The following is a 40,532-nucleotide window of genomic DNA, read 5'->3' on the forward strand; positions in this document are numbered from 1 at the left end:
TAGTCGAAACCGGTGTCGTTGAAGTCTTCCAGCACGTGCTCGCGCTCGGCCGCCGACAGCAGCGGCAAACGAGCGACCGGGCATTGTGGGTCGGCGATCATCGCCGCAAGCAACACCTCGAAACACTGGGCATAGCGCGCGACCGTGGCCTGATCGAACAGATCGGTGTCGTAGACGAAATCGCAACGCAGGCCGTCGTCGAACTCCATCGCCTGCAGGGCCAGGCCGATGCGGTCGCTGCCGAGGCGTTGCGGCAGCGGGAACGGCCGCAGGCCGATCTCGCCCCAATGCGCCACCGGCGCATCGGACTCGTCGGCCTTCCACAGCGCCGCGAGATCCTTGCTGCGGCGCGCGTTCTGGAATACGAACACGCTCTGGAACAGCGGATGCTCGCCGCGGTCCTGGCCGGCGTGCAGGCGGTCGACCAGGCGCGAGAACGGATAGTCCTGCTGGGCCATGCCCTTGAGCGCGGCGTTGCGGGCCAGGCGCAACACGTCGGCCACGCTCTGGCGTTCGGCGAAGCCGGCACGCAACGCGACCATGTTGACGAAGTCGCCGACCACGCCGTCCCACTGCGGGCGGCTGCGGCCCGGCATCGGCGAGCCGACGACGATGTCGTCCTGGCCGCTGAGGCGGTGCAACAGAATCTGATAGGCGGCCAACAAAGTGGTGAACATCGTGCCGGCCTGGCGCGTGGCCAGGGCCGTCAGGGCTTGGGTGGTCGCCGCCGACAGCGACAGCGAGACCACTGCCTGCAAGCCGCTCGGCCGCGCCGGGCGCGGACGGTCGCTCGGCAGGTCCAACACCGGTGCGGGCGTGGCGAAGCGGTCCTGCCAATAGGCGAACTGGCGCTCGGCCTCGGCGCTGCCGAGCCAATCGCGCTGCCAGGCGACGTAGTCCCGATAACCGGCGGCAGTCGCGCCCTGCGCGATTTCGGTCGCGGTGCCCGACAGCAAGGCGCCGAACTCTTCGAGCAGTCGCCAATACGACCAGCCGTCGCAGATCAAATGATCGAAGGTCAGCACGAACACCGATTCGCGCGCATCGCGCACGTCACGCACATAGAGGGCGGCCCGCACCAGCGGCGCGCGCTCGTCGTCGAACGCAGCCAGCGCGTCGGCGCCGACCCTCGCCCTCAACTCGTCCTCGTCGAGCCCGGCGGCATCGACGATCGACAGCGGCACCTGCGCGCCGGTCGCGATGCATTGCTCGGGCTCGCGGCCGTCGAGGCAACGTACGCGCGCGCGCAGCATCGGGTGACGCGCGGCCAGGGTCTCCAACGCGCGCGCGATCGCCGACGGCTCGATCCGCCCCTGCAAGGCCACGGCGAACACGTTGTTGTGGTTGCCGCGCCCGGCCGGGTCGAAACGGTACAGGAACCACCGTCCCTGCTGCGCAGCGGACAGCGGAAACCAGGCGTCCATGTCCTCGTTTCGCTCCATGTCGATGGCCCTCTCCAAATTCATCTATCGCGTCCTGTCGATTCGCGTCCTGCCGAAGCCGGTCTTGCGACCGGCGGTCCTGTGTCGCTGCGCCTCAGTCCTGGCGCGTCCAGTGCGCCGCGGCCGCGACCACGTCGCTGAGCACGCCGGCGGCGGTGATCTCCACGCCCGCGCCCGGGCCGCTGACGCACAGCGGCATGCGGTCCTGCAATTCGGTGCGGATCGAGATCAGGTTCTGGCCCGGTTCGAGCTGCGCGAACGACGAGTGCGCCGGCACCCGACGCAGGTTGATGCGCCCGCCTTCGCGGCTGGCCTCGGCCAGCACCACCCAGCGCTCGCCCTGCTCCAGGGCGCTAGCGATGCGCGCCTTCCAGCCGGCATCGGCGACCTGCAGGGCCGGAATCAGATCGTCGGAGGCGATGTCGAGATCGGCGAAGGGCTCGATCACCAGGTCTTCGAGCTCCATCGCGAAACCGGCCTCGCGCGCCAGCACCAGCAGCTTGCGGCTGAGGTCGATCGCGCGCAGATCTTCCATCGGATCGGGCTCGGTATAGCCCAGCGCGCGCGCTTCGGCGACCGCGGCCGAGAACAGGCAGCCTTCGTGCATGCGATGCAGAATGTAGCTCAGCGAGCCCGACAGCACGCCCTGCACCGAGATCACCCGCTCGCCGCGCAGGCGCAGATCGCGCAGCGGGCCGAGCAAGGGAATCGCCGAGCCGACCGTGGTCTCGTAACGGTAGGGCACGCCGCGTTCGCGCGCGGCATGCTGCAGGTCGCGATAACTCGACAGGCTGCGCGCGTTGGCGCGCTTGTTGGCCGCGACGATGCCCATGCCGCCCATCAACAAACGCGGATAGAAATCGGCGATCTCGTCGCTGGCGGTGCAGTCGACCACCAGGGTGCGCACGCCGCCGTGGCGGCCGACGTGCGACATCAGGCGTTCGACGTCGTCGGCGCCGCGCTCGGGCATGTGTTCGTCGATCGACTCCGGGACGATGCCGTGGGTGTCGAAGGCGAAGCCGCGGCGGTCGAAACCGGCGAGCAGACGCAGATCGAGATTGGCTTCCGACAACAAGGCCGGCTGGCGATTGCCGAGCTGGCGCCGGAAGGCGCTGCCGACTTTGCCGCGGGCGCCGATCAGCACCAGGTCGACGCGGTGGGCGTCGACCACGCTGTTGCGGGCTTGGATACGTACGGGCGAGTAATCAGCCAGCATAAGTTGCGACCTCCGCTGCGTTGATGAAGCGGGCGCCGTGGCCCGGTGTGGCGGCGACGCCGCGGAATTGAGCGATGCTGCGTTCCATCGCCGCGGCATCGATGAGGAAGCCGTCGTGGCCGTGGCGCGAATTGATCTCGAGGAAGTGCGCGCCGGGAATCGATTCGCACAGCAGTTCCTGCTCGGCTGGCGGATACAGGCCGTCGCTGGAAATGGCCACGATCAGGGCCGGCTGGCGGATGCTCGCCAGGGCCACGTCGACGCCGCCGCGGCTATGGCCGACGTCGTGCTGATCCATCGCATCGATCAGCGCCAGATAGCAATTGGCGTCAAATCGGCGGACGAAATTCTCGGCATGATGCTGCATCCAGCCGCGCACGGCGAAGTCGTCGGGAAGCTTGGCGTGAACATCGAACACCGCCGCGCCGTTGGCGCGCCCGTAACGGTCGTCGAGCGAGGCCGGGCTGCGATAGGTGGCCATGGCGATCGCGCGCGCCGCGCCGAGGCCGGCATGCGGCGCGTCCTCGCGCGGGTAGTCGCCGCCGCGGAACTTCGGATCGGCGCGCAAGGACAGGCGCTGCGCCTCGCTCCAGCTGATGCACCAGGCCGAGTGGCGCGCGCTCGCGGCGATCACCGCGATCGATTCGACCCGCTGCGGATCGAGCAAGGCCCATTCCAGGGTCTGCAGGCCGCCCATCGAACCGCCGATCACCAGCTTGATGCGGCGGATACCGAGCGCATCGGCCAAGGCCATCTGCGCGCGGACCTGATCGCGGATGGTCAGCTTGGGAAAGCGCGTGCCCCAGTGGCCGCCATCGGGATGCGGCGAGGCCGGCCCGGTGCTGCCGTAGCAACTGCCGAGGGCATTGCTGCAGACGATGAAATCGCGTTGCGGGTCGAGCGCCTTGCCGGCGCCGAACAAGGGTTCCCACCATTCGGCGGCGTCGGCCGAACCAGTCAGGGCGTGGCAGACGATGACGGCGTTATCGCCGGCCGCGGACAGCTGGCCCCAGGTGCGATAACCCAGGGTGTAGCCGGGCAGGTTCTGCCCGAGTTCGAGCGCGAGCGGCGCGGCGCTATGCCAGTGGCGAGTCGCGGGCGATACCGGAAATTCGCTCATGTCGCTGATTCCTTTCGTGACGCGTTGAGCAGGCCGCCCGGTTCCGGATCGCGGAACCGTCCATGGACCAGCCTGCGGAGGGTTTGGTTCGTCGGGCCCGCTGCTTCAACCCGGACCGACGGGCGCGGCATCCATCTCGCCGAAACGCTCGTCGAGAAAACACGCGAGCTGGCGCACGCTGGGGTGGTCGAACAACCATTCCAGTTCGACTTCGCTGCCCAGCAGGTCTTCCAACTTGCGCGTCAAGCGCAGTCCCAACAAAGAATCCACGCCGAGTTCGGCGAAGGACTCGGTCGCCGACAACTGCGAGCGGTCCACCTCCAGCACTTCGGCCATCGCATCGATCAACCACGGTTCACGCTTGCTCATTGCCCTACCCCCAACTGCTCCATGTCTTCCGGTCCGCGAGGACCGGCGCTGCACTCACTGGCGTTACGTTTGTTGTTGTCGCGGACGCGGTCCGCGTGGCCCTCTGCGGGGCCGGTCGGTCATCCCGCGCGCTGCAAGGCACCGGCGAGATAATCCATACGACACTGGTTGCGCCGCACCTTGCCGCTCGAGGTGCGCGGCAAGGTGCCGGGCTTGATCAGCACCACCTCGGACACCGGCAAGCCATAGGCGGAATTGACCGAGGCGCGCATCGAGCCGATCACATCGCCCCACTGCGGATGGCGCCGCAGCCATTCGCGCTTGAGTTCGAACACGACCACCAATCGGCCGCTGTCGCCCTCTGCGACGTCGAAGGCGGCGCCGCCGGACTGGCGCAGCGCTTCATGGCTCTGCTCGCATTCGTCTTCGATGTCCTGCGGCACGTACTTGCGGCCGTTGACGATGATCAGGTCCTTGAGCCGGCCTGTAACGAACAACTGACCGTCGTGCAGATAACCCAGGTCGCCGGTGCGTAGGTAACCGCCCGGCGCCACCGTCTCGGCTTCGCCCTCGATGCGCGCATGGAAGGCGATCCTGTTAAGTTCGGGACGCCGCCAATAGCCTTGCGCGACGCTGGCGCCGTGCACCCAGATCTCGCCGCCCTCGCCGTCCGCCACGAGGCGGTGGGTGTGCGGATCGACGACGACCAGGCGCATGCCGACGCGCGGCGTGCCGCAGCCGACCACGGCCGCACCGTCGCGGCGATCGACCGCGGTCGCGGTGCCGCAACGCACGCCGGTGATCAGCAAGGTCGACTCGGCCATGCCATAACAGGGGTAGAAGGATTCGGCGCGGAAGCCATACTCGCCGAAACGTTCGGCGAAACGCGCCACGGTGGCGGCGCGGATCGGCTCGGCGCCGCAGAAGGCGACGCGCCACGACGACAGGTCGACGCCTTCGATCTGTTCGGGCTTGATTACGCGCCCTGCCAGGTCGTACATGAAGTTCGGGCCGCCGCTGACGGTGACGCCGAACTTCGAAATGATCTGCAGCCAGCGTTCCGGATACTGCACGAATTCGGACGGCGACATGAAGCCGGCCGGGCAGCCGCTGTACATCAGCTGCAACACGCCGCCGACCAGGCCCATGTCGTGGAACAACGGCAAGGCGGTGAACAGCACCGAGTCCGGCGACAGTTCCATCGCGTCCTGGATCGCGGCGCAGTTATGCACCAGGTTGCCGTGGCTCACGACGACGCCCTTCGGGTCGCCGGTGGAACCGGAGGTGTACTGGAAGAAAGCGTGCGCCGAAGGTTCGGGGAACGCTTGAGCCCACTGCCCGGCATCGGCGCGCAAGCCCGCCGCGTCGTGTTCGCGCAGGTCGATCTTGAGCAGTCGCTCGCCATCGAATTCGAGCTCGGTGTCGAGCAATTCGTCGCCGTCGAACAACAGCGCGCGCGCCTGGGCGTCGCCGACGATCAACTGCAGGCGGCTCTGCATCACCTGACGGCGCGGCGGCGCCGACGGCACCGCGACCACGCCGGCGAGCATGCAGGCATAGAAGGCGACTACGAAACTCTGCTGCGACTTGCACACCAATACCGCGCGCTGGCCCGACAGGCCGCGCTGCTGCAACCGCGCCGCCAGGCCGGCGGCTTGCTCGAACAGGCCGCCGAAAGTGAATACCTCCGGCTCCAACGAGGCGCCCTTGAAAAAGCGGCAGGCCACGGCGTCGGGCATGGTTCGGGCACGGTGAAGCATGATCTCGGGAAAACTTTGCACACTGACTTCCTTGAGCAAACCTTTGCTTGACTGAACTGCTTCCGTTCGAAGACCCCATGTCTGGCGTGCTTCGCTTCATGCGATATGCGGACCAACAACTCTCCATCGACGCGCGAAACCCGCGCGCCGCCGCTGGTACTTCCTTTCGATTTCCCCCTGAGTCCGAGCCGATTCGGTTCGGACGGTGCGAGCCTAATGGCGCTGGTTCGCACTCGTTGCGACGGTCGTCAACGCGATCCGCGCATCTCCGGGGCCCATGACGCTTGCCACTGCATCTTGCGTAATCGGCCCTCGCGAGGCTTATACGCTTGGCGTCTCAAGCGCGTCAAATGTACGTATGTAATCTGTGCACTTGGTCTCTACAACCACACGAAACTGAAACGCAGTCACATAAAAAATACGGCCAGGTACGTGCAACCTACACACTTCAATGCACGCGCCCTGATTCGATGTGAAGGCGATGTATTAGGCAAATCCCCAGGGAAAACACCACTTTCGAGTGCACTGACGATTTTTTCGCCAACTCGATTCACCTACATGAGCGAGAGTCATTTTATTGACGCCACATCCTCATTAAGCTATTGCTGTGTGACGTTGGTCTTTCATCGACAGCTGTTCTCGTCGAACCGATGACCGCCTATCAGCAAGGATCCGGGGACGCCATAGGCGCATGATCATTGCGATAGCCGACAACGTGATCGCACTCAAGAATCTGCAAACAAAGGATCGAAACCCCAAGGAACAGGGAAATATCCGAAACCCAGTAAACGGCATCCGGGGGATGCACAGGACACGACCCGCTTCTGCGGCCTGCCAGGCCACGGGCGGTCGCGTCTGAACGCCCGCATGGCCTGATGGGGTCGAGTATCGCGTTAGCTATCGCACGGTGGCGACTCGTGCGCCCACCCGCTGCGGGCCGGTGCGTCTCGTCATGTGCAACACCGAGCCGCGAGGATGGCGAACCGACGCTGCGCGGTCCGTTCTCGTCGCGACGACCTGACTACGCGCGGCAGTGGCATCCGCGCCGGGCGCGCGGCGCTTCGGCTCGGCGCATGGGCAAGGGCGAAAGCCGGCGCCGCAATGGAACGTACGCATCGACACTCCGTGGGGACGGCGTCGACGGCGGAGACAGGGAGTCGTCCCCTTCACGATCATGGCGAGAGCATCGGTGAAGTTTTTTGCATTATTCAGTTCCTTTCCGCTCGCCTCGCGGTTTCTGGCCATCGTCGTCGTACCGTTGCTGGCCGCTTCGGTCTGGACCTGGTCGTCGCTGAAAGCGAGCCTGCCGCAAACGGCGAACTTGCAGATCGGCCGCGCGCAGCTCAGCCGCGGCGCCACGGCACCGGCGACGATCCGGCGCGATGCCGACGGCATGGTCCACATCCAGGCAGCGAGCGACGACGACGCTTTCTTCGCGGTCGGCTATGCGCAAGCGCAAGACCGTCTTTGGCAGTTGGAACTGCAACGGCGCCTGGCACGCGGCCGCGTCAGCGAGATTTTCGGCAAGGACAGCGTCGACACCGACGTCTGGTTCCGTACCCTGGGCCTGTACGAATCCACCGCCACTGCGTGGCCGGCACTGAGCCCGCAGGCGCAGCGTTCGCTGACCGCCTACACCGCCGGCATCAATGCCTGGATCGGCGAAGGCCACCCGCTGCCGAGCGAGTTCCGCGTGTTCGGCATCGCGCCGGAGCGCTGGACCGAACGCGATTCGCTGGCCTGGATCAAGATGTTCGCGCTCGACCTGGGCGGCAATTTCCAACGCGAACTGGCGCGCTACGTCGCCCAGCGCGGCCTCGACGAAACGCAGCTGAAACCGTTCTTCCCCGATTACCCCGCCGATGCGCCGACCACGGTAGCGGCGCTGGGCGCGCGCGATGCCGCGCCGCTGGCCTCGATCGGCCGCCTGCAATCGCAGTTGCAGCGCGATTACGGCCTGGCGGTGCCGAACACCGGCAGCAATGCCTGGGTGGTGGCCGGTCGCCTGACCTCCGACGGCGCCGCCCTGCTCGCCAACGATCCGCATCTCGGCCTGCAGATTCCGTCCTTGTGGTATCCGCTCAGCATCCAGGCGCCGGGGTTGAAAACCTCGGGCATGAGCCTGGTCGGCCTGCCGGTGGTGGTGTTCGGACGCAACGAGCGCCTCGCCTGGGGCGGCACCAATATGATGGCCGACACCCAGGACTTGTTCTTCGAGCGCGTCGACCGCGGCAGCGAGCATTACGAAACCGGCGCCGGTTGGCAGGCGTTCGCGGTGCGCGAGGAGCGCATCGAGGTGCGCGCCGATTTCCCGCGGCAGTTGCGCGAGCAGTACGCGCCGGTCGCCTTGAAGGTCCGCTCGACCCGGCACGGGCCGATCATCAGCGATCGCTACGGCGTGTTCGATCAACCGGTGGCGCTGCGCTGGACCGGGCTCGACCCGGGCGACACCAGTTACGAGGCGTTCTTCCGCCTCGGTTATGCGAAAGACTGGGACGGCTTCCGCCAGGCTCTGGCCTTCCACATCGCCCCGGCGATGAACATGGTCTACGCCGACCGCGAGGGCAACATCGGTTACCTCGGCGCCGGTCGCCTGCCGTTGCGCAAACAGGGCGAAGGCACCCTGCCCTCGCCGGGCTGGGACGAAGCCTACGGCTGGTCCGGCGAAGTGCCGCCGGCGCAATGGCCGCAAAGCTACAACCCGCCTTCGGGCTACATCGTCACCGCCAACAACAAGGTCGCCGGCGATGGCTACCCGTATTTCGTCTCGCACGACTGGGCTTCGCCGGCGCGCGCGCGCCGCATCGAGCAATTGCTGCGCGAACGCATCGACACCGGCAAGCGCCTGGGCGTGGCCGACATGCAGCGGATCCAGGCCGACACCCTCGACCTGGAAGCGGCGGCGCTGATCGGCGAGTTGCGCAAGCGTCTTTCCAAACTCTCCGACAGCAGGCTTTCGGACGGCAACGCCCCGGACAAGATGGGGGAACACCGCGCGCAAGCGGCCCGCCATCTCAAGGACTGGAACGGCGACATGCGCGCCGAAAGTCAGGCTGCGGCGATCTTCCACGCCTGGATGCGGCACTTCCGCGAGCGCGTCTACGCCGACCGCCTGCAGGCGAACTGGGGCGAGACCGAGGGCGAAGACGTCCTCGACGGGCTCGTCGAAGGCGTCGGCCTGGATCAGCTGACCGCGCTGCTGCGCGCCGACGGCGCGGGCTGGTGCGACCGCCCCGCCACCGCAGCGCGCGAGACCTGCGACCAGGCCCTGGCGGCCTCGCAGGAACGCGCGTTGTGGGAGTTGTACAAGCTCAAGGGCGACTGGAGCATGGACAGTTGGCGTTGGGGCGAGGTCCAGCACACCGTGTACCGGCATACGCCCTTCAGCCAGTGGAAGCCGTTCGACAAACTGTTCGAGCGTCGCGTCGGCAACGGCGGCTCGCCGAATTCGGTCAACGTCGCCGGCGCCGCCTACGCCGGCTCGGACGGTTATCTGCAGGCCTTCGGCGCCGGCTTCCGGCAAGTGATCGCGTTGCGCCGCGACGCGGTGCAGCACCACTACATGAATTCCACCGGCCAGTCCGGCAACGTGTTCAGCCCGCACTACGACGACAGTGTCGAAGCCTTCCGCAATGTCGAATACCGCAGGCTGGACGCGAGCTACGACCGGCCCGCCGCCGCACCCCGCGCAGGCCAGGCCACAGGAGCCGCCGAATGAAACTGTTCGCCGAGTATTCGCGCCGCGCGCCCAACAAGGTGTTCTTCTCGATCCTGCTGGGCGGCCTGTCGGGCATCTGCTATTCGTTGCTGATCCCGCTGGTGATGAACGTGCTCAAGCAAGGCGACCCGCGCCTGCACACGATCGCGGCCGCGCCGACCCGGCTGTTCTCGCTGGAGATCGCCAACGCCCCGTTCGCCCTGGTGTTCACGCTGGTGTGCGTGTTCATCCTGATCACCCGGACCTTGTCGCAGGTGGTGCTGACCCGGGTCGCGATCGACGTCGCCTCCAGCCTGCGCACCCGCCTGTACGACCGCATCGCCCAGGCGCCGCTGTCGGCGCTGGAGAAGATCGGCCACTCGCGGCTGATCGCCGCCCTGACCTCGGACGTGCCGCGCATCGTCTTGGGCGCGCGCATGTTCCCGGACATGCTGATCAACCTGGTCATGCTGCTGGGCATGCTCGGCTTCTTGCTGGTGCTCAACGCCGATCTGTTCTGGTTCGTGCTCGGCTGCATCGCCTTCGGTGTGGTCACCTATCAAATCCCGATGCTGATCGGCGGGCGTTATTTCAACAGCGCGCGCCAGCATTTCGACCACCTGCAGGAATCGATCCAGGGCCTCATCCACGGTATCAAGGAGCTCAAGCTCGACGACGCCAAGCGCGAGGCCTTCTTCGACAAGGTGCTGATGCACTGCGAACGCTCGGTGCAGAAGGACGAGAAGACCGGCTATACGATCCTGCGCGCGGCCAGCAACTACGGCGACCTGCTGAGTTTCTTCGTGATCGGCTCGATCGTATTCATCGTGGTCAACTACCGCACGATCAGCAACGAGCAATTGATCGGGGTGATCATGGCGCTGCTGTACATCGCCGGGCCGATCTCGGCGATCCTCGGCTTTTTGCCGCAGATCTCGATCTCGCGCGTATCGATCCAGCGCGTGGCCAAGCTGTTCGAGGAGATCCCGCAGGAGACCATCTCGGCCGTGCAGGAGCCGGCGCGGGACTGGGACAGCGTGCGTTTCGAGCAGGTCAGCTACCGCCACGGCAGCAAGGACGACAAGGACGACGGCTTCCGGGTCGGCCCGCTCGACCTGGAGTTCCGCAAGGGCGAGATCAGCTTCATCGTCGGCGGCAACGGCTCGGGCAAGTCGACCCTGAGCAAGCTGCTGACCCTGCACTACCGCGCGGTCGGCGGCACCATCCGCTTCGGCGAGCACGCCGTCAGCGACGATTCGATCGGCACCTACCGGCAGTCGGTCAGCGCGATCTATTCCGACTACCACCTGTTCGACCAGATCCTCGGCGCCGACGACGACCAGCTCAAGGCGACCGTCGACCACTACCTCAAGGCCCTGCACCTGGACCGCAAGGTCAGCTACCGCGACGGCCGCTTCTCCACTCTCGCCCTGTCCGACGGCCAGCGCCGGCGCATGGCCTTGCTGGCCTCGATCATCGACGACAAAGAACTGTATTTGTTCGACGAATGGGCCGCCGACCAGGACCCGACCTTCAAGGCCGTGTTCTATCACGAGATCCTTCCGGCGCTGAAGGCGCGCGGCAAGGCGATCGTCGCGATCACCCACGACGACCGCTATTTCGATGTCGCCGATCAGTTGATCGTGATGGAGGAAGGCCGCGTCGCCCGGGTCGAGCGTCGCGAGACGCGCGCGGCGCGGGAACTCCCGTCGCCGCGCGCGCAAGCTTTCGTCATGGCCGGCTGACAGGCGCCGCGGCCGCGGCCGATTTCGCCTCGCCGCTGTTAACCTCGCCGGTCTTCGCATCGCCCTCGGCCTCGCGCCGCTGGGTGTCGGCGATCAGCACTTCGCGCGCGGTGCGGCGCACCGCTTCGGGATCGGCCTTGCGCAGATCGGCGTCGGCGGCCAGGCCGAGCTTCGTCGCCACCTCGGCGGTGACGCGCTTGTTGGCATAGGGATGCGGGTGATCGGGTTCGTCGTCCTGGCTGCGATAGAAACGGTCGAGCAGTTTCTCGCGGGTGGTATCGGCCTGGGCCAGTTCGACCAGCTTGGCGCGGTACTCCAGGGTCCAGGCCGGCATCTCCGGCCAGCGCTTCATGTCGGCGAAATGCTGGGCCTCGTGGCCGAGGAAGCTGACCCGGAAGTCTTCGCCCTTCATGTCGCCGTAGGAACTGCGCACCGCGTACAGACCCTCGGGCTTGGCCCATCCGGCCGCGCCGGTGCGCTCGCACGAGGTGTAGTGGGCCCAGCCGCGGCTGACCCAACCGTCCATCACGAACACCTTCACCGGCTGCCGCTCGCCGCTCGGCAGGTCGACGGTGTAAGGCCGCTCCTCCTGCTGGCCCCACAGCATCAGGTCGTACAACGGCGGCGTGCGGCCCTGCAGCGGATGAAAGCCGCGCTTGCGCAGTTCGACGTTGATGCGTTCGTTCAAGCCTTCGAAAGCTTCTTCGGTCGGTGCCGGCGCGGGCTCGCCGATCAGCGCGGCCAGATCCGTCTTCAAGCGCACCTCTTCGGCCGGACGCAGCGCCGGGTCGCGCAACGCCTTCCACCAATAGCGCTGATACACCTCCAGCACGCTGCGCGCGAACGGATCGGCGACGGTGCCGGCCAGGTACGGCGGCGTGCTGCGGTCGTGACGGCTGAGCATGCAGGCGCGGAACGCGGCGTCCTTGGCGTTGAACTCCTCCAGCGGCGCCGCCTTCAAGGTGCTCAGCGCGGTCGGCATGTCGGCGCGCAGCGACGCGCCGAGCGCATCGTTGATCGCCTTGGCCGCAACCGGGCCGCTGGCGGGGATCGTCGTCGATGCGCCGCTCGCCGCCCAGGCGAGCAGGACGGGCAAGGCCGTGGCGGCGGCAAGTCGGGTGAGGTTCATGGCCTGGCTCCTGGTGCGCCGGCGGCGCGTTGGAGACATTAAGCCGCGATGGCCAGGGGCCGGTCTTGTACGCAATTGATCTGTTGCCGGAGCCGGCCGCGGACCTGTTCGCGCAGCCGCGCCGGCGTGCAGCCGGCATGGGCGACGACGATGCGGTGCAGATGGCTCTGGTCGCTGAAGCCGGCGGCGGCGGCGACTTCGGCCAGCGATGCATTGCCGGCCAGCAGCTGCAACGCATGGCGCCAGCGCGCTTCGCGGCGCAGCGCCTGCGGCGACATGCCGTAGGTGCGGGTCAAGGCGCGGCTGGCATGCTCGGCGGAAACGCCCAGTCGACGCGCGAGGGTGCCGATCTCGTCGTCGCATTCGGCCATCGTGCGCAGCAGTTCGCCTTGCCAATCGGGCACCACCACGGCCGTCTGCGGCGTTGCGCAGGCCAGCAGTTCCGACAGGCGCTGCGGACAACGCGCGAACACTTCCTGGGCTTCGCGCAGGTCGTGCACCTGCCAGGCGCTGGCGGCGAAGACGAAGCGGTCGTTCGGCAATTCGATATTGATCGCGCTCGCGCCGAGGCGGCCGAAACGATCGCCGTGGGCGTGATACGGCGGATGCAGCACCAAGGTGCCCGGGCGGCACGGCAAGGGGCCGTCGAGACTGGATTCGGTGTAGTCGCCGTCCAGCACCAGCGCCGCGTACGGCGCGTGGTGGCGGTGCGTCGCCAGGATCGCGCCGCGATCGTGGCGGGTGCGATAGGCGAGCCCGGAACTCACTTGCCCGAACCTGCCTTGGCCGGGTCGCGCGCGCGGCGCAGGTAATCGGCCAGACCGCCGAGTTGCAGCCCCTGCACCTTGTCGACCAAGGCGGCGAATTTGCTGAGGTCGTCGGGCGTGTAACCGCCGGCGCGGTAATGCAGGGCGATGCGGGTGCCGCCGTCGTTGACCGGGCTCAGGCGGAACTCCATCGCCCCGCCCAGGCCCATGCCCTGCAGCGGCCCGAGGCCGCCGAGCAGGCGCAGGGTCTTGCCGGGGTCGACGAAGCTGACCGTCATGTGCTGGGCTTGTTGTTGGCCGTTGCGGCCGATCTCGCAGAAGCAGCCGCCGGCGCGGGCGTCGATCGACAGGGTCGATTCGGCGCCCCACCAGGTGTGGTCCTTGGGCCACCAACGGTCGACGTCTTCGACCAGGGCCTTCCATGCGGTGGCCTGGTCGACCGGGACGACCTGCTCGTTCTCGATGGTGAACCCGTTCGGCGCCGCGTCCTTGACCGCGGCCACGGCGTGGCCGGTGCCAAGCAAGGCCAACCCCACCGCTCCGACCCATCCGAGCCGGCTCAGTCCGATTCGGGCCAGTCCGATTCGATCCGATCCGCTCCGACCCAATCCGCTCCGTTCCGATCCGCTCCGTTCCGATCCGCTCCGATCCGATCCGACCCTGCGCATCGCCGCTCTCCCCTCGCCGGCCGCGCCGGCGTTCGAGGGGATTAGGAACCGCCGCCTACGCTCCGCGCAAGCGACGGAAGTTGGGGGCCGACGGCTAGGTCAGGCGCCCCTCAGCCGTCCAGTTCGGCCCAGCGCGCATAGGCCGCGTCGAGCGTGGCCTGGGCCTCGGCGAGGGTCGCGTTGTGGGCGTTGATCGCGGCGGCGTCGCGCTGGTAGAAGGACGGCTGGTTCATCTGCGCGGTGAGTTCGGCCAAACGCGTTTCCAAGGCCTCGATCTTCGCCGGCAGTTGCTCGAGTTCGCGCGCGTCCTTGTAGCTCAGCTTGCGCTTGGCGACGACCGGTGCGGCCGCTTCGGCGTCCGGCTTCGGGGCCACGGTCTTGTTGGCAACGCTCCTGGCCGCAGCGTTGGCGCGCTGACGCACCCAGTCGCTGTAGCCGCCGACGTATTCGCCGACCCGGCCTTCGCCTTCCATGACCAGGGTCGAGGTCACCACGTTGTCGAGGAAGTCGCGGTCGTGGCTGACCAGCAGCAAGGTGCCGGTGTAGTCGCCGAGCAATTCTTCCAGCAGCTCCAGGGTCTCGACGTCGAGGTCGTTGGTCGGTTCGTCCATCACCAGCAGGTTGGACGGTTGCGCGAACAGCCTGGCCAGCAGCAGGCGATTGCGCTCGCCGCCGGACAATCGGGTGATCGGCGCACGCGCGCGCTCGGGGGTGAACAGGAAGTCCTGCAGGTAGCCGATGATGTGCTTCTGCTTGCCGCCGACCTCGACATACTCGCGGCCCTCGGCGACGTTCTCGATCGCGTTCCAGTCCTCGCGCAGGGTCGCGCGGTACTGGTCGAAATACGCGACCTGCAGCTTGCTGCCTTCGCGCACTTCGCCGGCGCTCGGCTTGAGGTCGCCGAGCAAGGTCTTGAGCAGGGTGGTCTTGCCGCTGCCGTTGGGGCCGATCAGGCCGATGCGGTCGCCGCGGAAGATCGTCGTCGACAGATTGCTCAGCAAGGGCTTGCCGCCGTAGTCGAAGCTGACGTCCTTGGCCTCGATGACCTTGCGCCCCGAGGACTCGGCCTGGGCGAAGTCCATGCGCACGTTGCCGACGGTGTCGCGGCGCGCCTGGCGTTCGTTGCGCATCGCCTTGAGCCGGCGTACGCGGCCTTCGTCGCGGGTGCGGCGGGCCTTGATGCCCTGGCGGATCCACACTTCCTCCTGCGCCAGCAGCTTATCGAAGCGGGCGTTTTCCTGGGCCTCGGCGTTCAGGCGCTCTTCGCGGCGGCGCACGTAGTTGTCCCAGTCGCCGGGCCAGCTGGTGACCTGGCCGCGGTCGATCTCGACGATGCGGGTGGCGAGCGAACGCAGGAAGCGGCGGTCGTGGGTGACGAACAGCAGCGCGCCCTGCCAGGACTTGAGGAATTGTTCGAGCCAGTCGATGGCTTCGATGTCGAGGTGGTTGGTCGGTTCGTCGAGCAGCAGCAGGTCGGGCGCCGAAACCAGCGCGCGCGCCAGCAGCACGCGCCGCTTCATGCCGCCGGACAGACCGGAGAACGCGGCTTCGCCGTCCAGGCCGAGGCGGTCGAGGGTTTCGGTGACGCGCTGATCCAGGCCCCAGCCGTTGGCGGCCTCGATCTTGGTCTGCACGTCGGCCAGGGCGTCGCCGTCGAAGGGTTCGGCGTGGCTCAGGTGATGGTATTCGGCCAGCCAGTGGCCGAGCTCGCCGAGGCCGTCGGCGACCACGTCGAACACCGTGCCGCTGGCGCCGGGCGGCACTTCCTGTTCGAGCCGGGCGATGCGCACGCCGGATTCGCGGCGGATTTCGCCGTCGTCGGCCTGCAGTTCGCCGGCCAGCAGTTTCATGAGAGTGGACTTGCCCGCGCCGTTGCGACCGATCAGGGCGATGCGTTCGCCCGGTTCGATGGACAGTTCGACGTTTTCGAGCAGGAGCGGGCCGCCGACGCTGTAGTCGGCGTTCTGTACGGTAATCAGGGGCATCCGACCATTCTACCGGGCGCGGCGCGCCAATCGGCAGGTCGGGTCGGGCGGCCGGGGCTGGCCGGCGGCCCCGTGGTTCAGCCGCAAGGCCGCGCCAACGGAGGCTGGCGGACGCAGGCGCCGACCCGCCGGGCGGCGCATACTTGGCCACGGGCGCCCGCCATCCGCTGCGACGCGCCGCCATCGAACGAGGATCGGATCATGAGCAAGGGAATGGACCGCAAGAAGGAAACCAAGAAGAAACCGGCCAAGACCATGAAGGAAAAGCGCGCCGAAAAGAACGAAAAGAAGACCACCAAGGGCTTCGCCCCGGTCTGAACGACCGGCCCGGCGGCTGCGGCGGCGCCGCGGCGCCGGCCGTCATCGGGCCACGGCCGCCGCGCGATGCGAGTCGTCGGCGCGGCGCAGCCGGGCGGCCCGGGAGCGACGGCGGCCAGCGCCGTCGGCGACACCGGCCCGCCCTCGCCACTCTGCCGTCGCCAGCCTGCCGCCGCCGCGCTTAGGTGCGCGCGAGCAAGGGAAACCGGTGCGGCCCCGCCGGCAAGACCAGATTCCGCACGAACAGATCGGCGTCGGCCTCCGCCGCGACCGCACGGGCCTGCGGCCACAGCCGTTCCGGGGTGAAGCCGAAACGCACCGTGTGGATCGGCTGCGCGATCAAATGCGGCAGTGCCGCCGACAGATCCAACGGCCGGGTCGCGAACACGTCTTCGATCGTCAGTACGCCGTCCTCGACCTCGGCGAACACCCAGGTGTCGTCGTCGAGCCGGTGCGCAGGGCTGGCGTGGCCGTTGGCGGCGTACCAGGTCGCGATGCGGCCGTAATCGCGCGCGGCGAAGCGTGCGCTGACCGGCGACGCCGCGGCTGCCGAACGCAGGAAGGCTTCGCGGATTTCGCCGTCGGCAAGGTCGACAGCGGCGGCGCGAACGATGCGGCCCTCGCCCGCCGGCTCGGCTTGCAGCTCGGCTTCGAACAGTGTTTGCGGCGCCGGCGCGAAGCCGAAGCGCGGGTAGAAGTCGAGCACGCTGTCGTTGGCGAACAAGAACACCGGCGCCTGCCCGCAATACGCCAACGCGGCCTGCATCGCCCTGCGCGCCAGCCCCTGCCCGCGCGCCTGCGGCAGGCAGCCGACGGCGCCGAGCTGATAACCCACGAGCTCGCGCCCCTCGACCAGCAAGCGCATGCGCGACACCGAAGCGTTGGCGAGCACGCGGCCGTCGTTGCCGACGATGCAGAACGCGCGGTAATCCTCGCCCCACTGCCGCCATTCGCACCAACGGCGGAAATCGGCCTGGCGGAAGACCTGCGAGACGTAATCGCAATACGCGCCATGCCATGCGGCATCGTCGCGGTCGACGACACGGAGTTCGAGAAGCGGGTTCATGGCAGCGGATTCTGCGGCAAACCCCATGGGTTCGCGATGCCCGCTCAGGAACTACACACTCATGAGCTGCACGACAGCATCGAGCAACCGGCGCGGTCGCGGGCCCATTCCGGGCGGCGCGCGGCATAGACGTCGCGGCCCGGCTGGTCCTCGTACGGCCGGCGCAGCACCTCCAGCAGTTCGGCGATGCCCTGCAGGTCGCCCTGCCCGGCGCGGTCGATGGCCTGCTGGGCCAGATAATTGCGCAGCACGTAACGCGGGTTGGCGGCGTTCATGACGGCGATGCGTTCGGCCGCGGGCCAGGTGTCGGCGCGCGCGCGTTCGGCGTAAGCCGCCAGCCAGGCACGCAGGGCCGCCTCGCCTGTCGCGCCCAGTTCGGCGTCGTAATAGGCCTCGGCGAAAGCCTGCGGTTGCGGCTGCGTCTGCGCGATATCGACCGAAGCCAGGGCGCGGAAGAAGATCGTCATGTCGACCTGATGGCGGTGCAGCCACTCGCGCAGTTGCTGCATCAGCTCGACATCGCCGTCGCCGCATTCGCGCAGGCCGAGCTTGCGCGCGATGCTGTCGCGTTCGGCGAGGTTGTAGGCGTCGACATAACGGCGCAGGCCGTCCTGCAAGGCCTCGACCGGCAGCAACAGCGACAAGGCCCCGGCCAGGCGACTGAGGTTCCAGTACGCCACCTGCGGCTGCTGGCCGTAACGGTAGCGGCGCTGGCCGGCGTCGGTGGTGTTCGGCGTCCAGTCCGGGTCGTAGTCGTCGATCCAACCGTAGGGGCCGTAGTCGATGGTCAGGCCGAGAATCGAAAGATTGTCGGTGTTCATCACGCCATGGACGAAGCCGACCCGCATCCAGTGCGCCATCGTCACCGCCGTACGTTCGCAGACTTCGCCGAACCAGGCGCCGTAGCGGGCTTCGCCCTCGCCGCCCAGGTGCGGGAAATCGCGGGCGATGCAGAAGTCGACCAGCTGCCGCAGCAGTTCGGTCTCGCCGCGCGAAGCCGGCAGCTCGAAATTGCCGAAGCGAATGAACGACGGCGCGACCCGGCACACGACCGCGCCGGGCTCGGCCTGCGGATGGCCGTCGTAGAACATATCGCGCACCACGTTCTCGCCGGTGCCGACCAGACTCAGCGCGCGCGTGGTCGGCACGCCGAGGTGGTGCATGGCCTCGCTGCACAGGAATTCGCGCACCGACGAACGCAGCACCGCGCGGCCGTCGGCGGTGCGCGAGTACGGCGTCGGGCCGGCGCCCTTGAGCTGCAGTTCCCAACGCTCGCCGGCGGCGTTGACGACTTCGCCGAGCGAAATCGCGCGGCCGTCGCCGAGCTGCCCGGCCCAATGGCCGAACTGATGGCCACCGTAATTGGCCGCATACGGCTGCATGCCGTCGAGCAAGGCATTGCCGCCGAATACCTCGGCGAAGGCCTGGCTGGCGACCTCGTCCTCGCTGAAACCCAGGCGTTCGGCCATCTCGGCCGACCAGGCCAACAGCCGCGGCGCCGCCACCGGGGTCGGGTCGACCCGCGAATACAGCGCGCCATGCACCTGGCGTATGCCCGGCGCGGTGTCGGGGTCGCCGGGAAGTTCGCGGACGAAGGCGTTGTCGAAGTGCGGCGAATGCATGCGGGGCTACGGGGCTCTAAAGAACGGGGCTCGAAAGGACGATGCTCGGAAGAAAGGCAGCGCCGGCGTGGCGACGCGTTCCCTATCAGTGGGCCCGGACCGGGCCGAAACCAAGCCGGCGCGGGCTCGGCTCGGCGGTCAACTCAGCAGCGAGTACGGCCCGCCCTGCTCCAGGGCGCGCTGGTAGGCCGGCCGCGCCTGGATACGTTCGACGAAGGCCTGCATGCGCGGCCGTTCGCGATCCTTGGCGCGGGCGACCGCCGCTTCGACCGGGAAACTCATCTGGATGTCGGCGGCGGTGAAGCGATCGCTCGCGAACCACTCGTGCTTGCCCAATTCGCTTTCGATGTAGTCCAGATGCAGGGCCAGTTGCGGCCCGACGAAGGCCGACACCGCCTTGTCGGCGATGCCGCGGGCGATGGGCTTGGCGAAGAACGGCATCGGCGCGCGCCGCAATTTGGAGAACACCAGGTTCAACAGCAAGGGCGGCATCGCCGAACCTTCGGCGTAATGCAGCCAGTAGCGATAACGCAGGCGTTCCTCGCCGTCCAGCGGCTGCAGTGGCGGCGACAGGCGATAGCTACTGTCGAAGCGCTCGCTCAGGGTCTCGATGATCGCAGCCGATTCGGCCAGCACCTGGCCGTCGAGCTCGACCACCGGCGACTTACCGAGCGGATGGACCGCGCGCAGTTCCGGCGGCGCCAGCATGGTCTTGGCGTCGCGCTGGTAATGCACGATCTGATACGGCAGTTCCAGCTCTTCGAGCAGCCACAGCACGCGCTGCGAACGCGAGTTATTGAGGTGATGGACCTTGATCATGCGCGGCGCCCCACTGAGATGGCCGCCAGGACCGCGGCGGAGACGAACATGGTAGCGGGCCGTGGGCGGCGACAGGCGACGCGGCGCACGGCTTGGCGCGACAATGCCGGATCGTTGCCGAAGCCGATCTCGCCCGCCTCATGACCGACACCCCCGCACCGCAGATCTGGGTCGATGCCGATGCCTGCCCCGGCGTGATCAAGGAGATCCTGTTCCGCGCCGCCGACCGCGCCCGGGTGCAGGTGACCCTGGTCGCCAATCAGTGGCTGCGCACGCCGCCGTCGCCCTATATCCGCGCGATCCAGGTGCCCGGCGGCTTCGACGTCGCCGATGCGCAGATCGTCGAGCGCGTGGTCGCCGGCGACTTGGTAGTCACCCAGGACATCCCGCTGGCGGCGCTGGCCTTGGAAAAGCATGCGGTCGCGCTGAATCCGCGCGGCGAGCTGTACACCGCGGACAACATCGCCGAACGCCTGTCGATGCGCAATTTCATGGACGAGTTGCGCGGCGCCGGCGTGCAGACCGGCGGCCCGGCGGTGTTTCATGCCCGCGACCGCCAGGCTTTCGCCGCGCAACTCGACCGCTGGCTGGCGCAGCGGCCGCGCTGAACCTTCGATTCAATCGCGCGCCGCGGCGATGCGCGCACTGGCCGCGACCGCGACCAGCGCCGCACCCAGCAGCACGAACGCCACCGGCAAGCTGCTGAACTTGGCGACCCAGCCGATCGCGGCCGGCCCCACCAGGATGCCGGCATAACCCAGCGTACTGACCGCGGAGATCGCCGGACCGGCCGGCATCGCCGTCTGCCGGCCTGCGGCGCTGAACAGGATCGGCACGATGTTGGACGCGCCGAAACCGACCAGGGCGAAACCCAGCAAGGTCGGCAAGGCGCCCGGCGCGAGCGCCGCCAAGGCGAAACCCGCAGCGGCGCAGGCACCGCCGGCCGCCAACACCGGACGCGGGCCGAAACGGTGGACGATGCGGTCGCCGCTGAAACGCCCGATGGTCATCGCCAAGGCGAACACGGCGTAGCCGATGCCGGCCACGCTGGCCGCGACGCCGCGCTGCGACACCAGCAGCAAGGCGCTCCAGTCGAGCATCGCGCCCTCGGCCAGGAACACGATGAAACACAAGGCGCCGATCAGGATCACCACGCCGTGCGGCAGCGCGAACATCGAGCCGCCGCCGTGGCTGTCGTCGCCATAGCGCAACAGGCCGCGACTGCCGGCCAACATCAACAGGGCCAAGACCACCGCGACGCTCATCGCCGCGATCGCAGGCGCCGCCTGCAGCCACAGCAGCACGCTGACCAGACCCGCGCCGGCAATGCCGCCGACGCTGAAAAAGCCGTGGAAACCCGACATCAGCGCCCGCCCGCTGGCCTTCTCGACGATCACCGCCTGGATGTTGATGGCGACGTCGATGGTGCCGATGGCGGCGCCGAACACGAACAGGGTCAAGGCCATCGCCGGCACGCTGGAGAAATGGGTGAGCAAGGGCAAGGCCGCGCAGACCACGGCGCTGGCGAGCAGGATCACCCGGCGGCAGCCGTAACGCGCGGCGATGGCGCCGGTCAGCGGCATGGTCACCAGCGAACCGGCGCCTAGCGCGAGCAACAACAGCCCGAGCATGCCCTCGTCGATGCCAGTGCGCGCCTTCGCGTACGGCACCAGCGGCGCCCAAGCCGCCATCGCCAGGCCGGCGATGAAGAAGGCGATGCGGGTCGACAGGCGCTCGCTTGCGCCGATAGCTGCGTCGGCCCGCGTGGCATCCGTCGCTGCAGTGGCGCCGGCGTTTTCGCGCTCGCCCGCGGCGCTTGCCTCGTTGTCTGCCGCAACGGCGGCGGGATCGAATTCGGTCATGATCGTTCTCGGTTCGATGGCGGCGTGTCGCCGCGACAGGACGATGCGGAAGGCATCGGCGCCCAGGCTGCTGGTCATGCGCCGCTCTAACCGGCAGGTTCGGCGCGCAGCACGCGCGCGGCATCAGTCGGTGGGTCGGCGCGCAGCACGCGCGCGGCATCAATCGGTGGTTCGGCGCGCAGCACGCGCGCGCCGAGTCGAGCGAAGGCTTCGGCCTCGGCGGCGTCGCCGCCGTGCTCGATCACCAGCGCCTGCACACCCTCGGCCGGCCACACCGAGAACGGCGCGGCGGTACCGAGCTTGTCGTCGGTGGCCACCGCCGCCACCGCGCGGCTGGCGGCGGCGACCGCGCGCTTGAACTGCGCATCCTCGTAGTCGATCGCGCTGATGCCGGCCTGTGCATCGGCGCCGCAGACGCCGACGAAATACAGATCGCTGACGATCGCCGCAGCGTCGCGGATCGCGCCGCTGCCCAGGCTGGCGCCGACGTGCGGATCGACGCGGCCGCCGATCACGATCAGCTCGATGTCGTCGCGTTGCGCGAGCAGGGCCGCGATCGCCGGCGCATTGGTCGCCACGGTCAAGCCGTAATCGCGCGGCAAGACCTCGGCGATGGCGATGTTGGTCGAGCCGGCATCGAGGAACAGCAACTGCCCGCGCTCGACCAAGGCCAACGCGGCGCGCGCCAGCGCCGCCTTGCGGGTCGGCGCCTGGCTCCGGCGCTGCGCCAGCGAACCGTGATCGGGCGCCATCGGCAAGGCCCCGCCATAGACCCGCCGGCATTGCCCGGCCGCGGCCATCTCGCGCAGGTCGCGGCGGATGGTGTCGTGGGAGACCTCGAGTTCGCGGGCCAGGTCGACCGCGATCACCCGGCCCTCGGCCAGCAAGCGCTCCAGGATCAGGCGATGACGCTGTTGCGGCAGCAATTCCTCGGCGGACATATCGGCTCAATCGTTAATGATTGAGATAAATTGTGCATAAACGTGCAAACGAAGCAAGTTGCAGCCGACGGGTCGCCCGCAAAGGACCGATCCGGCACAGCCGACCTCAGGGCGAGCCGGAAGATCGTCGAAACCCGCCCGATCGCCCTCGCCGGCCGCCCCGCACCTGTACCCAGGATGCCCGCCGAAACTACGACCGAGCCGTAGCTCCACACTCATAGGAGTAAACTGGTGGGTCTTCCGACCGGCATCGCCGGCGCTGCTGAGCCTCGTTATGAGCGCCGACCTGACCAATACCTCCCCCGATACCCCGAAATTCACCGACCTCGCCCTGTCCGAGCCGCTGCTGCGCGCGCTCAAGGACGTCGGCTACGAGTCGCCCTCGCCGATCCAGGCTGCCACCATCCCGCCGCTGCTCGAAGGCCGCGACCTGCTCGGCCAGGCCCAGACCGGCACCGGCAAGACCGCCGCGTTCGCGCTGCCGATCCTGGCCCAGATCGATCCCAAGCAGTTCAAGCCGCAGGCCCTGGTGCTGGCACCGACCCGCGAGCTGGCGATCCAGGTCGCCGAGGCCTTCCAGAAGTACGCCGTGCACCTGCCCGGCTTCCACGTGCTGCCGATCTACGGCGGCCAGAGCTACTACCCGCAGCTGCAGGCGCTCAAGCGCGGCGTGCACGTCGTGGTCGGTACGCCCGGCCGCGTCATCGACCATCTCGACCGCGGCACCCTGGACCTGTCCGAGCTGCGTTGCCTGGTGCTCGACGAAGCCGACGAAATGCTGCGCATGGGCTTCATCGACGACGTCGAGAACGTCCTCAAGAAGACCCCGGAATCGCGCCAGGTCGCACTGTTCTCGGCGACCATGCCGAGCCAGATCAAGCGCATCGCCCAGACCTATCTGAAAGAGCCGGTCGAGATCGCGATCAAGTCGACCACGACCACCGCCGCCAACATCCGCCAACGCTATTGGTCGGTCAGCGGCGTGCACAAGCTCGACGCGCTGACCCGCATCCTCGAGGCCGAACCCTACGACGCGATGATCGTGTTCTCGCGCACCAAGCTCGGCACCGAAGAGCTGGCCGAGAAGTTGTGCGCGCGCGGCCTGTCGGCGGCGGCGATCAACGGCGACGTGCAGCAGGCGCAGCGCGAGAAGACCATCCAGAACCTCAAGGACGGCAAGATCGACGTGCTGGTCGCCACCGACGTCGCCGCGCGCGGCCTCGACGTGGACCGCATCAGCCACGTGCTGAACTACGACATCCCCTACGACACCGAAAGCTACGTCCACCGCATCGGCCGCACCGGCCGCGCCGGACGCAAGGGCGAGGCGATCCTGTTCGTGACCCCGCGCGAGCGCGGCATGCTGCGCGCGATCGAACGCGCCACGCGCCAGCCGATCGAGCCGATGGAGTTGCCGAGCGTCGAGACCGTCAACGAACAGCGCGTCGCGCGCTTCCTCGGCCGCATCACCGAAGCCCTGGAAAGCGCCGACCTCGGCCTGTTCCGCGAAATGGTCGAACGCTACGAACGCGAGAAGAACGTGCCGGCGGTCGAGATCGCCGCGGCGCTGGCCAAGGTGGTCCAGGGCGACAGCCCGCTGCTGCTGAGCCCGCCTCCGGCGGCGCGTTACGAGCGCGAAGAACGCGACGGCCCGCGCGAACACCGCGGCGCGGCGACGCGCAAATTCGTCGAGCGCGACAACGCCTCCAACTCCGGCGCGCACCGCAAGGAATACCGCCAGAACGACGCGCGCCCGCCGCGCGAAGGCGAGCGCGCCCCGGCGCCGCGTCGCGAAGACCGCCAGTACACCCCGCCGCCGGCGCGTCCGTCCAACAAGGCCGAGTCGCTGTTCGACGACGAGTCGCCGGCACCGCGCGCCGAGCGCGCGCCGCGCGGCGCGCCCGAAGTCGGCATGGAAACCTTCCGTATCGAAGTCGGCCATGCCCATGGCGTCCAGCCCGGCAACATCGTCGGCGCGATCGCCAACGAAGCCGATCTGGAAAGCCGCTACATCGGCCGCATCGACATCCGCGACGACTACACCCTGATCGACCTGCCCGAAGGCATGCCGCGCGAACTGATGGAGCACCTGAAGAAGGTGCGCGTGGCCGGTCACCCGCTGCGCATCCAGCACGCCAGCCCCGGCGACACCGAAGGCGGCCGCAGCCGTCGTCCGGGCCCGGGCGGCCCGCGTGGTCCCGGCGGCCCCGGTGGCCCGCGCGGTCCGGGCGGCCCCGGCGGCCCGAAGTCGCACGGCGGCCCGCGCAAGCCGTTCAAGCCGCGCCCGCCGCGCTGAGTCGAGCTGAGGGGTGATGCCCCCCTTCTCTCGCGTTCGGGAGAAGGGGGCGGAAGAGCCTGCCCCGCGAAGGCGGGGCCGGATGAGGACGCGCAAGCTGCCCCTCTAACCCGCACCCCCGCCCGAACGCCTGGTGTTCGGGCGTTCGCAAACGCGCGAGCCAATGGCTCGCAAGCGGCGTTCGCTCACCCCGCCAGCGGGAGAGGGAGCCATTCGCGGCAACGGCAGCCAGCCACCGCATCCGCACCAAAACTCATAAGCCAACCATCGCGTATCGGCGCCGATCTTTGGCATAGTCGCAGCGTAGTCGCTACGCCCCCGCACATGCCCCGCATCCTGGTCTTCCAACACGTCGCCGCCGAACCGCTGGGCACGCTCGATCCCCTGATCCGGCGTCGCGGCCATCGCATCCGTTTCACCAACTTCGACCGCGACCCGCAGGCGCAGCCGAACGTCGACCGCTACCGCGGCCTGATCGTGCTCGGCGGGCCGATGAACGTCGAAGACCAGGCGCAGCGCCCGCATCTGCGCACCGAACTGCTCGCGATCGAACGCATGCTCGAACAGGGCAAGCCGGTGCTCGGTATCTGCCTGGGCGCGCAACTGCTCGCCCACGTGCTCGGCGCACCGGTGCGCAAACACCATCGCCCCGAAATCGGCTGGTACCCGCTGCAGACCACCGAAGCCGGCCACGGCGATCCTGTGCTTGCGCCGCTGGCCGGCACCGCGCCGGTGTTCCAGTGGCACCGCTACAGCTTCGAAGTGCCGCAGGGCGCGCACCACCTCGCCCGCACCGACACCTGCGAGCAACAGGCCTTCCGCTGGGGCGACAACGCCTACGGCTTCCAGTTCCATCTGGAAATGGACGTGCCGCTGATCGAACGCTGGCTGGCCAACCCGGTCTACCGCGAAGAACTGGCCGAACTCGGCCACGACACCAGCGAAGCAGCGATACGCGCGCATACCCTCCAACACATCCACGCCATGCAGACCCGCGCCGACGCGGTGTTCAACAACTTCCTAGACCTCATCGGCCAACCGCAACGGCGCTACACCCTGCCCTCGCGCGAGTGGGTTTGAGCCCGTCCGACTTTCAGAATGCGCAGACCCGCTCCAAGGGTAGGAGCGGCGTCCAAAAGGGATTTCCTGCGGTCACAAGCCGCGACCGCGCCGCTTCCGATAGCGACGTCAGTAACGACCGAGACGTCCTTCGCAGTTGCACAGTTAGAGCAGCTGACTGTTGGTTAGGGGGCATTCGTTCGAGTCCAACTTCGGCGCCATAGAGTTACAAGCACTTCAGTCGATCACCGACAGCATCGCTGAGCCCAGGCCAGGTTGCGCGGCCGACTGCAACCTGGACCATGTGGCCGAGCTCAATACACCCGCAAGCGGGCTCGACTTGAATGAAAGTCAGGCAGCACTCAAGCGAATCTACTTCTTGGCCGCGGCCTTCTTTTTCTGGGCAGCCAATGAAGCTCGGAGCTCCTTCATCTGCGCATCTTTGACTTTGAGTTTCGCCTTCTGTACTGCCACATCAGCCTTGAGCTTCTCGTTCACTGCGATAAGGCGCTCCTCTCGGAGCGAATGGTTCTTATCGCCAAGCTTACGGCCACCTGCCTTCTTAACTGCCATGTCAGTCCCCCTCTGTTAGCCCAGTTACCAAGTTGATCCTGCTGCCCCCAAGCTGCGAAATCAAGTTTTGCTGAAACGCTGGTAATCCAGGACATAAAGGTAATTAGCCTGCTCCAGACAGATCAATAACTTATGAGGAGCAAAGACGTATATTGAATTAGCTTGGGTCGTTGATTTAGATGAACTCTAGCGTTGGCCACTAATCAGGAGGTAACCCCAACCCACTCTCAAACCACCGCTCGCCCCCATCCAGCGGATCGACGAACCGCAACGAGCGCGCCAGCAGTTTCAGCGGCCGCGTGTAGTCGTCGGCCAGTGCCTGCGGCGACAAGGGGTAGAACGGGTCGTTGAGGATCGGGGCGCCAAGGGCGGCCAGGTGCACGCGCAGTTGGTGTTTGCGGCCGGTCACCGGTTCCAGGGCATAGCGCCAGATCGGGCCGCCGCGGTCGATGACGTCGATGCGGGTCTCGCTGTTGGGTTCGCCTTCGGCCTCGCACATGCGGAAGAACGGCTCGCCTGCGACCAGGCGCGAACGCCGTACCAACGGGAATTCGAGGATCGGCAGGGCCGGCGCCAAGGCTTCGTAGCGCTTGTGGATGCGGCGTTCGCGAAACAAGGTCTGATAGGCCGCGCGCGAGGTTGAGTCGCGCGAGAACAGCATCACCCCGGCGGTGCCGCGGTCGAGCCGATGCAAGGGCACCAGATCGGGTTCGTCGTAGCGCCGGATCAGTCTCGTCAGCAAGGTCTCGGCGACGAAGCCGCCGGACGGGGTCACCGGCAGGAAATGCGGTTTGTCGACCACCAGCAGGTGCGCGTCGCGATGCAGCACGCGCTCTTCGAACGGAATTCGCGGTTCCTCGGCGACTTCGCGGAAATACAGGATCTCCATGCCGATCCGATAGACGGCGTCGGCCCTCAGCGGCTGGCGTTGCGCATCGAGCACGCGGCCGCGCGCGAAGCGGTCGAGCCAACGCTCGCGTGCGATCGCCGGAAAACGTGCGCACAGGCCATCGAGCAAGTTCGTCCACGGGCCGGGCGGCAGTTGCAATCGGCTCGGGGCGACGCCATCGAGGGACGCATTCGGTTCGTTCGGCGACATGCCGGCATCATCGCCGACTTCGCCGCCCTCGCCCACGCCGGAGAACGGCGGCCCGGCGCCCCATCCAGACAAGGTCCAGCCCTGATCCAGCAAGACCCAGCCAAGATGCAGCCAGCCGGACGACGGCCCGATCAGCCTGAACCAGCCCGGGCACCCCGAACCGGACGCGGAAGCCGCCAGCGCCTAGAATGCGCGCTGTTTTCCTGCGAGCTCAGCCCATGGCGCCCAATGCCACCATCGTCAAGATCGAGTTGCAAATCAGCGACATGGACCGGCATTACTACGCCGCCCACGCCCTGACCCTGGCGCAACACCCCTCCGAAACCCAGCAACGGCTGATGGTGCGGATGCTGGCGTTCGCGTTGAACGCGCAGGAGCGGCTGGAATTCGGCCCGGGCCTGAGCAGCGAGGACGAGCCCGACGTGGTCCTGCGCGACTACACCGGCGACATCGATTTGTGGATCGACGTGGGCCAGCCCGACGAGTCGCGCATCCGCAAGGCCTGCGGCCGCGCGCGCCAGGTGGTGGTGGTGAACTACGGCGGCCGCGCCGCCGACATCTGGTGGGACAAGAATGTCGCCATCCTGCGCCGGCTCAAGAACCTGACCGTGCTCGACCTAGACCCGGTCGCAGTAGAAGCGATGGCCGGCCTGGTCGAACGCAGTTTCCGCCTCGATTGCCAGATCCAGGACGGCGAAGTGTCGCTGAGCACCGACAAGGGCGCGCTGGTGCTGACCCCGGGCGTGCGCCAGAGCGCGGACGCGCGAGCCGCCTGAGCATGACGGAAGCGGTCGATGTGCTGATCGTCGGCGGCGGCGCCGCCGGCTTGATGTGCGCCCTGACCGCGGGCCGCCGCGGCCTGCGCGCGGTGGTCATCGAGCACGCCAACAAGGTCGGCAAGAAGATCCTGATGTCGGGCGGCGGGCGCTGCAATTTCACCAACACCGGCACCACCCCGGCCAATTACCTCTCGGCCAATCCGCACTTCTGCAAGTCCGCGCTGGCGCGTTACACGCCGTGGGATTTCATCGCGATGGTCGAGCGCCATCGCATCGCCTATCACGAGAAAGAACTCGGCCAGCTGTTCTGCGACGTGTCGTCGAAGCTGATCGTGCAGATGCTGGTCGACGAATGCCTGGCGGCCGGGGTGCGCATCGAGATCGGCTGCGCGGTCGAACGCATCGTCCATAACGAGGGCGACAGCGGTTTCCGCGTGCATACCGCGCGCGGCGGGTTCGCGGCGCAGTCGTTGGTGGTCGCCAGCGGCGGCCTGTCGATTCCGAGCATGGGCGCGACCGGCTTCGGTTACGAGTTGGCGAAGCGCTATGGCCACAACGTGTTGCCGACCCGCGCCGGCTTGGTGCCGTTGACGCTGAGCGGTAAACACCAGGAACGCCTGCAGGACCTCAGCGGCGTCGCCCTGCCGGTCACCGCGAGCTGCAACGGCCAGAGTTTCAGCAATCAAATGCTGATCACCCATCGCGGCATCAGCGGCCCGTCGATCCTGCAGATCTCGTCGTACTGGCAGCCCGGCGACGATCTGCGCCTGGATCTGCTGCCGGGGCACGATGCGCTCGATTGGCTGCAGACGCAGCAACGCGAGCGTTCCGCCGCGGAGTTGAAGACCGTGCTCGGCGAGGTGGTGCCGCGGCGTTTCGCCCAGCGTTTGTGCGAGGTCTGGCTGGGCAACAAGCCGATGAAGCAATACAACCTGCCGGAGCTGAAGCAGCTCGCCGCGAGCTTGAGCGAATGGCCGCTGATCGCCAGCGGCACCGAGGGTTATCGCACCGCCGAAGTGACCTTGGGAGGCGTCGACACCGACGAGCTGTCGTCGAGCACGATGCAGTCCAAGCGCGTGCCGGGCCTGTATTTCATCGGCGAGGCCATCGACGTCACCGGTTGGCTCGGCGGCTACAACTTCCAGTGGGCCTGGGCGTCGGGGCATGCGGCGGGACAGGCGGTTTGACTGTGGTTGCGTCGTGGGCCTGTTGGCGCGGTCGCGACTTACGTCGCTCCTACAGGGGATGGCGGCGTCGCGGATGTAGGAGCGGCGTGAGCCGCGACCGCGAAACCACGGTTACGGCGTAATCCGATTGGCGCGGTCGCGACTTGCGTCGCTCCTACAGGGGTTACGACGTCGCGACCTCGTATCTGCAGTCGCGCCGTAGTTCCATTGCCGCGGTCGCGACTTGTGACCGCAGGAAATCCCTGTGGGACGTCGCTCCTACCCCGGGACCTCGGGATGACACCGCCGCTCGGCGCCCGCCTCAATCCTGTTCGACGGCTTCGCCGAACAGGTCGTGTTCGTCGCTGCCCATGATCTCGACGTCGACGAATTGGCCGACGCGCAGCTGCGCTTCGAGGCCGTTCTGGATCTGCACCAGGCCGTCGATCTCCGGCGCATCGGCCATCGAACGGGCGATGGCGAGGTCGCCGTCGATGGCGTCGACCAGGCAGCGCTGGATGCTGCCGACCTTGGCTTCGAGCTTGGCCGCGGAAATCTCGGCCTGGCGCTCCATGAAACGCGCCAGACGCTCCTGTTTGACGTCTTCGTCGACCGGATCGGGCAGATCGTTGGCCTTGGCGCCGTCGACCGGCGAATAGGCGAATGCGCCGACGCGGTCGAGCTGGGCCTCGTCGAGGAAGTCGAGCAGTTCCTCGAACTCCTGCTCGGTCTCGCCGGGGAAACCGACGATGAAGGTGCTGCGGATCGCGATGTCCGGGGCAATCGAACGCCAGCGCTGGATGCGCTCGAGGGTCTTGTCGACCGCGCCGGGGCGCTTCATCAGCTTGAGCACGCGCGGGCTGGCGTGCTGGAACGGAATGTCGAGGTAAGGCAGCAGCTTGGGCATCCCGTTATGAGTCTGGGCCATCAAGGGGATGATGTCGTCGACGTGCGGATACGGATAAACGTAGTGCAAACGCGTCCAGATGCCGAGTTCGCTGAGGCCTTCGCACAGCGCCTTCATCCGGGTCTGGTAGGACTTGCCGCGCCATTCGCGCTCGGCGTATTTGACGTCGACGCCGTAGGCCGAGGTGTCCTGCGAGATCACCAGCAGTTCCTTGACCCCGCCCATCGCCAGCTTTTCGGCTTCGCGCAGCACTTCGTCGACCGGGCGCGAGACCAGGTCGCCGCGCATCGACGGAATGATGCAGAAGCTGCAGCGGTGATTGCAGCCTTCGGAAATCTTCAGATAGGCGTAGTGCTTGGGGGTGAGCTTGACGCCGATGCCGTCGTCGCGGCGCGGCACCAGGTCGATGAACGGGTCGTGCTTCGGCGGCAGCGCCGCGTGCACCGCGCTCATCACGCTGCCGTAGTCCTGCGGTCCGCTGATCGACAGCACGCCGGGGTGCGCTTCGCGGATCAGCTCCGAGCGCTTGCCGAGGCAGCCGGTGACGATGACCTTGCCGTTCTCGGCGATGGCCTCGCCGATCGCGTCCAGCGATTCGGTCACCGCCGAGTCGATGAAGCCGCAGGTGTTGACCACCACCACGTCGGCGGCGTCGTAGGTCTGGACGATGTCGTAACCCTCGACCCGCAACTGGGTGAGGATGCGTTCCGAATCGACCAGCGCCTTGGGGCAACCGAGACTGACGAAACCGACTTTGGGATTGGCTGGCGAGACGCTGGCGGAAGACATGAACGAGGAGACCTGAACAAGAGAGCCGGACGCCGCGGGGGCGGCCGGGCCCGGGCGGGAACCGCCGGGGCGCGAATTATAGCCTCCGGGGCTAAACTGGCCGCGGTTTGGATGAATTCGTTCGGGAGCAGGCCATGGGCCACTGGATCGACCTCGACACCCCGGCCGGCACGGTCGCCGCCTGGCGCACCGACCCCAGCGCGGTCCCGCGCGGCGGATTGGTGGTGATTCAAGAGATTTTCGGGGTCAACGCGCATATCCGCGACGTCGCCGAACGCTTCGCCCAGGCCGGTTACGCGGTGCTGGCCCCGGCCCTGTTCGACCCGGTCGAGCGCGGCGTCGAGCTGGGTTACGACCAGTCGGCGGCCGCGCGCGGGGTCGAATTGCGCAATGCCGTAGGTTTCGACCGCGCCACCGAGATCGTCGGTGCGGCCGCCCACCTGCTGCAGGGCGAAGGCCTGCGCACCGGCGCGATCGGCTTCTGCTGGGGCGGCTCGGTCGCTTTTCTCGCCAATACCCGCCTCGACCTGCCGGCGGTGAGCTACTACGGCGCCCGCACCGTGCCGTTCCTGAGCGAGCGGCCGCGTGCGCCGGTCCGCGCGCCGATCCTGTTCCACTTCGGCCGCCACGACGGCAGCATCCCGCCGGAAGCGATCGAACAGCACCGACAGGCGCTGCCGACCGCGCCGATCCACCTCTACGAAGCCGGCCACGGCTTCAACTGCAACCTGCGCGCCGACTACGACGCCGACAGCGCCGCGTTGGCCTGGACTCGCACGCTCGATTTTCTAGCGGACAGCCTCAAATGAATCCCTGGCACCTGCACCCGCAACTCGCCGACGACACCCATCCGGTCGCCCAGTTCGAACTCAGCGAACTGCGCCTGATGGACGACGCCAACCATCCCTGGCTGATCCTGGTGCCGCGCGTCGACGGCGCGGTCGAACTGATCGATCTCGACGAGCAACAACAGCTCGCCCTGACCCGCGAGATCGCCCGCACCAGCCGTGCCTTGCAGGCCGCGTTCAAGCCGCACAAGCTCAACGTCGCCGCGCTGGGCAACCTGGTGCCGCAGTTGCACGTGCACGTGATCGCGCGCTATCGCGAGGACATCGCCTGGCCGCGTCCGGTCTGGGGCATGGCCAGCGCGCAGCCGTATTCCCCCGAGATCCTGGTGCAACGCATCCGCCGCCTGCAGGACGCGTTGCCGGCGTGAGCGCGGCTACGGCGTCGGCGCCATCGGCCTTCGTGTTCGAAGCGCTTGCCGACGATGCCTGGCTGCTGCGGCTCGGCGACGGCATCGACGACGCGGTCAACGCGCGCGTGCACCGCCTCGCCGCGCGGCTGCGCGCGCAAGCGCCGCCGTGGCTGCGCGACCTGGTGCCTGCCTACGCCAGCCTGGCGCTGTTCTTCGACGAGGCCGCGGTCGACGCCTTGAGCGTGCAGGCCTGGCTGATGACGCAATGCGCCGTCATCGACGCGAGCGATGACGAGCTACCCACGCCGCAACGCATCGTCGAGATCCCGGTCGCCTACGGCGGCCACTACGGCCCGGATCTCGACAGCGCCGCCGCCGAACTCGGCCTGTCCGCGCACGAGCTGATCGCGCGTCATAGCGGCGGCGAATACACGGTGGCGATGATCGGCTTCGCCCCGGGCTTTCCGTATCTGTCCGGGCTCGACCCCGCGCTCGCGCTGCCGCGCCTGGCGACGCCGCGCACCGAAGTCGCCGCCGGCAGCGTCGCCATCGGCGGCGCCCAGACCGGCATCTATCCGCGCCCCGGTCCCGGTGGTTGGCGTCTGCTCGGTCGCACGCCGCTGGCCTTGTTCGACGTCGCGCGCGCCCAGCCGAGCCTGCTGCAACCCGGCGACCGCGTGCGCTTCGTCGCCATCGACGCGGCCGAGTTCGCCGAACTTGCGCGCCTGCAAGCGCAGACGCCGGCATGAACACACGAAACGAATTCATCGAAGTGATCGCGCCCGGCCCGCTGACCAGCGTGCAGGACCGGGGCCGGCACGGTTGGCGCCATCTCGGCATCGCCCGCAGCGGCGCGCTCGACCCGGAACTGGCCGCGCTGGCCAATCATCTGGTCGGCAATCGCGACGACGATGCCGTGCTCGAACTGAGCCTGCACGGCCCGAGCCTGCGCCTGCCGCGGCCTTCGCGCATCGCCCTGCTCGGCGCGTCGGTCGATGCCCGCTTCGAGGGCACGGTGTTGCCGATGGCGCGGCCGATCGATCTGCCGGCCGGCACGCTCAAGCTCGGCGGCGTGCGCAACGGCGTGCGCGCCTGGCTGGCGATCGCCGGCGGTTTCGAAGTGGCGCCGGTGCTCGGCAGCCGCAGCACCGACCTGCGCGGCGGCTTCGGCGGTCACCAGGGCCGCGCCTTGCAGGCCGGCGACCGTCTGCCGCTCGGTTCGGCGCCGAGCTTGCGCATCGACTCGCCGCAGATCGCGCGCTGGTGGGTCGACCCCGACTTCGACGAAGACCCGCACCTGCCGATCCGCTACCTGCCCGTCGCAAACCCGGCGTTGGCCGACAGCGCCGCAGCGCTCGCCCGCCAGCCCTGGAGCGTCGCCGCCGCCAGCAATCGCCAAGGCCTGCGCCTGGACGGCGCGCCCTTGCCCGCCGTCGGCGGCAGCGGCGTGTCCGAGCCGGTTGCGCCCGGCACCATCCAATTGCCGGCCGACGGGCGTCCTATCGTCCTGCTCGCCGACGCCCAGACCGTCGGCGGTTATGCGCGCCTGGGGCATGTGATCGCCGCCGATCTGCCGCGTTTGGCGCAGGCACCTCCGCATGCGCGGCTGCGCTTTGAGGCCTGCGATGCGCCAGCGGCGATTGCTGCGCTGCGGCATCGGCGCGAACGCATGGCGCGTCTGCGCCTTGCGCTGGCATCGCGCTTGCCGCACACGCGCTAGCGGCATCGCGGATCTCCGCCACTGTGCCGAATTCGGCACCCAGCTAGGGCAAAAGGCACTATCGCTTCCGGCCCGGTTGCCGCGACGATCGACGGCGCACTCACGCCGCCGCTCAGGCGGTCCGCACCTGCTCGACCGTCACACGAACCGCTTCGCCGTCATCGCCTTCTGGAGATCCCGCATGCGTTCCCTGCGTCTGTTGTCGCTGTCCGTCTGTGTCGTCGCCGCGCTCGCCGCCGGCTGCAAATCCGAAACCGCCGCACCGCCCGCCGGTGCCGATGCCGCGCCCGTCGCGGCCAAGCCGGCCGGCGCCGAATGGAACGCCGCCGTCGACGGCTTCCTCAGCGGTTTCTTCGAACACTTCCCGACCTGGGGCGCGAACGCCGGCAAGCACGAGTTCGACGGTCGCCTGCCGGATTTCTCGGCCGAAGGCCTGCAACGCAACATCCAATGGCTGCACCAGCAGCGCGACGCGATCAACGCGTTCGGCGACGAGCGCCTCGACGCCGCTCAGCGCTATCAACGCGATTACGTGCGCGCGGTCATCGACGGCCAGTTGTTCTGGCTGGAAGAGTCGGGTTTTTCCGCCAAGAACCCGGCCTTCTACGCCGGCGACCTGTCGCCGAGCATGTACCTGACCCGTCCTTATGCGCCCTTGCCGCAGCGCATGGCCGCGTTCGTGACCTATCAGGAAAACCTGCCCAAGGCGGTCGCGCAGATCCGCGCCAACCTCAAGGGCCCGTTCCCCGAAACCTATATCCAGCTCGGCACCGCGGTGTTCGGCGGCCTCGCCCAGTTCTTCGACACCGACGTGCCGAAGATCTTCGCCGAGATCAAGGACGACGCCCTGCAGGCGCGCTTCAAGCAATCCAACGCCGCCGCCTCGGCCGCCATGCGCGAACTGGCCGAACACATGGCCTCGCAGAAAGCCCAGGCCACCCAGGATTTCGCCTTGGGTGCGGACAAGTTCGCGAAGATGCTCAAGGCCACCGAAGGCGTCGACCTGCCGCTGGACCAGCTCAAAGCCGCCGGCGAAGCCGACCTCGAACGCAACCTCGCCGCATTGAAGAGCGCCTGCGACCAATACGCCAAGGGCAAATCGCTCAATGACTGCATCACCCGGGTCAACGACGACAAACCGGTCGGCGGCGCGGTCGAAGGCGCGCGCGCGCAACTGGTCGGCTTGCGCCAGTTCCTGGTCGACAAGGACCTGGTGACGATCCCGGGCACCGAGCAGGCCAAGGTCGAGGAAGCGCCGCCGTTCAACCGCAACAACTTCGCCTACATCGAGATCCCCGGCCCGTACGAGAAGAATCTGCCGTCGGTCTACTACATCGCCCCGCCCGATCCGAACTGGCCGAAGGCCGAACAGGACGCCTACGTGCCGGGCAAGGCCGACCTGCTGTTCACCTCGGCGCACGAAGTGTGGCCGGGCCATTTCCTGCAGTTCCTGCACGCCAACCGTTCGCAGTGGAAGTTCGCCCAGTTGTTCGTCGGCTATGCCTATGCCGAAGGCTGGGCGCACTACACCGAGGAAATGATGTTCGACGCCGGCCTCGACGGTGCGACCCCGGAAATCCACATCGGCCAACTCACCAACGCGCTGCTGCGCAACGTGCGTTATCTGTCGGCGATCGGCCTGCATACCGGCGGCATGACCGTCGCCCAGTCCGAACAGATGTTCAAGGACAAGGCTTTCCAGGACCCGGGCAACGCCCGCCAGCAGGCCGCGCGCGGCACCTACGATCCGGCCTACCTCAACTACACCTTGGGCAAGCTGATGATCATGCAGTTGCGCGAAGACTGGACCGCTACGCGCGGCGGCCGCAACGCGTGGAAAGGCTTCCACGACCAGTTCCTGAGCTACGGCGGCCCGCCGATCCCGCTGCTGCGCGGGCAGATGCTGGGCACCAAGCCGGAAACCAAGTTGTGGCAGGCGCCCAAGCCTGCGGCCACACCGGTGGCCAGCGCAACGGCACCGTCTTCCGCGGCGCCGACCGCGACCGGCGCCGCGCACTGAACCGATCGAAACACCGATGACGACAAGAACGGGGCCGCACGCGGCCCCGTTCTTGTTCGGGCGGCAACCGGCTTGCGTACGCGAAACTCCGCTGTATATCCCCGCTTTGAAATCTGTTTTAGATCCCCCCTTTGAAAAAGGGGGGCCAGGGGGGATTTGCTCTTCGCTGAAACGGCAAAGCGAATCCCCCGGCGCAGCCGCTCTACCCCGACCTCCGTTTGCGCGGGCCCCTGCCCCCTCAACAAAGGGGCCGAGCTTCCAGCTCGTTCGTACTCACAGACTCGGCCGCCCTCGCTCGTACGATGCATCCCGCAAGCCAGCCGCGCCTAGCCCGCCTCTTGGTCCCCCCGCCCCAACCCGTCTAGACTCCTTACGTCCCCGGGCCCGGCGCCCTGCACCACTTACGAGACCGCACCAATGAAATCCAACGTCGTCGGCGCCCTGATCCTGATCGTCATCGGCACCCTGTTCCTGCTCAACAATCTGGGCCTCACCAATGTCAGCCTGACCCGCTTGCTGATGACCTGGTGGCCGGCGATCCTGATCGCCGTGGGCCTGGGTCTGCTGTTCAAGCGCGGCAAATAGCCGCGCGGAGTCTCGCCTCATGCAGGACCGCATCGATTTCAATTGCGATCTCGGCGAGGGTTGCGGCGACGACGCCGCCATCCTGCCCTTCGTCAGTTCGGCCAACATCGCCTGCGGCGGCCATGCCGGCGACGAAGCGACGATGCGCGAAACCCTGCGCCTGTGCCGCGAACACGGCGTCGCCGCCGGCGCGCATCCGGGTTACGACGATCCCGAACACTTCGGCCGCCGCACCCTGCCGCTGAGCCGCGACGAGATCGGCATGCTGATGCTCAACCAGCTCGCCCGGCTCGCCGCGGTCGCCGCCGACGAGGGCGTGCGCCTGACCCACGTCAAACCGCACGGCGCGCTGTACAACCTCGCCGCCGACGACCGCATCGTCGCCGAAGCCATCGTCGGCGCGGTCGCCGCGTTCGATCCGAACCTGATCGTCTACGGTCTGTCGCAATCGCAGCTCACCGACGCGGCCGAAGCCGCCGGCCTGCGCGTCGCCCACGAGGTCTTCGCCGAACGCGGTTATGCCCGCAACGGCCGGCTGTTGCCGCGCGGCCAGCCCGGCGCGGTGATCGAGTCGCTCGACGCGGCGATCGCCCAGGTCCATGGCCTGGTCGTGCGCGGCGAAGTCGCCACCGCCGACGGCGGCCGCATCGCGCTGCGCGCCGACACCCTGTGCCTGCACGGCGACCGCAGCGACGCGCCGGCGTTCGCGCGCGCGCTGCGCGACGCGCTCGTGGCCGACGGCATCCGCATCCTGCCGGTCGCATGAGCGCCCGCGCCCTATCGCAGACGGCGCCATCGGCAAACCGCATCACCGAATTTCCATGAGCGAGGGCGTGGCATGAACTATTGGCCCCTGATCGGCGTCGCCGCGGTCGTGATCGGCTTCGTACTGCGGCTCAATCCGGCCCTGGTCGTGGTCGCCGCCGGTTTCATCACCGGCCTGGCGGCGCAGCTGTCGCCGCTGGACATCCTCGAAGTGCTGGGCAAAGCGTTCACCGAGAAACGCTTTCTGTTGCTGTTCCTGCTGACCCTGCCGGTGATCGGCCTGCTCGAACGCCACGGCCTGAAGGAACACGCGCAAAACTGGGTCGCGCGATTGCGCGGCGCGACCATGGCGCGGCTGTTGGTCGCCTATCTGCTGATGCGCCAGCTGTCTTCGGCGATCGGCCTGACCAGCCTCGGCGGGCATCCGCAGACGGTGCGGCCGCTGCTCGCGCCGATGGCCGAGGGCGCGGCGCAGACCCGCCATGGCGAGCTCGACGACGACGAACGCCAACGCATCCGCGCCCTGGCCGCCGGCACCGACAACGTCGGCATGTTCTTCGGCGAGGACATTTTCATCGCCTTCGGCGCGGTGCTGCTGATCCAGAGCTTCTTCGCCGAGCACGGCTTCACGCTCGATCCGCTGCAGATCGCCTTGTGGGGCATTCCGACCGCGATCTGCGCCTTCGTGATCCACTCGGTGCGGATCGTGCGCTTCGAACGCGGACTGGCGCGACGGCGCGCCGTTGCGGCGACGACCGAAGCGCCCGCGCCATGATCACCCTGACCTTCGTCTACTGGGTGCTCGGCGCCTATTTCGGCGTCCTCGCCTGGCGCGGCCTGCGCGATCGCTCGAATCCGCGCCGCCATGCGAACGGCACGTTCTGGGGCCTGATCGCATTGCTGATGTTCGCCGCCGAGCATCTTCCGAACAAAGTCGTCGGCGCCTGCGTGGTCGTGCTCGCGGTGCTCGCCGGTTTCGGCGGCCTCGGCAAGGGCGGTTACGACGAAACCGCCGCCGAAGAAAAACAGGACGAAGCGCAGCGGCTCGGCAACCGGCTGTTCTGGCCGGCGCTGTTGATCCCCAGCGTGACCCTGATCGGCGCGCTCGGCCTGAAGTACGTGCGCATCGGCGACACGCCCTTGCTGCAGACCGCCAACGTCACCCTGATCGCGCTCGCGATCGCCTGCCTGATCGCGCTCGCGGCCGCATGCCGGCTGACCGGGCAGACGCCGTGGAGCGGCGTCGAGCAATCGCGGCGCCTGGTCGATTCGATCGGTTGGGCGGCCTTGCTGCCGCTGCTGCTGGCCACGCTCGGCAGCGTGTTCGAAGCCGGCGGCGTCGGCCAGGCCGTGGCCGGCGTGGTGCGCTCGGTGATTCCGGTCGACAACGCCTTCGTCGTGGTCGCGGCCTACGCGCTCGGCATGGCCTTGTTCACCGTGATCATGGGCAACGCCTTCGCCGCGTTCCCGGTCATGACCGCCGGCATCGCCCTGCCCTTGCTGGTCCATCACCACGGCGCCGAACCGGCCTCGCTGGCGGCCATCGGCATGCTCTCGGGCTATTGCGGCACCCTGCTGACGCCGATGGCGGCGAACTACAACCTGGTGCCGGCGGCCTTGCTCGAACTCAAGGACCCCTACGCCGTGATCCGCGCGCAATGGCCGACCGGCATGGTGCTGCTGGCTTGCAACGTCGCGCTGATGTACTGGATCGCGTTCCGATGAAGGCGCGCCCGCCGACTGTGCAGGCACCGACTCTACAGGCACCGACTCTGCAAGCGCCGGCTCTGCAAGCACCGATCCTGTTGACCGGCTTCGCGCCGTTCGGCGGCGAAACCGACAACCCGAGCTGGGACGCGGTACGCCGGCTCGACGGCGCGTCGATCGCAGGCAACGACGGCGCCGAACATCGCATCGTCGCGCGTTGCCTGCCGGTCGCGTTCGGCCAATGCCTCGACGAATTGAACCAAGCCATCGACAGTTTGCGGCCGGCGCTGGTGCTGTGCGTCGGCCAGGCCGGCGGCCGCGCGCAATTGTCGCTGGAGCGCATCGCGATCAACGTCGACGATGCGCGCATCGCCGACAACCGCGGCGCGCAACCGATCGACGAGCCGGTGGTCGCCGACGGCCCGGCCGCGTACTTCACCGACCTGCCGATCAAGGCCATGCTCGCGGCGCTGCGCACGGCCGGCATCCCGGCCGAGGTGTCCCAGACCGCCGGCACCTATGTCTGCAATCACCTGTTCTATGGGCTGATGCATACCCTGCGCGGCCACGACGGCGTTCGAGGCGGCTTCATCCACATTCCGTATGCTCCGGCACAGGCTGCGCGCCATGCCGGTGCGCCGAGTCTGGCGATCGATACCGTCGTGCAAGGCCTGCGGGTGGCGCTGGAGACGGCGCTGACCACGCGGGTCGACCGACGCATCGCCGGCGGCGCCGAACACTGAACCGGGCGTTCGCCTACCCATCCAATATCCGACGGAGTATCCCCCATGCATCGCCTGTTGCTCGCCGCCCTGCTCGCCACCGCCGCCGTCGCCGGCTCGATCGCCGCCCCCGCGCACGCCGGCCTGTTCGACAAGAACCCCGAGCAGGTCGCCACCGAGGCCGTCAACAAGAACCTGATCGCGGTGACCCTGTGGGTCGACGCGAGCTGGGGTTTCCGCAACCAGGGCGCGGCCAACGCGCTGAGCCGCGCGCATCAGGCCTTCACCACCCGCGATTACGACGTGGTCAGCGTCGAGCCGTATATCGAGAACGGCGATCTGCAGGGGTTTTTCGTTACCTATCAGCGGCGCTGAGCGCGGGCTTTCTGAAGGCTGCGCCGGTGGTCGTAGCGGCGCGGTCGCGGCTCGCGCCGCTCCTACCCTGGAATCGTCGACATCTTGTGGATGCGCGGTCGCGGCGTATGACCGGAGGAAATCCCAGTGGGACGCCGCTCCTACCCAGGGCCCGGGCGTTCTCGAGGCCATAAAAAACGCGCCGATGCGAAAGCATCGGCGCGTTTTTTTGAGGCGAGGACGCGTCCGGGATCAGCGCGCGACCAC

At 67.9% G+C, this 40,532-nt stretch carries 35 protein-coding genes; 18 read left to right on the top strand and 17 right to left on the bottom strand.

Going from position 1 to position 40,532, the window contains the following annotated elements:
- The 5 genes from EX88_RS0111945 to EX88_RS0111965 form a co-directional block, all read right to left on the bottom strand.
- Positions 1-1,466 (bottom strand): condensation domain-containing protein (locus EX88_RS0111945; protein ID WP_031372222.1); only part of this gene is annotated, 1,466 nt, incomplete at its 3' end.
- Positions 1,467-1,536: 70 nt separating this feature from the next.
- Positions 1,537-2,658 (bottom strand): hypothetical protein, encoded by a 1,122-nt coding sequence (locus tag EX88_RS23740; RefSeq protein ID WP_031372223.1) that lies wholly within the window; start codon positions 2,656-2,658, stop codon positions 1,537-1,539.
- The gene (metX, locus tag EX88_RS0111955; RefSeq protein WP_081930903.1) at positions 2,648-3,778 is read right to left on the bottom strand and encodes a homoserine O-acetyltransferase MetX; all 1,131 of its coding nucleotides are present in this window, start codon (positions 3,776-3,778) and stop codon (positions 2,648-2,650) included. The genes EX88_RS23740 and metX overlap by 11 nt, the downstream gene beginning before the upstream one ends.
- 105 nt (positions 3,779-3,883) lie before the next feature.
- Entirely contained in the window at positions 3,884-4,147 is a 264-nt protein-coding gene (locus tag EX88_RS0111960) for an acyl carrier protein (protein WP_051885037.1), read from the bottom strand.
- A gap of 119 nt (positions 4,148-4,266) precedes the next feature.
- Complete coding sequence (locus EX88_RS0111965) at positions 4,267-5,907, bottom strand: fatty acyl-AMP ligase (RefSeq protein ID WP_152566242.1); 1,641 nt, start codon at positions 5,905-5,907, stop codon at positions 4,267-4,269.
- 1,189 nt (positions 5,908-7,096) lie between these two features.
- On the opposite strand from EX88_RS0111965, the gene EX88_RS0111970 reads away from it, so the two are divergent.
- Positions 7,097-9,625 carry a penicillin acylase family protein gene (locus EX88_RS0111970; protein ID WP_031372227.1) on the top strand — a complete coding sequence of 843 codons (2,529 nt, stop codon included), beginning with the start codon at positions 7,097-7,099 and terminating at the stop codon, positions 9,623-9,625.
- Positions 9,622-11,349 (top strand): cyclic peptide export ABC transporter, encoded by a 1,728-nt coding sequence (locus EX88_RS0111975; protein ID WP_036148694.1) that lies wholly within the window; start codon positions 9,622-9,624, stop codon positions 11,347-11,349. Before EX88_RS0111970 ends, EX88_RS0111975 begins: the two co-directional genes overlap by 4 nt.
- On the opposite strand, the gene EX88_RS0111980 is transcribed toward EX88_RS0111975, so the two are convergent.
- The 7 genes from EX88_RS0111980 to EX88_RS0112015 form a co-directional block, all read right to left on the bottom strand.
- Positions 11,336-12,478, bottom strand: coding sequence for a hypothetical protein (locus EX88_RS0111980; RefSeq protein ID WP_031372229.1), 1,143 nt, complete (start codon positions 12,476-12,478; stop codon positions 11,336-11,338). The genes EX88_RS0111975 and EX88_RS0111980 overlap by 14 nt on opposite strands.
- A 38-nt stretch (positions 12,479-12,516) precedes the next feature.
- The gene (locus EX88_RS0111985) at positions 12,517-13,245 is read right to left on the bottom strand and encodes an AraC family transcriptional regulator (protein ID WP_031372230.1); all 729 of its coding nucleotides are present in this window, start codon (positions 13,243-13,245) and stop codon (positions 12,517-12,519) included.
- Entirely contained in the window at positions 13,242-13,781 is a 540-nt protein-coding gene (locus EX88_RS0111990; RefSeq protein WP_430536908.1) for an SRPBCC domain-containing protein, read from the bottom strand. Before EX88_RS0111990 ends, EX88_RS0111985 begins: the two co-directional genes overlap by 4 nt.
- Positions 13,782-14,023: 242 nt before the next feature.
- The gene (locus tag EX88_RS0111995) at positions 14,024-15,898 is read right to left on the bottom strand and encodes an ATP-binding cassette domain-containing protein (protein WP_031372232.1); all 1,875 of its coding nucleotides are present in this window, start codon (positions 15,896-15,898) and stop codon (positions 14,024-14,026) included.
- Positions 15,899-16,397: 499 nt separating this feature from the next.
- Positions 16,398-17,282, bottom strand: coding sequence for a GNAT family N-acetyltransferase (locus EX88_RS0112005; protein ID WP_036148696.1), 885 nt, complete (start codon positions 17,280-17,282; stop codon positions 16,398-16,400).
- A 59-nt stretch (positions 17,283-17,341) separates the two neighbouring features.
- A complete protein-coding gene (locus EX88_RS0112010) occupies positions 17,342-18,904 on the bottom strand; it encodes a protein adenylyltransferase SelO (RefSeq protein ID WP_031372234.1) in 1,563 nt (520 codons plus the stop codon).
- A 138-nt stretch (positions 18,905-19,042) separates the two neighbouring features.
- Positions 19,043-19,723 carry a glutathione S-transferase gene (locus EX88_RS0112015; protein ID WP_031372235.1) on the bottom strand — a complete coding sequence of 227 codons (681 nt, stop codon included), beginning with the start codon at positions 19,721-19,723 and terminating at the stop codon, positions 19,043-19,045.
- Between the two features lie 140 nt (positions 19,724-19,863).
- On the opposite strand from EX88_RS0112015, the gene EX88_RS0112020 reads away from it, so the two are divergent.
- Positions 19,864-20,331 (top strand): YaiI/YqxD family protein, encoded by a 468-nt coding sequence (locus tag EX88_RS0112020; protein WP_031372236.1) that lies wholly within the window; start codon positions 19,864-19,866, stop codon positions 20,329-20,331.
- 9 nt (positions 20,332-20,340) lie between these two features.
- On the opposite strand, the gene EX88_RS0112025 is transcribed toward EX88_RS0112020, so the two are convergent.
- Together EX88_RS0112025 and EX88_RS0112030 are read right to left on the bottom strand one after the other, a co-directional pair.
- On the bottom strand, positions 20,341-21,663 hold the full coding sequence (locus tag EX88_RS0112025; protein WP_268745605.1) for an MFS transporter: 1,323 nt from the start codon (positions 21,661-21,663) through the stop codon (positions 20,341-20,343).
- 8 nt (positions 21,664-21,671) lie between these two features.
- The gene (locus EX88_RS0112030) at positions 21,672-22,526 is read right to left on the bottom strand and encodes a DeoR/GlpR family DNA-binding transcription regulator (protein ID WP_081930907.1); all 855 of its coding nucleotides are present in this window, start codon (positions 22,524-22,526) and stop codon (positions 21,672-21,674) included.
- 286 nt (positions 22,527-22,812) lie between these two features.
- On the opposite strand from EX88_RS0112030, the gene EX88_RS0112035 reads away from it, so the two are divergent.
- Positions 22,813-24,822, top strand: a complete 2,010-nt coding sequence (locus tag EX88_RS0112035) for a DEAD/DEAH box helicase (RefSeq protein WP_031372239.1) — start codon at positions 22,813-22,815, stop codon at positions 24,820-24,822.
- A 324-nt stretch (positions 24,823-25,146) separates the two neighbouring features.
- The gene (locus EX88_RS0112040; RefSeq protein ID WP_051885040.1) at positions 25,147-25,902 is read left to right on the top strand and encodes a type 1 glutamine amidotransferase; all 756 of its coding nucleotides are present in this window, start codon (positions 25,147-25,149) and stop codon (positions 25,900-25,902) included.
- Positions 25,903-26,253: 351 nt separating this feature from the next.
- Here the strand turns inward: EX88_RS0112040 and EX88_RS0112045 are convergent, their stop codons facing one another.
- Positions 26,254-26,454: a hypothetical protein gene (locus tag EX88_RS0112045; RefSeq protein WP_031372241.1), complete on the bottom strand. Its 201-nt coding sequence runs from the start codon at positions 26,452-26,454 to the stop codon at positions 26,254-26,256.
- 199 nt (positions 26,455-26,653) lie between these two features.
- On the bottom strand, positions 26,654-27,553 hold the full coding sequence (locus EX88_RS0112050; RefSeq protein WP_031372242.1) for a pseudouridine synthase: 900 nt from the start codon (positions 27,551-27,553) through the stop codon (positions 26,654-26,656).
- A gap of 218 nt (positions 27,554-27,771) precedes the next feature.
- Between EX88_RS0112050 and EX88_RS0112055 the strand changes: the two genes are divergently transcribed.
- Together EX88_RS0112055 and EX88_RS0112060 are read left to right on the top strand one after the other, a co-directional pair.
- Positions 27,772-28,329: a YaeQ family protein gene (locus EX88_RS0112055; protein WP_031372243.1), complete on the top strand. Its 558-nt coding sequence runs from the start codon at positions 27,772-27,774 to the stop codon at positions 28,327-28,329.
- 2 nt (positions 28,330-28,331) lie between these two features.
- Positions 28,332-29,519 carry an NAD(P)/FAD-dependent oxidoreductase gene (locus EX88_RS0112060; RefSeq protein WP_031372244.1) on the top strand — a complete coding sequence of 396 codons (1,188 nt, stop codon included), beginning with the start codon at positions 28,332-28,334 and terminating at the stop codon, positions 29,517-29,519.
- Between the two features lie 301 nt (positions 29,520-29,820).
- Here EX88_RS0112060 and rimO read toward each other — a convergent pair whose 3' ends face one another.
- A complete protein-coding gene (rimO, locus tag EX88_RS0112065; protein ID WP_031372245.1) occupies positions 29,821-31,194 on the bottom strand; it encodes a 30S ribosomal protein S12 methylthiotransferase RimO in 1,374 nt (457 codons plus the stop codon).
- A 134-nt stretch (positions 31,195-31,328) separates the two neighbouring features.
- On the opposite strand from rimO, the gene EX88_RS0112070 reads away from it, so the two are divergent.
- From EX88_RS0112070 to EX88_RS23750, 11 genes are all read left to right on the top strand, one after another.
- Positions 31,329-32,003, top strand: coding sequence for a dienelactone hydrolase family protein (locus EX88_RS0112070; RefSeq protein WP_031372246.1), 675 nt, complete (start codon positions 31,329-31,331; stop codon positions 32,001-32,003).
- Positions 32,000-32,410, top strand: a complete 411-nt coding sequence (locus EX88_RS0112075; RefSeq protein WP_031372247.1) for an HIT family protein — start codon at positions 32,000-32,002, stop codon at positions 32,408-32,410. Before EX88_RS0112070 ends, EX88_RS0112075 begins: the two co-directional genes overlap by 4 nt.
- Positions 32,407-33,141 (top strand): 5-oxoprolinase subunit PxpB, encoded by a 735-nt coding sequence (pxpB, locus tag EX88_RS0112080; RefSeq protein ID WP_235186253.1) that lies wholly within the window; start codon positions 32,407-32,409, stop codon positions 33,139-33,141. Before EX88_RS0112075 ends, pxpB begins: the two co-directional genes overlap by 4 nt.
- On the top strand, positions 33,138-34,112 hold the full coding sequence (locus tag EX88_RS0112085; protein ID WP_031372249.1) for a biotin-dependent carboxyltransferase family protein: 975 nt from the start codon (positions 33,138-33,140) through the stop codon (positions 34,110-34,112). The genes pxpB and EX88_RS0112085 overlap by 4 nt, the downstream gene beginning before the upstream one ends.
- Positions 34,113-34,293: 181 nt before the next feature.
- The gene (locus EX88_RS0112090) at positions 34,294-36,132 is read left to right on the top strand and encodes a DUF885 domain-containing protein (RefSeq protein ID WP_051885041.1); all 1,839 of its coding nucleotides are present in this window, start codon (positions 34,294-34,296) and stop codon (positions 36,130-36,132) included.
- Positions 36,133-36,549: 417 nt separating this feature from the next.
- On the top strand, positions 36,550-36,717 hold the full coding sequence (locus tag EX88_RS26700; protein WP_031372251.1) for a LiaI-LiaF-like domain-containing protein: 168 nt from the start codon (positions 36,550-36,552) through the stop codon (positions 36,715-36,717).
- 19 nt (positions 36,718-36,736) lie between these two features.
- Positions 36,737-37,483, top strand: coding sequence for a 5-oxoprolinase subunit PxpA (locus tag EX88_RS0112100; RefSeq protein WP_031372252.1), 747 nt, complete (start codon positions 36,737-36,739; stop codon positions 37,481-37,483).
- Between the two features lie 72 nt (positions 37,484-37,555).
- The gene (locus tag EX88_RS0112105; protein WP_031372253.1) at positions 37,556-38,257 is read left to right on the top strand and encodes a DUF969 domain-containing protein; all 702 of its coding nucleotides are present in this window, start codon (positions 37,556-37,558) and stop codon (positions 38,255-38,257) included.
- Positions 38,254-39,207 carry a DUF979 domain-containing protein gene (locus EX88_RS0112110; protein ID WP_031372254.1) on the top strand — a complete coding sequence of 318 codons (954 nt, stop codon included), beginning with the start codon at positions 38,254-38,256 and terminating at the stop codon, positions 39,205-39,207. Before EX88_RS0112105 ends, EX88_RS0112110 begins: the two co-directional genes overlap by 4 nt.
- Positions 39,204-39,932 carry a pyroglutamyl-peptidase I gene (gene pcp / locus EX88_RS0112115; RefSeq protein WP_081930909.1) on the top strand — a complete coding sequence of 243 codons (729 nt, stop codon included), beginning with the start codon at positions 39,204-39,206 and terminating at the stop codon, positions 39,930-39,932. Before EX88_RS0112110 ends, pcp begins: the two co-directional genes overlap by 4 nt.
- Positions 39,933-39,977: 45 nt before the next feature.
- Positions 39,978-40,286, top strand: coding sequence for a hypothetical protein (locus tag EX88_RS23750; RefSeq protein ID WP_036148699.1), 309 nt, complete (start codon positions 39,978-39,980; stop codon positions 40,284-40,286).
- The last annotated feature ends 246 nt before the right edge of the window (positions 40,287-40,532 follow it).

The sequence above is a fragment of the Lysobacter antibioticus genome, from assembly GCF_000731095.1.
Taxonomy (GTDB): domain Bacteria; phylum Pseudomonadota; class Gammaproteobacteria; order Xanthomonadales; family Xanthomonadaceae; genus Lysobacter; species Lysobacter antibioticus_B.

Bases quoted from the DNA above. Each gene is read 5' to 3' on its own strand.
- EX88_RS0112105 (WP_031372253.1), top strand. From the start codon at position 37,556: ATGAACTATTGGCCCCTGATCGGCGTCGCCGCGGTCGTGATCGGCTTC.
- EX88_RS23750 (WP_036148699.1), top strand. From the start codon at position 39,978: ATGCATCGCCTGTTGCTCGCCGCCCTGCTCGCCACCGCCGCCGTCGCC.
- EX88_RS0112085 (WP_031372249.1), top strand. From the start codon at position 33,138: ATGAACACACGAAACGAATTCATCGAAGTGATCGCGCCCGGCCCGCTG.
- EX88_RS0111995 (WP_031372232.1), bottom strand. From the start codon at position 15,898: ATGCCCCTGATTACCGTACAGAACGCCGACTACAGCGTCGGCGGCCCG.
- EX88_RS0111980 (WP_031372229.1), bottom strand. From the start codon at position 12,478: ATGAACCTCACCCGACTTGCCGCCGCCACGGCCTTGCCCGTCCTGCTC.
- metX (WP_081930903.1), bottom strand. From the start codon at position 3,778: ATGAGCGAATTTCCGGTATCGCCCGCGACTCGCCACTGGCATAGCGCC.
- EX88_RS0112015 (WP_031372235.1), bottom strand. From the start codon at position 19,723: ATGATCAAGGTCCATCACCTCAATAACTCGCGTTCGCAGCGCGTGCTG.
- EX88_RS0112025 (WP_268745605.1), bottom strand. From the start codon at position 21,663: ATGACCAGCAGCCTGGGCGCCGATGCCTTCCGCATCGTCCTGTCGCGG.
- EX88_RS0112100 (WP_031372252.1), top strand. From the start codon at position 36,737: ATGCAGGACCGCATCGATTTCAATTGCGATCTCGGCGAGGGTTGCGGC.
- EX88_RS0112050 (WP_031372242.1), bottom strand. From the start codon at position 27,553: ATGTCGCCGAACGAACCGAATGCGTCCCTCGATGGCGTCGCCCCGAGC.
- EX88_RS0112020 (WP_031372236.1), top strand. From the start codon at position 19,864: ATGACCGACACCCCCGCACCGCAGATCTGGGTCGATGCCGATGCCTGC.
- EX88_RS0112045 (WP_031372241.1), bottom strand. From the start codon at position 26,454: ATGGCAGTTAAGAAGGCAGGTGGCCGTAAGCTTGGCGATAAGAACCAT.
- EX88_RS0111960 (WP_051885037.1), bottom strand. From the start codon at position 4,147: ATGAGCAAGCGTGAACCGTGGTTGATCGATGCGATGGCCGAAGTGCTG.
- EX88_RS0112110 (WP_031372254.1), top strand. From the start codon at position 38,254: ATGATCACCCTGACCTTCGTCTACTGGGTGCTCGGCGCCTATTTCGGC.
- EX88_RS0112040 (WP_051885040.1), top strand. From the start codon at position 25,147: ATGCCCCGCATCCTGGTCTTCCAACACGTCGCCGCCGAACCGCTGGGC.
- EX88_RS0112010 (WP_031372234.1), bottom strand. From the start codon at position 18,904: ATGCATTCGCCGCACTTCGACAACGCCTTCGTCCGCGAACTTCCCGGC.
- EX88_RS0112030 (WP_081930907.1), bottom strand. From the start codon at position 22,526: ATGTCCGCCGAGGAATTGCTGCCGCAACAGCGTCATCGCCTGATCCTG.
- EX88_RS0112075 (WP_031372247.1), top strand. From the start codon at position 32,000: ATGAATCCCTGGCACCTGCACCCGCAACTCGCCGACGACACCCATCCG.
- EX88_RS0112090 (WP_051885041.1), top strand. From the start codon at position 34,294: ATGCGTTCCCTGCGTCTGTTGTCGCTGTCCGTCTGTGTCGTCGCCGCG.
- EX88_RS0112055 (WP_031372243.1), top strand. From the start codon at position 27,772: ATGGCGCCCAATGCCACCATCGTCAAGATCGAGTTGCAAATCAGCGAC.
- EX88_RS26700 (WP_031372251.1), top strand. From the start codon at position 36,550: ATGAAATCCAACGTCGTCGGCGCCCTGATCCTGATCGTCATCGGCACC.
- rimO (WP_031372245.1), bottom strand. From the start codon at position 31,194: ATGTCTTCCGCCAGCGTCTCGCCAGCCAATCCCAAAGTCGGTTTCGTC.
- EX88_RS0112005 (WP_036148696.1), bottom strand. From the start codon at position 17,282: ATGAACCCGCTTCTCGAACTCCGTGTCGTCGACCGCGACGATGCCGCA.
- EX88_RS0111975 (WP_036148694.1), top strand. From the start codon at position 9,622: ATGAAACTGTTCGCCGAGTATTCGCGCCGCGCGCCCAACAAGGTGTTC.
- EX88_RS0112060 (WP_031372244.1), top strand. From the start codon at position 28,332: ATGACGGAAGCGGTCGATGTGCTGATCGTCGGCGGCGGCGCCGCCGGC.
- EX88_RS23740 (WP_031372223.1), bottom strand. From the start codon at position 2,658: ATGCTGGCTGATTACTCGCCCGTACGTATCCAAGCCCGCAACAGCGTG.
- EX88_RS0112070 (WP_031372246.1), top strand. From the start codon at position 31,329: ATGGGCCACTGGATCGACCTCGACACCCCGGCCGGCACGGTCGCCGCC.
- EX88_RS0111965 (WP_152566242.1), bottom strand. From the start codon at position 5,907: ATGCTTCACCGTGCCCGAACCATGCCCGACGCCGTGGCCTGCCGCTTT.
- pcp (WP_081930909.1), top strand. From the start codon at position 39,204: ATGAAGGCGCGCCCGCCGACTGTGCAGGCACCGACTCTACAGGCACCG.